The sequence below is a fragment of the Aureimonas endophytica genome (genome assembly GCF_014642635.1).
Classification (GTDB): Bacteria; Pseudomonadota; Alphaproteobacteria; order Rhizobiales; family Rhizobiaceae; genus Plantimonas; species Plantimonas endophytica.
On the sequence record NZ_BMIQ01000002.1, the window covers coordinates 449,183 to 505,327 of the forward strand.

Here is a 56,145-nt window from a genome sequence, read left to right on the forward strand (position 1 = left end):
TCGAACTTGGCGACGATCTCCTTCAGCGTCTCCGTGCGGGCCGGCGAGGTGATGACCTCGGTCAGCTTCAGGGTGGTGTCGGCGAGCGCCGTGCCCGACAGGAGCAGCGTGGCGAGGGATGCGGCGAGAAATGTCTTCGTCATGATCGTCAGTCCTCCGGTTGTCGGGATGGGGTTCAGGCGGCGAGCGCCGCGCCGATGGCGGTTTCGAGATCGGCGATGAGGGAGGCCGCGCCTTCGAGGCCGACATGCAGCCGCACCGAGCGCGGCGAGATGCCGAAGGCATGGCCGGAATTCGGCCCCTGGTTCTGCGACAGGACGACCTGGCCCGGCACGCAGAGGCTTTCATGCCCGCCCCAGGACACGCCGAGCTTGAAGAGCCGGAGGGCGTCGGCGAAGGCCGGCACCTTCACCCCGTCGCGGAAGGTGAAGGAGAACAGGCCGGACGTGCCGGTGAGGCCGGGCGGCAGGGCATTGGCGAGGCCGGGATGCTGCACCGATTCGACCTCGGGGCGATCCTTCAGCCAGCGGGCGACGGCGAGCGCGTCCGCCTCGTGCGCCTTCATGCGCAGCGGCAGGGTCCTGAGGCCCCGGACGAGCAGCCAGGCGTCGAAGGGCGACAGCTTGCCGCCGAGATAGGGATAGGTCTGCGCCCGGATCTCGCGGATCAGCGCCTTCGAGCCGGCGACGACGCCGGCGACGACATCCGAATGGCCGCCGAGATATTTCGACGCCGAATGGATGACGAGATCGACGCCGAGGGCGAGCGGGCGCTGGAAGACCGGCGTCGCCCAGGAATTGTCGATCATGGTCATGACGCCGTGGCGCTTCGCCAGGGCCGCCAGCGCGCCGACATCATGCGCCTCCATCACCCAGCTCGTCGGGCTTTCCATGTAGAAGAGCCTCGCGCCGGGCAGCGCCTTCGCCACCGCCTCCTCGTCGCGGCCGTCGACATAGGTCACCTCGATCCGCATGCGCTTCAGGAGGATCTCGAACAGGCGATAGGCATCCGGATAGACATGGCGGACGGCGACGATCCGGTCGCCGGGCGCGGCGAAGGCGAGAACGGCGGAGGAGATCGCCGCCATGCCGCTGGCGAAGCCCATCGCGTCCTCGGCGCCCTCCAGCGCGGCGAGCTTCTCCTCGAACAGCCGCACCGTCGGGTTGAGGCCGCGCGTATAGGTCGGCCGCACCTTCCGGCCAAGATAGGTCTCCTCCATCTCGGCGAAGGAGGAGAAGGTGAAGAGCGAGGTCTGGGCGATCGGCGGCACCACGGCGTCGAAGGCGTGGGGGCCGTCATGGGCGGCGATCAGCGAGAAGGCCTCGGCGCCGAGGGCGTCCGTCATTGCGACATGTCCTTGATATCCTCCTCGACGATCGCGAGGATGGCGAGGGTCTTGTCCCGCGCGAGGGCGCCGTCGCCGCGGGCGATGGCGTCGAAGAGCTCGCGGTGGAAGGGAAAGGACCGGCGGGCGAAGTCCGGCCGGTCGAAGGGCTTGGCGAAGAAGCGCTCGAAGGCCTCGCGCATCTGTTCGAGCAACTGCCCGAAGAGCGGGTTATGCGTCGCCTCGTAGATCGACAGGTGGAAGGCGAGGTCCTCGCGGCCGGCCGTGCCCTTGTCGAGATGGACGCGTTCCATCTCGGCGAGCGTCGCCGCCATCCGCGCCACGTCCTCGGGCGTCGCGCGCAGCGCCGCGAGCGCGCTCGCCTCCACTTCCAGCCCGCGCCGCACGTCGAGCGTCTGGAGCAGCGCGTCGCGCAGGTCGCTCGCGTCGATCGTCAGCGGCATGTGGACGCTGGAGGCCGAGACCGGCCGCTTCAGATAGGAGCCGCTGCCCTTCTTCGTCTCGACGAGGCCCAGCGCCTGCATCTGGCGGATCGCCTCGCGGATGGTGGAGCGCCCGACGCCGAGCGCCACCATCATCTCGCGCTCGGCCGGCAGGCGGTCGCCGACGGCCACATTCGCCTGCCGGATGAAATCCGACAGGGCGTCCAGAACCTCGCGATTGCGGTCGATGACCGGCAGTTTCGTCAGCAACGAACCCTCCGCCGACCGACTTCAATTGGTCTGACATCCTGCAAATTTGTGACGAGGATGCAAGTCGTCCCGCTGCCTGAAATTCGCGCATTGACGAGCGGAGACCGGCGAGCCGGCACTGGCGTCGTGGAAGGGAGTGGCGGGAGAGGAAGGAGCCCAGTTCGGCTCCTCCGGGCTACTGGAAGCGGCGCAGCGCCGGATAGAGCTCGCGCCAGAGGGCGTAGCGCTCGGCATAGGCGGCGGCCGTCATGGGGTCCGGCTCGTCCACGGCGGCGACCGGCGGGGCGTCCATGCAGCGCGCGGGCGCCTCGCCCGCCGCCATGGCGCCGAGCCGGGCCGCGCCGGAGGCGCCGGCGAAATCGGCGTCGGCGACGAGATGCAGGGGCTCGTCGAGGACGGTCGCGATCACCCTCCGCCAATAGGCGCTGCGGGCGCCGCCGCCGATCAGGCGGATCGCGCCCGTCGCGGTTCCCGCCGCGCGCATGAGATCGCGGCCCTGGCGGAGCGAGAAGGCGACGCCTTCGAGCACCGCGCGGGCGAGGTCCGGCGCTTCCGTTCCGGCCTCGAGATTGAGAAAGGCGCCGCGCGCCTCGACGTCGTTGTGCGGCGTGCGCTCGCCGCGCAGATAGGGCTGGAAGAGCACGCGGCCGGGGCCGGGCCCGAGCGCCTCGGCGCGGCCGAGCAGGCCCTCGACGCTCGGCTCGCCACAGAGCCGCGCCGCCCAGGCGAGGCAGCTCGCGCCGTTCAGCATCGCCGCCATCTGGTACCAGCGCCCCGGCACGCAATGGGCGAAGGTGTGGAGCAGCGAGGCCGGCTCGGGCCGGTAGCGCTCCTGCACCGAGACGAGGATCGTGCCCGTGCCGAGCGAGACGAAGCTATCGCCGGCCGAGACGCAGCCGAGGCCGAGCGCGCCGGTCGCCGCGTCGCCGCCGCCGGTCGCGACGGGAATGCCGGCCGGCAGGCCGAGTTCGGCCGCCAGCGCCCCCCGCAGCCGGCCGGCCGGCGCCGGTCCTTCGAGGAGGCGCGGCAGCACGGCCCGGTCGAGGCCGATCGCGCCGAGCACGGCGTCGCTCCAGTCGCGCGCCGCCTCGTCGAGAAGCTGGCCGCCGGCCGCGTCCGAGACATCCGTCGCCCATTCGCCGGTCAGCCAATGGCGCACATAGTCCTTGGCGAAGCCGACCCGCGCGAGGCGCCGCATGTCCTCCGGCGCGTGGCGCGCCAGCCAGAGCAGCTTGGCGGCGGAAAAGCTCGGCATCGGCAGGACGCCGGTTTCCGTGCCGATCGCGGGCAGTGCTTGCGCGAGATGGGCCGCCTCCTCGACGCCGCGCGCGTCATTCCAGAGGATCGCCGGCCGGAGAAGCCGGTCGCCCGCGTCGAGCGTGACGATGCTGTGCATCTGGCCGGACAGGCCGATGGCGCGCGTCGCGGCGAAGGCGGCGGGGGCGGCGGCGCGGATCGCCGCCAGCGTCTCGCGGCAGGCGGCGAGCCAGAGACCGGGATCGATCTCGCTGACGCCCGGCCGCGGCTGGTCGACCTCGTAGACGCTGGTCGCCGCCGCGACGCGGGCGAAGGAGGCGTCGAAGAGGGCGGCCTTCGTGGCGGTGGTGCCGATATCGATGCCGAGAAACATGGGAAACGGCCCTGCCGAAAGGGGGATCAGGCGCTCGCGAGAAGGGCGCGGGCCGCGCCCTCGTCGGTGACCAGCGTGTTGCAGCCGAGCCGGCGGATGGCGGCGCGGATCGGACCGGCGCGATGCGCCCCGCCGCAGGCGAGGACGAGATGCTCGGCCTGGGCGAGATGGGCGAGGTCGATCGACATCACCCGGTCGTTCACCGGATGGGGCACCGTCCGCCCTTCGGCGTCAAGGAAGTTGCACATCACGTCGCAGATCGCGCCGGCCGCGACCACGTCTTCGTAATCGGCCTTGGAGAGGAAGTTGCGCGAGAGCGACGTGCCTTCGAGGCCGATATCGCCGACGCTGACGACGGCGAGATCGAGCCGCTCCGCCAGGGTTTCCAGACGATCGAGACCGCAGCGCTCGCGCAGCGTCCGCTTGGTTTCGGCCGAATCGACGAAGAGCGGCGCGGGAAACAGGAAGCAATCCGCGCCGATCGGGCTCGCGAGGCGCCAGGCATAGTCGGCCGGGTTCTCGAGCCGCGTTTCCATGATGCCGCCGAGGAGCGAGACGACGGTGACGTTCTCGCGCCGGGGCGGGCGGAAGCTGGCGAGCGAGGCCGTCAGCGTGCGGCCCCAGCCGACGCCGATCCGCATGTCGTCGGCGATGGCCTCCGACAGGAAACGCCCGAGCGCCAGCCCGACCGAGCGGGCCGTGCGGTCGATATCCGGCGCCTCCGGCACGACGATCGCCTCGTCGAGGCCGAGCTTTTCTTCCAGGCGAAGGGCGAGCTCGGTGCAGTCGCGATCGCCGCCGCCGATCCAGATCTGCACCTCGCCGCGCTTCAGCCCCTCGTCGAGGAGGCGGATGACCGTGGTGCGGCTGAGACCGAGCTGCTCGGCGATCTCCTTCTGCGTCCGGTTGTGGTTGTAATAGAGCCAGGCCGCGCGCAGCCGCAGCGACGGATCGTCGGACAGGGTGTTCTGGGCGCGTCGAAGCTTGGCCATCGGATCCGCTGGGTTTCTGTCGGCAAGCCCTCAGCTTGCGCCGGGTGCGAGAAAGCTGGCAATCCACTCGTTGACGCGCGGCGCGCTTTCCACATGCGGCATATGCCCGGCCGCCGGCAGGATGTGCCGCGTGCCGCCGAAACGGACGAGCCGCGCCTCGTCGAGCGGATTGATGCGGTCTTCCGCGCCCCAGATCACGAGGCGCGGCAGGTCGGAGGCGGCCACCGTGGCGACGGCCTCGCCGAGGGCTGCGCCATCCTCCAGGAGGATGCGGGCGACGCCGGCCAGCGCCTCGCGCCGCTCGGGGTCGCCGAGCTGTTCGAGGACATGGCTCACCATGTGGCGGTTGATGAGGCGCGGGCGCGTCACGAGGCGCTGAAGCAGCGCTTCGGTCTCTTCCGCCTGCGTCAGCTTCGGAAAGCTCTCAAGGAAATCGGCGTCGACGCCCGCGCCGAGCCCGGCCGGCGCGATCAGCACCAGGGCGCCGACCTTGTCCGGATGGTTCGCGGCGAGGACGAGGGCGATCGCCGCGCCGAGCGAATGGCCGACCAGCGTCGCGCCCTCCAGCCCCGCCGCGTCGAGCCCCTCGGCCAGCGCGTCGGCCAGTTCGGCGAAGGAGCGCTCGACGAGCGGTTCGCGACCGTGGCCCGGCAGGTCGAGGGTGAAGACCTGGCCGCTGGCGGCAAGGGCTCCCTGATTGGCGAGCCAGCTCAGGCGGTCGGCGCCGAAGCCGTGGACGAGGACGATCGGCCGGCCCGTGCCGCCTTCCGGCTTCAGCGCGAGACGGCGGGCGAGGGCCTCGCTCATTCCTCGATCGTGCCCAGCACCTCGCCGACGATGGCGAGATTGTCGGCCTCGACGAAGATCTCCTTGAGGATGCCGGAGGCCGGCGCCTCGATCTCGATCGTGATCTTCGGCGTCGTCACGGCGACGAGCTGGTCGCCCTTCTCGACGCGGTCGCCGATCTTGACGAGCCATTCGTCGATCTGCGCCTCCTCGATCTCGTTGCCGAGCTGGGGCATCAGGATCTTGTGGTCCATGGAAGTCGTCCTGGGGTTCAGAGCGCGAGGCGCGCGAGTTCGAGGTCATCCCAGACGCGCACGCCGCGCCGGTTGCTCTTCTTTTCGGGATAGAATTCGCCGGTGACGATGTCGATGATGTCGCCGACCTGCGGGAAGTAGGTCGTCTCCATCTCGGCGCCCGGCACGATCCAGTTCGGCGAGCCGAGGACGCGCGGCGGCGCCTTCAGATGCTTGAAGCCGAAGCGGGTGAGATTGGCGGCGAGCGTCATCGGGAAGCTGCCGCGCTCGCTCGCCTCGGAAACGATGAGGAGATGGCCGGTCTTCTCCAGCGAGCGCAGCACCGGCTCGTAGTCGAAGGGCACGAGGGTGCGCGCGTCGATCACCTCGGCCGACAGGCCGTGCGTCTCGGCGAGCTGGTCGGCGGCGGCGATGCCGGCATAGAGCGAGGGGCCGATCGTCAGGATCGTCACGTCGCTGCCCTCGCGCTTCACGTCCGGCGCGCCGAACGGAATGCGATAATAATCCTCCGGCACGCCGCCTTCGCGGAAATGCTCGGTCACGTCGTAGAGCCGCTGGCTCTCGAAGAAGACCACCGGATCCTCGCTGGCAAGCGCCGAGGCCATCAGGCCCTTCGCGTCGTAGGGCGTGGCCGGATAGACGACCTTGAGACCCGGAATATGGGCGACGAGCGCCGACCAGTCCTGGCTGTGCTGGGCGCCGTATTTCGAGCCGACCGAGCAGCGCAGCACCACCGGCAGGCGGAGATGGCCGGCCGACATCGACTGCCACTTGGCCATCTGGTTGAAGATCTCGTCGCCGGCGCGGCCGATGAAGTCGCCATACATCAGTTCGACCAGCGCCCGGCCGCCCTCCATCGCGTAGCCGACGGCGGTGGCGACGATCGCGGCTTCCGAGATCGGCGAGTTGAACAGGCGCTGATAGGGCAGGAGGTCCGACAGGCCGCGATAGACGCCGAAGGCGCCGCCCCATTCGCGGCATTCCTCGCCATAGGCGATCAGCCGCTCGTCGTGCAGCATGTGGTGCAGCACCGCCTCGAACAGGCCGTCGCGCAGCGTGATGGCGCGCATCGCCGAGAGCTTCTCGCCCTCCGCCCCGAGGCCGAAGCGGCTCTTCTTGGCGTTCTGGCGCACGCGCGCCGTCGTCTCCGGCGCCTTCACGTCGGGCGCCAGCGTCTCCGGCAGGCTCGTCTCGGCATGGCTGAACATCAGCCGGCCGATCAGCGTCGGGTCGGCCTCGATGTCGACGATGGTCGCGGCTTTCGGATCGACGGCGGCGGCGGTGACGATGCGGATCTTCTCCGCCACTTCCGCCTTCATCGCCTCGACCGCATCGAGCGCCAGGACGCCGGCCTCCACGAGGCTGGTGGCGAAGGAGGAGATCGGATCATGCGCTTCCCAGGCGCTCATCTCCTCGCGCGAGCGATAGACATTGGCGTCGGTCGTGGAATGGCCGCTGAGGCGGTAGCATTCGACGTCGAGCAGCGCCGGCCCCTTGCCTTCGAGAAGCAGGGCGCGCTTGCGCGCCACCGCGTCGGCGACGGCGAGGGGATTGGTGCCGTCCACCGTCTCGGCATGCATGCCGTTCTTGTTCACCGCCGCGCCGATGCGCGACAGGCGGTCCCAGCCCATGGTCTCGCCGATCGTCTGGCCGCCCATGGCGTAGAAATTGTTGGTGAAGAAGAAGAGCACCGGCAGGCCGCCGCGCTTCGCGTCGGTCCAGAGCGTCTCGTATTGCGCCATGGAGGCGAAGTTCATCGCCTCCCAGACCGGGCCGCAGCCCGTCGAGCCGTCGCCGGCATTGGCCACCGTGATGCCCGGCTCGCCGGCGAGCTTGCGGCGCAGCGCCGCGCCCGTCGCGATGCCGGCCGAGGCGCCGACGATGGCATTGTTCGGATAGGCGCCGAAGGGCAGGAAGAAGGCGTGCATCGAGCCGCCCATACCGCCGTTGAAGCCGTTGCCGCGCATGAAGATCTCGGCGAGGAGGCCGAAGAGCAGGAAGTTCTCGCCGAGCGCCTTGCCCTCGCCGCCGATATGGGTCTCCACGGCCTTCAGCAGCGCACCCTTCTCGTGGCCCTCCATGATCGCCTGGAGCGCTGCGGGCTCCAGCGTCTCGATCGCCGCCAGGCCCTTGGCGATGAACTCGCCATGGCTGCGGTGGCTGCCGAAGATGTGGTCCTCGGGCTTGAGCGCCAGGGCCGCGCCGACCGCCGCGCCCTCCTGGCCGATGGAAAGATGGGCCGGGCCCTTGTAGTTGAAGGAAATGCCGGCATAGGCGCCCGTCGCCTTGAAGGAGCCGAGCATCGATTCGAACTCGCGCACGATCATCATGTGGCGCAGCACCTGCACCAGCCGCGTGTCGCCGCGCGCCGCGCGTTCCGCCGCGATCGTGCCCGAATAGGCATGGACCGGAATGCTCGGGAAGGCGAGGGTGCCTGCCTGCTTGAAGAGCGACGGATCGACTAGCAGTTCCTTGGGCAATTGATCCTCCCGAATTCCATCCCGCGACCTGCCGGTCCCCGACGAGGGGTGGCGGCATCTGAACGACATATGCGTTTCTTGGAGTGCAAATGTCAATCGAACATTTGCTGTTTGAGATAGGCAAAAGTCGTTGACAAGCTATCGAAGCTCGGTGCTAATCGCCGGCATCGGTCCTCGGGAGATGCCGGTCGCGCCATGCGCCGGGAGGAGGGCCGTCCAAACTCTGGGAGGTTTCGCATGCCGCAGGTCGTCACGAAGCGGATCGGATCCGCACGCGCATCGCTCGCCGCCGGGATCGCCGGCCTGTCGCTCCTCGCCGCCCTCGTGGCCGGTGCTCCGGCGCGCGCCGAGGAGCCGATGGTGGTCGGTCTCATCACCAAGACCGACACGATCCCCTTCTTCGTGAAGATGCGCGAGGCGGCGACCGAAGAGGCCAAGAAGCACGGCGTCAAGCTCGTCGCGAGCACCGGCAAGTTCGACGGCGACACCGAGTCGCAGGTCGCGGCGATCGAGAACCTCATCAGCGTCGGCGCGAAGGGCATCCTGATCACGCCGAGCAATTCCACCGCCATCCTCTCGGCCGTGAAGGAAGCGCGCGCCAAGGGCATCGTCGTCATCGCCCTCGACACCCCGACCGAGCCCGCCGACGCCGTCGACGCCACCTTCGCGACGGACAATTTCAAGGCCGGCGAATATCAGGGCGCCTATGCCAAGCAGGCGCTCGGCGGCAAGGCGCCGAAGATCGTGATGCTCGACGGCACCTCCGGCTCCAGCGTCTCGGAACTGCGCCATGACGGCTATCTGAAGGGTATGGGGCTCGCCAAGGGCGATCCGGCGATCCTCGGCGCGCAGTTCACCAATGGCGCGACGGACAAGGCCCAGGCCGCGATGGAGAATCTCCTCGCCGCCCATCCCGACATCAACGCCGTCTATTCGATCAACGAGACGGCGGCGGCCGGTGCCTATGCCGCGATCAAGGCGGCGGGGCTGGAGAAGGACATCGTGCTGACCGCGATCGACGGCGGCTGCGCCGGGGTGAAGAACGTCCATGACGGCAAGACCGCCGCCACGGTGATGCAGTTCCCGCGCAAGATGGCGGCGCTCGGCCTCGCGGCGATCGTCGAGGCGGCGAAGGGCGGCAAGAAGCCCGCCGGCTTCGTCGATACCGGCGCCGAGGTGATCACCGACAAGCCCGTCGAGGGCATTCCCTCGAAGGACACGAAATTCGGCGCCGAGGCCTGCTGGGGCTGATCCCTCCGAACGGAAGGTCCGCCGGTTCCGCCGGCGGACCGCAAGGCTCGTCAACGTTTCGGGGCGCCCGTCATGTCCACCATCGCCAAGTTCAAGCCAGGGGTGCAGACCCCGGTTCTGCCGTTCTGGAAGAGCGCGCTCCTGATGCCGAGCGTCGGCCCGCTGGTCGTGCTTCTGCTCTTCTGCCTGTTCTTCGCCTTCACCACCGAGCATTTCCTGACGCCGCGCAACCTGTCGCTCGTCATGCAGCAGAGCGTCATCCTCGGCGCGCTGGCCATCGGCCAGACGCTGGTGATCCTCACCGCCGGCATCGATCTCGCCGCCGGCGGCATCACCGTCCTCGCCATGGTGATCATCGGCCGCTTCGCGCTCGAAGGGCTCGATCCGGCGCTCTGCATCCTTCTCGCTCTCGCCGTGGCGATCGTCCTCGGCGCCGTGTCCGGCACGCTCGTCAGCCGGCTGCGCCTGCCGCCCTTCATCGTCACGCTCGGCCTGCTCGGCATCGTGACGGCGGCGACGCGGCTTCTCTCGATGGGCAATTCCTATCCGATCGAGAACGATCTCGCCGCCTTCTTCGGCAACGGCTTCACGCTGTCGGGCGCGCGCGTCACCTATGGCATGCTCGCCCTTCTCGGGCTCTATGCCGCCGTCGCCTTCGCGCTGCACGAGACCTGGTGGGGCCGGCATGTCTATGCGGTCGGCAACAGCCCGGCCGCCGCGCGCCTCGTCGGCATCAACGTGCCGCGCATCCTGCTCTCGGTCTATGTCGTCGCCGGCCTCATCTACGCCTTCGCGGCCTGGCTCGCCCTCGGCCGCATCCCGAGCGCCGATCCGAACGCGCTCCAGACCGCCAATCTCGATTCGATCACCGCGGCGGTGATCGGCGGCGCCAGCCTCTTCGGCGGCCGCGGCGGGGTGATCGGCACGCTCATCGGCACGCTGATCATCGCGGTCCTGCGCAACGGCCTGACCCTTCGGGGCATCGATCCGCTCTGGCAGGATCTCGTGACCGGCGTCCTCGTCATCCTGGCGGTCGCGGCCGACCAGCTCTATCGCCGGAGGTGGTGATGCGCATGTCCCAGCAAGGCTCCGATCCGCGCCTCGTCTTCGAGGGGCGTGGCCTCACCAAGCGCTACGGCCATGTGACGGCGCTCGACGGCACCGATTTCGAGCTGCGGGCCGGCGAGGTGATCGCGATCATCGGCGACAACGGCGCCGGCAAGTCGACGCTGATCAAGGTCCTGTCCGGCGCGATCCGCCCGGACGAGGGCGAGTTGCGGCTCGACGGCGCGCCGGTCCATTTCAAGGGGCCGCTCGACGCACGGGCCAAGGGCATCGAGACCGTCTATCAGGAACTCGCCGTCGCCCCGGCGCTCGACATCACGGCCAATCTCTTCCTCGGCCGCGAATTGCGGCGCAAGGGCGCCCTCGGCCGCGTCCTCGGCATGCTGGACAAGCGGGCGATGCGCGAGAAGGCGGTGGAGCACATGGAAACGCTGCGCTTCAACATTCCCGCCATCGGCAATCCGGTCGAGGTCCTGTCCGGCGGCCAGCGCCAGGGCGTCGCCGTGGCGCGCGCCGGCGCCTTCGCCAGCAAGCTGGTGATCATGGACGAGCCGACGGCGGCGCTCGGCGTGCGCGAGTCCGGCCAGGTGCTCGATCTCATCCGCACCATCCGCGATCGCGGCTTGCCCGTGATCCTGATCAGTCACAACATGCCGCATGTCTTCGAGATCGCCGACCGCATCCACATCCAGAGGCTCGGACGGCGCGTGGCCCTGACCTCGCCCAAGGAGCATACGATGCAGGAAGCCGTCGCGATCATGACCGGAGCCGTTCCCGCGCCGACACCGGCGGCCGCCGCGTGACGGCGCCCGCGATCCTCTGCTGCGGCGACGCCCATATCGACATGGTGCCGCTGCGGCTGCCCGACGGGATCGTGGCCTATCGGCCCTTTCCCGGCGGCTCCTGCTTCAACATCGCCGTGGCGCTCCGCCGGCTCGGCGTCCCCGCCGGCTTCGTCGGCGCCCTGTCCACCGATTTCCTCGGCGACCTCCTGCGCGAACGCTTCGCCGCCGAAGGCATCGACATCTCGCGGGTCACGACCGGCGAGGAGGAGACGACGCTGGCGCTGGTCTCGGCCGAGGTCGCCGCGCCCCGCTATGTCTTCTACGATCAGGCGAGCGCCAGCCGGCATTGGCGGCCCGCGCCGGGCCTCGCCGATCTCGCCGGCATCGAGGCCGTGCATTTCGGTTCGGTGACGCTGATCGGCGAGCCGGCCGCCGGCCGCTACGAGAGTTTCGCGCGGGAGGCGCGGCGGCACTGCCTCGTGACGCTCGATCCCAATTGCCGGCCGAGCCTCGTGCGCGACGCCGCCGCCTATCGCGCCCGCATCGACCGCATGGCGCGGGGAAGCGACATCGTGCGCATGTCGGACGAGGATGCCGACTATCTCTATCCCGGCCGCTCGGCCGCCGCGATCGCCGCCGATCTCCGGGCCAGCGGCGTCGCGCTCGTCGTCGTCACGGCGGCGGCGGCGGGCGCCACCGCCTTCGCCGCCTCCGGCGAGCGGCATGTGCCGGCGGCGCCCGTCGACGTCGCCGATACGATCGGGGCGGGAGACACGTTCTTCGCCGCCTTCCTCACGGCCCTGCGCCAGGCCGGCCGGCTGTCGCGCCCCGGCCTCGGCGCCCTGGCGGGCGAGGACCTTGCGGCGGCGCTCCGCTTCGCGGCGAAGGCCGCCGCCGTCACCTGTTCGCGCCCCGGCGCCGATCCGCCGCGCCTCGCCGAGCTCGAGGCCGTCCTGACCCCCGCCTGAGGACCGGACCGGATTGCCTGAGAACCCGGAGCGCCGCAGGGCGCCTCCGGGTCGTGGCGTTGGCGCGGTCCCGCCGGCCCACGCGCTGCCGGCGGTTTCCCGTCGATGCGGGATCGCTTCGACAGCAAAACTTGCCCGGCGAACAAAGTGCGGTCGCCGAAACCTCAGTCATCGTCCTCAATCTCCAAGCATATCCCGCGCGGCTAATCTTTAGCCGTCGACCGCGTTCGCCGAAGCAGGGCCGGAACTTGCCGATGTCCTTCAGCTTTCAGTCGGCATCCACGGTTTCACAGGGAATGCTCAGCTCATGGCCGCGAAGACGCTTGCCGATGCTTTTCATGAAACGTTGAAGGACGTCTATTACGCCGAGAAATCCTCCGTCCGTGCTCTGAAGAAATCGGCGCGCGCGGCCAGGGCGCCCGAGCTGAAGCAGGCCTTCGAGCGCCATGCCGAGGAGAGCGCCGAGCAGATCGAGCGCCTGACCCGCGTCTTCGAGATCATCGGCAAGTCGCCGCGCGGCAAGACCTGCGAGGCGATGCAGGGCCTGACCGCCGAGATGGAGGAGGACCTGGAGGATTTCGGCGATACCGAAGCCGGCGACGACGTCCTCATCGGCTGCGCCCAGGCGATCGAGCATTACGAGATCGCCCGCTACGGCCTCCTGAAGAGCTGGGCGACGAAGCTCGGCTACGCGGACGCGGTCGGCCTCATCGAGGAAACCCTCGCCGAGGAGAAGAGGACCGACGAGCTCCTGACCCGGATCGCCGAGGATATGCCGACCGCGAAGGCGGCGGCCGCCTGACCTTTCCATTTCCTGATTTCGCAGAGGAACGAGACCCATGTTCTATACGGACGGCAAGCTGCAATTCCCGGTGCGCGTCGAGAAGCCGAACCCGCTCTTCGCCAAGGCGCTGCAACAGGCGATCGGCGGCGTCGAGGGCGAGATCCGCGTCGCCATGCAATATATGTTCCAGGCCTTCGGGGCGCGGGGACCGGCCAAGTATCGCGACCTTCTTTTGAACACCGCGACGGAGGAGCTCGGCCATATCGAGATGCTGGCGACCGCCGTCGCCCTCAACCTCGAAAAGGCGCCGCTGTCGCTTCAGGAGGACGTCTCGGCCGACGCGGTCGGCGGCGCGGTGCTGAACGGCATGGACATGCGCCATATCCTGTCCACCGGCCTCGCCGCCCTGCCGGCCGACTCGAATGGCGTGCCCTTCGACATGTCGCATATCTATGCCTCGGGCAATCTCGCGGCGGACATGTATTCCAATGTCTGCGCCGAAAGCACGGGCCGCGCGCTCGCCGTCCGGCTCTACAACATGACGGACGATCCCGGCATGAAGGAGATGCTGGCCTTCATGATCGCCCGCGACACGATGCACCAGCAGCAATGGCTGGCGGCGCTGGAGGACATGGGCGGGGCGGAGGCCAATCTGCCGATCCCCAATTCCTTCCCGCAGTCGCAGGAGAACCAGAAATATTCCTATGCCTATTTCGGGCATATGGTCGACGGCTCGATCCCGCAAGGGCGCTGGACCTCCGGGCCTTCCATGGACGGCAAGGGCGAGTTCACGGCGGTGAAGTCGCAGCCGATGGGCGGCGAGCCGAGTCTCGCCCCCGCCCGGCCGGACGGCGGCGCGCAGCTGCCGCAGAGCTCCAAATCCGGGACGACCGGCATTCTCGGCAAGGTGGAAGGCGCGATCGAGCGCAATCTCTGAACTCCTCGCTTCGGAGCCGCCGCCCGGGCGGCTCCGGTCCTTGCGCTCGGGCGCTCCCGCCGGCCATGGTCGCCGTCTCCGGTTGAACGAGGGCGGCGGGCGGAATGGGGCAGTCGAGGCAGGATCGTGACCGGGGCGGGCTCGCGTCGCCCGTTCCCGCGCGGGCGACCGGGCGGCCATGAGCTTCACGCTCCGCCAGCTTCGCTATTTCATCGCGGTCGCCGAAGGCGGCACGGTGTCCGGCGCCGCGCAGATCCTCTCCGTGTCGCAGTCGGCGGTGACGGAGGCGCTGAAGGATCTCGAATTCGATCTCGGCGTCCAGCTCTTCGAGCGCCATCGGCGCGGCCTCACCCTCACCCACAAGGGGCAGCAATTCTATCGCCACGCGCTGCGCGTGCTCGATGCCGTGGCCGATGCGCGCCAGAGCTTCGCCGAGGAAAGCCGCTCGGAGCCCGGCAGCCTGAATTTCGGCGTCACCTCGCTCGTCGCCGGCTATGTCCTGTCCGACATTCTCGCCCGCTATCGCCGCGCCTTTCCGCTGGTCGAGACCCGGGCCATCGAGGACAATGGCGACTATCTCGAACATCTTCTCATCGGCGGCGAACTCGATGTCGCGGTGATGGTCATCTCGAATCTGAAGGACCGCGTCGCCCTCCAGTCGCAGGTCTTCGAGCGCTCGCGCTATCGCCTCTGGCTGCCGAGCGGCCACCCGCTGGCCGAGACCGAGGTCGTCGACGTCGCCGCCATCGGGCGCGAGCCGCTGATCATGCTGACGGTGGACGAGATCGAGGAGAATATCGGACGGCTCCTGGCGGCGCTGGGCGCCAAGCCGAACGTCGCCTTCCGCACCCGTTCGGTGGAAGCGGTGCGCAGCCTCGTCGCGACGGGCGCCGGCATCGCGCTCCTGCCCGATCTCGTCTATCGCCGCTGGTCGCTGGAAGGCGACCGCATCGAGAACCGGCCGATTTCCGGCGATCTGCCGATGGTCGAGGTCGGCATGGTCTGGCGGCGCGGTTCGGCCCTCGGCCGCGCGGCGCGCGACTTCGTCGCCATGGCCGGGGGCGAGCCGGGCCGGGGACGGTGATCACTCGCCGTCCGTGCTATCGGTTTTTCCGAAATCACCTATCGGACGAATGCGTTTGCGGGGATTTGAACGCCGTCTAAGCTGCCCTCCGACCCGCCGCCGCCGCGACGGGCCTCGTCACCGGAGAGGCAGGATGAAGCAGACGCTCAAGACTTGCACGGCGCTCGCCATGGCCGCCCTGTTCTGCGGGCAGGCGATCGCGGCGGAGGCGATCACCAAGGTCGGCGCGGGGGAGGGGCAGGTGAATATCGTCGCCTGGCCCGGCTATATCGAGCGCGGCGAGACCGACAAGGCCTATGACTGGGTATCGGGCTTCGAGACGGAGACCGGCTGCAAGGTCAACGTAAAGACCGCCGCCACCTCCGACGAGATGGTGACGCTGATGAATGGCGGCGGCTTCGACCTCGTCACCGCCTCCGGCGACGCCTCGCTCCGCCTCGTCGCCGGCAAGAAGGTGCAGCCGATCGACACCGGTCTGGTGCCGAGCTGGGACAAGGTCGATCCGCGTCTGAAGGACGGCGCCTGGTTCACCGTCGGCGGCAAGCATTACGGCACGCCCTATCAATGGGGGCCGAACGTGCTTCTCTATTCGACCGAGGTCTTCAAGGAGGCGCCGAAGAGCTGGTCGGTGATCTTCGAGCCGCAGAACCTGCCGGACGGCAAGCCGAACAAGGGCCGCGTCCAGGCCTATGACGGGCCGATCTATATCGCCGATGCCGCCAACTACCTGATGCACAAGCAGCCCGAGCTCGGCATCAAGGACCCCTACGAGCTGAACGAGGCGCAATATGCCGCCGTTCTCGACCTCCTGAAGGGCCAGCGCCAGCTCGTCGGCCGTTATTGGCACGATGCCGCCGTGCAGGTGGATGACTTCAAGACGGAGGGCGTCGTCGCCTCCTCCTCCTGGCCGTTCCAGGTCAACACGCTGACCGCCGACAAGCGGCCCGTCGCCTCCACCATCCCGGCGGAAGGCGCGACGGGCTGGGCCGACACGACCATGCTCGCCGCCGACGTCCAGCATCCAAACTGCGCCTATAAATGGCTGGAACATTCGCTGTCGCCCAAGGTGCAGGGCGACGTCGCGGCCTGGTTCGGCTCGGTGCCCGCCGTGCCGGATGCCTGCAAGGCGAGCGATCTTCTCGGTCCCGAAGGCTGCAAGACCAACGGCTTCGACAATTTCGACAAGATCCGCTTCTGGCGCACGCCGACCGCCAAATGTTCCGATGGCGGCACCTGCGTTCCCTATTCGCGCTGGGTCTCCGACTACATCGCCGTGATGGGCGGCTGATCGGGATCGCGAGGCCGCGAAGCGGGTCGCGGCGCCGGAGATTGGCATCTTCTCCCCGATGGGGAGAAGACAGCGGCGGCCCTGTCCCGTTCTAACCATCAAAGGATCGCCGTGACTGCCATCCCCGCCGTTTCCCTTGCCGAGGTCTCGCGTGTCTTCGGACCGGTCACGGCGCTGGCCGGCATCGATCTCGAGATCCGGCCGGGCGAGTTCTTCGCCATGCTGGGGCCGTCCGGCTCCGGCAAGACGACCTGCCTGCGCCTCGTCGCCGGCTTCGAGCAGCCCTCCACCGGCCGCATCGCGATCTTCGGCGAGGACGTCACCGGCCGGCCGCCGCATCGCCGCCCGGTGAACACGGTCTTCCAGGACTACGCGCTGTTTCCCCATCTCGATGTCCTCGACAACGTCGCCTATCCGCTGATGATCCGGAAGGTGCCGAAGGCGGCGCGCCATGCCGCCGCCGAGGCGGCGCTGGAGCGCGTGCGCCTTGCCGGCTACGGACGGCGCCGGCCCGGCCAATTGTCCGGCGGCCAGCGCCAGCGCGTCGCCCTGGCGCGCGCCATCGTGGCCGAGCCGAAGGTGCTTCTCCTCGACGAGCCGCTCGGCGCGCTCGACCTGAAGCTGCGTGAGGACATGCAGGAAGAGCTGAAGGGCTTGCAGCGCGCGCTCGGCATCACCTTCGTCTTCGTCACGCACGACCAGAGCGAGGCTTTGTCCATGGCCGACCGCATCGCCGTCTTCGGCGCCGGCCGCATCGAACAGGTCGGCACGCCCGAAGAGGTCTATCAGCGGCCGCGCAACCGCTTCGTCGCCGATTTCGTCGGCTCGTCCAACGTCCTGCCGCCGGATTTCGTGGAGAATCTCGTCGGCCGGCGGCGCTGGGCGAGCCTGCGGCCGGAGGCGGTGCGGCTCGCGCCGGAGGCGGCGGCGGATTTCCAGCTCGCCGGGCGGCTCGTGTCGAGAAGCTATCTCGGCGCGACGGTAAGGCTCGGCATCGAACTCGGCAACGGCCTCGCCCTCCATGCCCTGCGTCCGGCGGGCGAGGTTCCGCCGTCCGGCGAACGCCTGACGATCGCCTTCGCGCCGGACGCGCTCCATCTGATGGAGGAGGGGACGTGAGGGCCCGGCTTCCGTCGTATCTTCAAGGACGCGAGACCGCCGAGCTTCGATCTCCCTTGAGGAGGACATGGGCGGCAGCCCGGAGCGGGGTGGCGAGCGCCAGCGAGGCCCACCTCTTCCACCGCCGCGTCGTTCGAAGGCTATCGCCTTCGCACCCCCCGCTACCTGCTGGCATCTCCCTCTCAAGGGGGGAGAGCATGCCAATGGCGGAGGATGGTGTTCAGCGTCCCTGTGAAGCGGAGAGGAGAGAGTCCGTGATGCTGCGGTCCTTCCTGGACCCGGCATTCGAGCCCGACGCGGAAGGCGTCCGCCGATGAGCGCGCTCGCGGTCGCGGCGCCGCGTCGCGGTCTTGCCGGTTCGCTGGCCGATGGACTTTGGCGGCGGCCGGCGCTGTTGGCCGTCCTTCTGCTCGCCCTGCCGCTGCTCTGGCTGGTCGTCGTCTATCTCGGCTCGCTCGCGGCGCTTCTCGTCCAGAGCTTCTATTCGCTCGACGACTTCTCCGGTCTCGTGGTCGAGGACTTCACGCTCGCGACCTATGCGCAGCTCTTCACCGCCGCCAATCTCGCCATCATCCTGCGAACCGTGGCGATGGCGGCCTGCGTGACGCTCGCCAGCATCCTCGTCGCCTTGCCGATCGCCTATTACGCGGCCCGCTACGCCCGGGGCGCGGCCAAGGCCTTCTTCTACATCGCGGTGATGCTGCCGCTCTGGTCGAGCTATCTCGTCAAGATCTATGCCTGGAAGCTGATCCTTGCCAAGGAAGGCATCCTCACCTGGGCCTTCGCCAGGCTGGGTCTCGCGCCCGTGCTGGACGCGGTGCTGGCGCTGCCCGGCATCGGCGGCAACTCGCTGTCGGTCAGCTATATCGGCACCTTCCTCGTCTTCCTCTATGTCTGGCTGCCCTACATGATCCTGCCGATGCAGGCGGCGCTGGAGCGCGTGCCGGCGAGCTTTCTCGACGCTTCCGGCGATCTCGGCGCGACGCCCGCCGCCACCTTCCGGCATGTGACATGGCCGCTCGCGCTGCCGGGTGTCGTCGCCGGCTCGATCTTTACCTTCTCGCTGACGCTCGGCGACTACATCATCCCGCAGATCGTCGGCTCCTCGCGGCTCTTCATCGGCCAGGCCGTCTATACCCAGCAGGGCACGGCGGGAAACATTCCGCTGGCCGCCGCCTTCACCATGGTGCCGATCGTCATCATGGGCTTCTATCTCTGGGGCGCCAAACGCGCGGGAGCCTTCGATGCGCTCTGACGCCGCGCCGCTTTCGCTGAAGGTCGCCGCCGGCGCCGGCCTGCTCTTCCTGCTCGGGCCGCTTCTCCTGATCTTCGTCTACGCCTTCACGACGGAGGAGCGCAGCTTCGTCTGGCCGCCGCCGGACCTGACGCTGCGCTGGTTCGCCGTGACCTGGGACCGGCCGGACGTCTGGGCGGCGCTCGGCCTGTCGCTGAAGGTCGCGGCCGTCGCGACGCTCGCCGCCCTCGTTCTCGGCACGCTCGCCGCCGCCGCCGTCAGCCGCGCCCGCTTCTTCGGGCGCGAGGCGGTGTCGCTTCTCGTCATCCTGCCGATCGCCTTGCCCGGCATCGTCACCGGCATCGCGCTGCGCTCGGCCTTCGGAATGCTGGAGATCCCGTTCTCCTTCTGGACGATCGTCCTCGGCCACGCGACCTTCTGCATCGTCGTCGTCTACAACAATGCGGTGGCGCGCTTCCGCCGCCTCGCCGGCTCGCTGGTCGAAGCCTCGATGGATCTCGGCGCCGACGGCTTCCAGACCTTCCGCCACATCGTCCTGCCGAACATCGCCTCGGCGCTGCTCGCCGGCGGCATGCTGGCCTTCGCGCTGTCCTTCGACGAGGTGATCGTCACCACCTTCACCGCCGGGCAGCAGCAGACCCTGCCGCTCTGGATGCTGGAGGAGCTGATCCGGCCGCGCCAGCGGCCGGTCACCAATGTCGTGGCGATGGTGGTGGTGCTCGTCACCTTCCTGCCGATCCTCCTCGCCTTCTTCCTCACCCGCGACGGCGACCAGACCGCCGGCGCCGGCAAATGAACCCGCAACCCGGAGACATGCCCATGGACACCGCGATGCTGATCGGCTCGGCCTTCGAGGCGGGCACCGAGGCCGAGGAGACGATCCTCGATCCGAAGACCGGCGGCACGATCCTGACCCTGCCCGAGGCCTCGCTCGGCCAGATCGACCGCGCGGTGGCGGCCGCCGAACGGGCCTTTCGCGGCTGGTCGCGCACGACGCCGGCGCAGCGCTCCGCCTATCTCCTGAAGATCGCCGACGCGATCGAGCGCGAGGCGGCGGACTTCGCCCGGCTGGAGGCGCTGAACTGCGGCAAGCCGATCAATGCCGTGCTCAACGACGAGATCCCGGCGATCGTCGACTGCTACCGCTTCTTCGCCGGCGCGGTGCGCGTCCTGCCGGGCCAGGTGGCGGGCGAGTATCTGCCGGGCCACACCTCGATGATCCGGCGCGACCCGATCGGTATCGTCGGCTCGATCGCGCCCTGGAACTATCCGCTGATGATGATGGCCTGGAAGCTTGCCCCGGCGATCGCCGGCGGCAACACGGTCGTCTTCAAGCCGTCCGAGCAGACGCCGCTGACGGCGCTGAAGCTCGGCCGTCTCCTCGCCGACATCCTGCCCGAAGGCGTCGTCAACATCGTCCTCGGCCAGGGCGGCACGGTCGGCAACGCGCTGATCAACCATCCGAAGATCGACATGGTCTCGATCACCGGCGATATCGCCACCGGCAAGAAGGTGCTGCAGGCCGCCGCGAAATCGGTGAAGCGCACCCATCTGGAGCTCGGCGGCAAGGCGCCGGTGATCGTGTTCGACGATGCCGATCTGGAAGCCGTGGTGCAGGGCCTGCGCGCCTTCGGCTTCTACAATGCCGGCCAGGACTGCACCGCCGCCTGCCGCATCTATGCCGGTCCGAAGATCCACGACCGGCTGGTCGCCGATCTGTCCGCCGCCGCCTCCACCATCCGGTTCGGCGAGGCCGACGACACGGCGAACGAGATCGGCCCGCTGATCTCCCGGCGCCAGCGCGACCGCGTCTCGAGCTTCGTCGAGCGCGCCGCGAGCCAGTCGCATATCGAGGTGACGACGGGCGGCAAGACCGGCGGCGAGGCCGGCTTCTTCTTCCAGCCGACGGTGATCGCCGGCGCCCGGCAGGAGGACGAGATCGTGCGCCGCGAGGTCTTCGGCCCCGTCGTCTCGGTGACGCGCTTCACCGAGGTGGAGGATGCTGTCGCCTGGGCGAACGATTCCGACTACGGGCTCGCGTCCTCCGTCTGGACGAAGGACGTTTCGCGCGCCATGGCGACGGCGGCCGAGCTGCGCTACGGCTGCACCTGGATCAACACCCATTTCATGCTGGTCAACGAGATGCCGCATGGCGGGCTGAAGCAGTCCGGCTACGGCAAGGACCTCTCCACCTATGCTCTCGAAGACTACACCGCCGTGCGCCATGTGATGATCGCGCACGGCTGAGGGGAGGGGGTCAGGCTCGGCCGAGGAAGCGCTCGGCCGTGCGCAGCGACAGGGCCATGATCGTCAGGGCCGGATTGGCGACGAGCGCGCTCGGGAAGACCGAGTTGTCGCAGATCCAGAGATTATCGACCGTGAAGCTGCGGCCGTCGGGATCGACCACGGCGCGGTCCGGATCGGTCCCCATCCGGCAGGTGCCGATCGTATGGGCGCTGCGGGCGAGGACCTTGATGTCCTTGCCCCCGGCCGCCTCGACGATGGCGCGCATCACGCCGGTGGCATGGCGGTCGATGGCCTTCTCGTTCTCGCCGAAGCCGAAGCTCACCTTCGCCTTCGGCATGCCGAAGGCGTCAAGCTCGTCGGAAAGTTCGAGCCGGTTGCCCTCGTAGGGCAGGCATTCGGTATTGATGCCGACGCCCGCCATGAAGCGATAGTCGTCCATCGCCGCGACGAGGCGCTCGCCCCAGAGCCCGGCGCCGCGCGCCATGGTGGTCGCCAGCGTCAGCGGCATGACGCCGAGACTCTGGATCAGGTAGCCGCCGGCAAAGCCGGCATCCTTCGGGCCGCGCATGTCCTCGGTGATGAGCGAGGACGGATAGCCGCGATAGCCGCGCATCTCCGTCTCGAACCGTCCCCAGACCTGCGTCGCGCCATGCGCCATGAAGTTGCGCCCGACCTGCCCATTGGCATTGGCGAGGCCGCAATGCAGGAGGAGGCGCGGCGTCTCGACGCCGCCGGCGCTGAGGAAGAGATGGGCGCAGCGCTGCCGGCGGTCGATGCCGTGCCGCCGGTAGACGACGCCGGTGACGCGGCCCGTCCGATCGCGCTCGATGCCGTGCACCCGCGCGTCCGGCCGGATCTCCGCACCCCTGGCGACGGCGAGCGGCAGATAGGTCGTGTCCATGCTGGCCTTCGCCGTGTTGCGGCACCCCTGGTGGCAGGAGCCGCAATTGACGCAGGCCTGGCGCGCCGCGCCGCCCTCCTGCGCGAAGTCGCGCGAGACGAGCGCCGCCGGCGCGTCGGTGGCGCGCAGCCCGAGCGCCTCGCAGCCCCGCAGCATCATGTCGGCCGAGGCGTTGCGCTTCGGCGGCGGCAGGGCGTAGCGGCGGCCGGGATCCCAGGGATAGTCGGCGGGGCCGGACACGCCGATGAAGGCCTCGACCTTCTCGATATAGCGGACGAGTTCGGCATGGCCGATCGGCCAGTCCTCGCCCTCGCCGGTGGTGGTGCGGAGCGTCAGGTCGGCCGCGTCGGGGCGCGGGGCGAAGGCGCCCCAATGCAGGGTCGAGCCGCCGACGCCCTGGCCGCTATTGTTGGGGCCGAAGGCGGTCGGCGTCTCGCCGGCGCTCAGCCGCTCCTCCATCCAGTTGATGTCGCAGCCCTCGATCTCGTCCGGCACATGGTCGCCGGGCGCGAAATTGGCGCCGGCCTCCAGCGCCACGACCTTCAGGCCGCGCGCCGCCAGCATGGCGAGAAGCGGCGCGCCGCCGGCGCCCGTGCCGACGACGACGGCGTCGACCACCTCGTCCTCGCCGTAATGGCGCATGGCGTCGAGCCTCATCGCACGCCTTCCATGGCCGGCTCCCATCCCTCGCGCTCGCCCGCGGCGAGCCGTTCGAAGCCCTGCTTGCGCGGCCCGTCGCCGCCATTGGCGAAACCGTCGAAGCCGATGCGCGCCATGGTCGCCGGATGGGCGAGCCATTGCCGGACGAGATCGGTGCGGGCATCCGCGAACCAGCCCTGCATCTGCGCCGCCGAAAGCCCGCCGGCCGCCGGCTCGAAGGTGCCGGCGACGAGCGCGGCGAGACGGGCGTCCTGTTCCGCTTCGCCGAGCGCGCCGAAATCGGCGAGCCCGTCCAGCGCGGCGCGATAGGCCTCGACATCCGGCGGCAGCGCCGCGAGGCGCCAGCCGTCGCCCTTGCCGGAGGCGAGCCCGGCCTCGACGCGGGCGGCGAGGTCGATCGCGGCGCCGCCCATGTCCTGCGGCACGGTCCGGGCCGCGACGGCCCGCAGGGTGTCGAGCTGCGCGGTCGTCAGCGCCTTCGGCCGGTAATCGGGATCGTCGGCCAGAGCCCGCCGGGCGAGGATCGCACGGCTGCGCGCGCTCACGCGGTCGGAGGCGATCAGCCGGGCGAAATCGGTCGGAATGCGCGGTCCCGCGCCGGCCTCCCGGCGCCAGAAGCGCAGGATCGCCTCCGCCACCTCGGCGGGCCGCTCCAGCGGCAGGAGATGGCCGGCGCCCTCCAGAACCTCGAACCGGGCGCGCGGATAGACCGGCCCGTTGACGCGGCGCTGGCCGTCCGGCCCGAGATCGCCGTCTTCCCCGCCCGCGAGGACGAGCGCCGGCAGGTCGAGACGGCCTGCTTCCGCCGACCAGTCCTCGCGGCTGCCGCGCTCCAGCCAGGCGAGCCAGGCCTCGCGCGTCGTGCGCAGAAGATCGCGGGTCGCCAGCGCCTCGTGGCGCGGATCGAGCGCGGCGCCGACATTGCCGTCGATGAACTCGCGGGCGGCGGCGGGGTCGAGCGGGCCGGCGCTCGCCCAGCCGAGCATGCGCTCGCGCCGCGCCTCGTCCATCGGCTCGGGCGAAGGCGGCGAGCCGGCGAGAAGCACGATGCCGGCGAGCCCGAAAAGGCCCGCATCCCCGGCGAGCGCCCGTGCCGCGACGAGCGTCGCGACCTTGCCGCCCATGCTGTGGCCGGCGAGCAGCCAGCGCGTCGCGCCATGGGCGCGGATCGCGCCGGCGACATGGGCCACCATCTCGGCCACCGACAGGCCAAGGGCGGCGGGCGCGTCGCCGAAGCCGGGAAGATCGATGCCGACGACCTCGAATTCCGCCTCCAGCCGCGCGCCGACCGCCTCGATCGCCCGGCGGCTGGAGCCGAGCGCATGGAGATAGAAGAGGACCGGGCGAGGCGGATTGTCGAGACGCTGCAGCATTCGGACACGCGAGAGGGTGGATCGGCTGCCAGCTAAGGTTAGCGGGCGAACTTCGTTCCGCCACGACGTGGAACATTGTGCCGCAAGGGGACGGGACATGGCGCCGCGCGGGCCGGCATCGCGCCGGTGCTCCACGCTCGGACCAGCCTTACGGCATGCGGGGGGCGGGCCGGGCGAAGATCGGCCCGGCGGTGAGACCACCCGGCGACCGTGGGCAACGCTGCGCCGGCCTCCTTTGCCGGGTATCTAAGTGTCTGGATTCCAATTACGAATCCTTCAGGCTGGGCCGCTAGTCATTGGATGACAGCAAAGGCTCGCCGCCATGACTCCAGGTCCTACACGCCGATTCGTCCTTGCCGCCGGTCTCGGGCTCGGCGCCGCCGCCGTCCTGCCCCCGTCCCGCGCCTCGGCGCTGCCGCTTCCCGGCGCCAAGCCGATCCTGCGCATCGGCGGCCGCATCGCCACCCGCAATGAGGGCGAGGAGGCGGTCTTCGATCTGGCGATGCTGGAGGGCCTCGGCACCCGGCGCCTCGTCACCTCGACGCCCTGGACGCAAGGAGTGATGCAATGGGACGGCGTGCCGCTCGCCACCTTGATGGCGGCGGTCGGGGCGGAGGGAACCACCATCCGCGCGACGGCGCTGAACGACTATGTCGCGGACGTGCCGATGGCCGGCCTCGCCGAGGACGGCGTTATCCTGGCCAGCCGGCGGGAAGGCAAGCCGATGCCCGTCAGCGACAAGGGGCCGCTCTTCATCCTCTATCCCTTCGACGACGACCGGCGCCTCCAGCAGCAGAGCTACTACATGCGCTGCGCCTGGCAGATCGCCCGCCTCGACATTCTCTGACCGCGACGATGCCGCAGCGGGAGGATCGCTGGGAGATTCCGCTTCTCGTCCTGACGGCCGGGCTCGGCCTCGCGGCGATCTGGATGCTCTTCGCCAGCGTTCACTACATGCAGCGCATCTCGCGCTCGGCCGAGAACAACGTCGTCTACGAGGTGCTGACGACGGCGCCGGAACTCGCGCGGCTCCAGGCGGCGCTCGCCCAGCGCTTCCTGCCGGGCTCGCAGGTCGGCGACGACGATGTCGCGCTGCGCTTCCAGATCCTCCAGAACCGGACGGACCTTCTCGCCAATCGCGAATCCAGCCGCGTGCGCGGCGACACGCCTGAAGCGCTGCTCCTGATCGATCAGATCCGCCGGGTCGTCGCCGAGGTGACGCCGCGCATGGAGGCGCTCCGCTCGGCGGGAGACGCGACGGCGGTGCTGCATGCCTTCGAGCCGCTGAACGCCAAGGCGGCGCGGCTCGCGGCCCTCACCACCTCCGCCACCGCCGACCGCATCGCGACCAACGAGGGCAAGCTGCGGGACATCTTCTGGCTCCTGCTGCTGGAGATCGCCGGGCTTCTCGCCTGCGGGCTGACGCTCGTCACGCTGCTGCGCCGGGCGCGGCGGCGCTCGCGCGATCTCGCCGAGAAGGACACGCTGACCGGGCTCGCCAGCCGCCTGTCCTTCAACGCCGTCCTCGCCACCGAATTCGAGCGGCGGCGCGGGCCGGGCCGGCTCGCCGTGCTGATGTTCGATCTCGACCACTTCAAGCATGTGAACGACACGCTGGGCCATGCGGCGGGCGACCGGCTGCTCGTCGCCGTGGCCGAACGCCTGCGGCCGGCGCTCGCCGACGCGGCGCTCTTCGCCCGGCTGAGCGGCGACGAATTCGCCGCGATCTTCCTGAGCGACGGCGCCGAAGGAGAAGCGGAACGGGCGGCGATCCGTATCCTCGACGCCTTCGTCCCGCCCTTCGAGATCCTGGGCACGACGATCTCGGCCTCGGCCAGCATCGGCGTCGCCGCGCTGGAAGGCGGGGAAGGGCAGCCGGAAGAGCTTCTGAAGAATGCCGACCTCGCGCTCTACGACGTGAAGGCGAACGGCCGCTCCGGCCTGCGGCTCTGCCATGCCGAGCTGAAGCGCGGCTATCTGGCGCGCCAGACGCTGGCCGCCGATCTCGAACATGCCCTGCGGCGCGAGGAGCTCGGCCTCGCCTTCCAGCCGATCCTCGCCCTGGAAACTTTAGAGACCCGCGGCTTCGAGGCGCTCCTGCGCTGGCATCATCCCGAGCGCGGCGCCATCTCGCCGGCCGAGTTCATCCCGATCGCCGAGGAAACGCGGCTCATCCTTCCGATCGGCCGCTGGGTGATCGACGAGGCCTGCCGCGTCGCCGCCGAATGGCCGGAAGAGATCGGCATCGCGGTCAATCTCTCGGCCCGCCAGTTCGCCGATCCGCTGCTGCTGCCCGGCATCACGACGAGTCTTCGGCGCCACGGCGTCGCCGCCGGGCGGCTGACGCTGGAAATCACCGAATCCGCCTTAATCCGCGACGACGGCGCCGCGCGGGCCATGCTGGACGAGATGCGGGCGCTCGGCATGCGGACGGCGCTCGACGATTTCGGCACCGGCTATGCCTCGCTTAGCTATCTGACGCGCTTTCCCTTCGACGTCATCAAGATCGACCAGAGCTTCGTCCGGGGCTCGGGCCCGCGTTCGAACGACGCCACGATCATCGAGACGATCTGCGATCTGGCGCGGCGGCTCGATCTCGTCATCGTCGCCGAAGGCGTGGAAACGGAGGAGCAGCTGGCGATGCTTCGCGCCGCCGGCTGCGACAAGGGGCAGGGCTATCTCTTCGACCGGCCGCTCGGCGAAGCGGCCTCCGCCGCCCGGCTGGCGGCCGAGCGCCTGAAGGCGACGCGGACCGCGCTGCACGCGTCGGCCTCGGATCAACGGCAGGGCACGGCCGGCCGCTGACGGGCCGGCCGGCGCGCGGCCTCAGAGACGGGCGAGACGCTCCTGTTCCGTCTTGCGGGCGGCCAGCGCCGCCTCCATCGTCACGGCCTCGAAACGCACCGGCTGATGCGGCTGCAACTGGCCGATGAGGTCCATGTCGGCGGAGATCACCGTGCCGATCATGAAATAGCCGCCGCCCGACACCGCGTCGCGATGGAGCACGATCGGCTCCGTGCCGCCCGGCACCTGGATCGAGCCGTAGGGATAGCAGCTGTCGACGATGTTGGAGGGATCGGAGCCGGCGCCGAAGGGTTGCTCGCGCGGCACGAAGTCGAGCTTGCGCCCGCCCCGGAAACGGTAGCCGATGCGGTCGGCCTCGGGCGCCACCTTCCAGGTGTCCTCGAAGAAGCCGGCCTGGCTCTCCTCCGTGATGCGGTGCCAGTAGAGACCGGGCAGGGCGCGCAGCACCTGGCCGGTGCCGCCGACCGGGCGGCGAAGCTCGGAAGGCGTGCTGGCGCCCTCCCGGCCCGTTCCGGCCGCCGCGCCGAGCGGCAGGCGGTCGCCCGCCTTCAGGGCGCGGCCCTCGAAGCCGCCGAGCGCGCCGAGCGCGTAGGTGGAACGCGAGCCCAGCACGTCCGGCACGTCGATGCCGCCGGCGATCGCCAGATAGGCGCGGGCGCCCGCCTTCAGGAAGCCGAAGGACAGGACCTCGCCCGCCCGGACGCGGAAGGCCGTCCAGCCCGGCTGCTCGGTGCCGTCCAGCTTCGGCGGCATGTCCGCGCCGGTGACGGCGACGAGCGCGTCGGCCTCGAAGCGCAGTTCCGGGCCGAGAAAGACGATCTCCAGCCCCGCCGCGCCGTCCGGATTGCCGACGAGGCGGTTGGCGGCGATCAGCGCGAAGCGATCCATGGCGCCGGAAACCGGCAGGCCGAGATGGTAGTAGCCCGGCCGGCCGAGATCCTGCACCGTCGTGGCGAGGCCCGGCTTCAGGACCTCGAACATCTGCGCGCTCTCAGCCATGCAGCGCCTCCAGGAGCTTGGCATTGGTGCCTTGGGGATCGGCGAGGAAGGCGTCGAGCGAGAAGCTGACGGGACGGATCTTCGGCTCGTAGCGGCCGGCCTCGACCTCGGCCACCGCCGCGTCATAGGCGGCGCGGTCGATGACGCGGAATTTGATGATGTCGCCGGGGCGGAAGATCATCAGCTCCTTCAGATAGCCGATCTCGCCCTTCGGATCGTAGATCGGCATCGGCGTCACGCCGAACATCTGGTAGCCGCCGGCGCCGCGCACCGAATAGATGCAGCCGAAGCAGCCGCCATGGCCGACGGTGAGCTTCGGCGTGTCGGTGCGGGGCCGCAGATATTTCGGCACCTCGATCTGCTTCTCGCGCTCGACGAGCTGGTAGATGAAGGGCAGGCCGGCGACGAAGCCGACCATGGAGACGAACCAGGGCGTGCCGGAATGGGCGGCAATGAACTCGGCGACGCTGCCATAGCCGTTCACCCGCGCCGCATATTCGAGATCGGTCGAGCCCGGGTCCTGGTGGCGCTCGCGGAAGCGCATCAGCGTCTCGCGCGTCCAGGGATCGTCGTAGAGGACGGGAATCTCGATGATCCGCGTCTCGATCGTCTTGGCGGCGCCTTCCGCCGCCGCCTCGAACTCCTTCAGCGCCGCGAGCAGCGCGTCCGGCGCGATCACGTCGGGATCGAACTTGATCTGGAAGGAGGCGTTGGCCGGGCAGATCTCCGTGATGCCGGCAATGCCGCTGTCCCGGACGGCATTCGTCATGGACAGGCTCTTGAAGAAGGCCTCCAGCGACATTTCCTCGTCGACCTCGACGAAGATGTGCTCGTCGCCGCCGAATGAGTAGCGCGTCTTCATCGGTTCTCCCTCGTTCAGGCGGATGGGGCGGCGGGTGCCAGCGGATGGGCGGCCAGCCAATCCTCCAGCCAGCGGGTGTGGAAGGCGCCGGCGCGCACGGCCTCGTCGCCGGCGAGCGCCAGATGCAGGTCGCGCGTCGTCGGCAGGCCCTCGACGCGCAGTTCGCCGAGCGCGCGGGCGAGCCGCGCGATCGCCGCGCCCCGCGTCTCGTCATGGGCGACGAGCTTGCCGAGCAGGCTGTCGTAGAAGGGCGGTACGCCGTAGCCCGGATAGAGCATCGTGTCGAAGCGCACGCCCATGCCGCCCGGCAGTTCGAGGCCCGTCACGGTGCCGGGGCTCGGGCGGAAGTCGGCGACGGGGTCCTCGGCGCAGATGCGCGCCTCGACCGCATGGCCGGACAGGCGCACCTCGTCCTGCGCGAGCGTCAGTGCCTCGCCTCCGGCGATGCGGATCATCCAGCGCACGAGATCGACGCCCGTCACCATTTCCGTCACCGGATGCTCGACCTGGATGCGGGTGTTCATCTCGATGAAGAAGAACTCGCCCGTCGTCTCGTCGAAGAGATATTCGAGCGTGCCGGCGCCGCGATAGGCGACGCGTTCGGCGAGCCGCACCGCCGAGGCGCAGAGCGCCTGCCGCTGTTCCGGCGACAGGCAGGCGGCCGGCGCCTCCTCCCAGACCTTCTGGCGGCGGCGCTGGAGCGAGCATTCGCGCTCGAAGAGATGGATGGCGCGTTCCCCGTCGCCGAGGATCTGCACCTCGACATGGCGCGCCCGGCCGATGAAGCGTTCGAGATAGAGACCGCCGTCGCCGAAGGCGGCCTTCGCCTCGGCGCTGGCCTGCGGGATGAGCTGGAGCAGCTCGGCCTCGTCGCGGGCGACGCGGATGCCGCGTCCGCCGCCGCCGGCCGCCGCCTTGATCATCACCGGATAGCCGATCGCGGCCGCCGCCTCGCGCGCCGCCTCGACGCCCTCGACCGTGCCTTCGCTGCCCGGCACCGTCGGAACGCCCGCCGCCATCGCCTCCTGGCGCGCCCGCGCCTTATCGCCCATGGCGCGGATCGTCGCCGGCCGCGGGCCGATGAAGACGAGCCCGGCCGCCTCGACCTTCTCGGCGAATTCGGCGTTCTCCGACAGGAAGCCGTAGCCGGGATGCACCGCGTCGCAGCCGCTTTCCACGGCGGCGCGCACCATCGCCTCCTTGTTGAGATAGGATTTCGTCGCATGGGCCGGGCCGACGGCGACCGTCTCGTCGGCGAGCCGCGCCGCCAGCATCGCGCCGTCGGCGGCGCTCACCGCCTGCACCGTGCGGATGCCGAGTTCCCGCGCCGCCCGGATGATCCTGACGGCGATCTCGCCGCGATTGGCGACGAAGATCTTCGAGAGTCCCATGGCTCAGACGTCGAGATCGTAGAGCGGCTGGCCGGCCATCACGGCATCCTCGTTCTCCACATGGAAGGCGAGGATCGTGCCGGCCTCTTCGGCGAGGATCGGCGTGAAGGACTTCATGACTTCGATCAGGCCGATCGTGTCGCCGACCGCCACCTTGTCGCCTTCCGACTTGAAGACGGGCTCGCCCGGCGCGGAGGAGCGGTAGAAGGTGCCCGGCAGCGGCGCCTGGATCGTCTTCGCGGTCATGGGAAACTCGTCGCCCTTTTGGATTTCGGAACGGTCGGCGGAGAGTTGCAAAGGACGGCCCGCCCGTAAAATCGCAATTTGAAATCCGCCCCATCTGTTTTTCCGATAATGTTCGCGGCGAAGCTGCCGAATCGGAGGAACGGAATGTCGGTTTCGCTGAAGCAGATCCGCTATTTCGTCGCCGCCGCCGAGACGGGGCGCATCGGCCAGGCGGCGGTGGAGCTGAACGTCTCGCAATCGGCCGTGACGGCGGCGATCCAGCAGCTGGAGGCGGTGCTCGGCACCCGGCTGCTCGACCGCACGCCTTCGGGCGTCAACGTGACGCTCGAAGGCAGCCGCTTCCTGTCGCAGGGCCGGCAGATCCTCGCCGCCGTGGCCGAAGCCGTGCGCGGCCCGCGCGTTTCGGCGACCCGCATCGCCGGCACGGTGCGGGTCGGGCTGACCTATACGGTCGCCGGCTATTTCCTGCCGCGCCACCAGATCCGCTTCCAGGCGGGCTTTCCCGGCGTCAGGGTCGAACTCTTCGAGGCGCCGCGCGACGTGCTGGAGCAGGCCCTCATCGACGGCGCGCTCGACATCGCCGTCATCCTCGTCTCGAATCTGCGCAACGGCGAATCCCTTGCCAGCGAAGTGCTTGCCCGGTCGCAGCGCCGGCTCTGGCTGGCGCCCGACCATCCGCTGACGGGGCGTGAGCGGCTGCGCCTCGCCGACGTCGCCCGCCATCCCTATGTCATGCTGACGGTGGACGAGGCGAAGCACACCGCGCTTCGCTACTGGTCGGCGGCCGGGCTCGAGCCGCAGACCGTCTTCCGCACCTCGTCGGTCGAGGCGGTGCGCTCGATGGTGGCGGGCGGCATGGGGGTCACCATCCTCTCCGACATGGTCTATCGCCCCTGGTCGCTGGAAGGCCAGCGGATCGAGACGCGCATTCTCGACGACGACGTGCCGAGCATGGATGTCGGCCTTGCCTGGCGGCGCGAGGCCGCGCTACCGGCGCCGGCCGAGGCCTTTCGCGACTTCCTGCGCTTCGCCGTCGCCGGGGCGGGCCCCGGCAGGCCGGCGACGGCGGCGGCGGCCGGGGAAGGCGGCCCGGACCGGACATCGGTTTTTGCGATACCGGCTTCCGCTTAATACGATTTGACCCGGAGGGCGCCCCGCCGCCACGCTTGGCCCATCAGGGTTCGGCGAGGGGATGCGACATGGGCGTCGTGATCAATTGCGACATGGGCGAGGGCTTCGGCCTTTATCGCTGCGGCGACGACGAAGGCATCATGCCGCATATCCACATCGCCAATGTCGCCTGCGGCTTCCACGCCTCCGATCCGGTGGTGATGCGCCGCACGGTGCGGCTCGCCGCCGAGCACGGCGTCGCGGTCGGCGCGCATCCCTCCTTTCCCGATCTCCAGGGCTTCGGCCGGCGCGAGATGGTGATGGGCCGGGACGAGCTCTCCGCCTGCCTTCTCTACCAGATCGGCGCGTTGAAGGCCTTTCTCGACGTCGCCGGACTGCCGCTCAACCATATCAAGCCGCATGGCGCGCTCTACGGCGCGGCGACGCGGCACGAGCATGTCGCCCATGCGATCGCCGACGCGGCGGAAACCTATGGCGTGCCGGTGCTCGGCATGGCCGGCACGCTGCACGAGACGGTCTATCGCGAGCGCGGCCTGCCCTTCATGGCCGAATATTACGTCGATCTCGACTACGACGCCTCCGGCAAGCTGATCATCACGCGCGAGCACGACGCCAAGGACCCCGCCGAGGCGGCGCGCCGCGCGGTGCGCGTGATGACCGAGGGCAAGGCGACGGCGATCGACGGCTCGGATGTTCCGATGCGCTGCGACTGCGTCTGCGTCCATTCCGACACGCCCGGCGCCGTCGAGCTCGCTCGCGCCGTCAACGAGGCGCTGCGGCCCTATTTCGCCTGAGACGATGCGCCTTCTGACCGGACCGACGACGCCCTTCGGGCGCATGGTGGAAGTGGCGGCGCTGGAGGCCGGCATCGCGCTCGACATCGAGGTGATCGCCGTCACCGGCGCGGCCTTTCTCGACGCGCTGAACCCCTTGCGCCTCATTCCGACGCTCGTCGCGGCGGATGGGACGGCGGTCTATGACAGCCGGGTGATCTGCCGCGTCCTCGCGGAGGAGCGCCCGCAGGCGGGCCTCTTCCCCGCCGGCTTCGACCGCGCCTTCGAGACGCGGCTCGCCCTCGTCTGCGGCATCATGGATGCCGGCGTCGCCCGCCAGGGCGAGGTGACGCGGCTTGAGGCGGCGCGGAGCCCGGAGGTCATCGCCCGCCTGGAGGCGCGCCTCTGGCGCGGGTTCGCCCGGCTTGAAGCCGAGATCGACAGGTTCGACGGCGCCTTTCCGCGTCTCGACGCGCTCGGAGCGGCGGTGCTTCTCGACTATGTCGATTTCCGCGTCTGTCGCGACTGGCGCGCCGAGGCCCCGCGCCTCGCCGCCTTCCTCGCCCGCGAAGGCGAACGGCCCTCGATGGTCGCGACGCGCTTTCCGCGCGCCGCGTGACGCCTCACGCCACCAGTTCGCCCCAGCGGCGGACGAGGTAGTTGTGCTCGTCCATGGTCGTGTTCCACACGGCGATGTTCGAGGCGCGGTTCCAGTAGGAGCCGCCCGAGCGGCGGGCGCCCTGGCGGATCGAGACCTCGCCGTCGGGATCGGGCAGGTCTGCCGCCGCTGGCCGGCCCTCGTACCAATAGGCCCATTCGGCCGGCGAGAGATTGGGGCGCACCCGGTCGACCACCGACATGTAATAGCCCTGGCGCGCCACGACGGCGCCCGGCCAGCCGGACAGCCACCAGTTGAGATAGGCATAGGCGATGTCGAGCTGGCGCCCCGACAGGCGGCGCGACAGGCAGAGCCCGCCATGCCAGGCGCGATAGCCCTCCTTCGGCACCGCCTGGCGCACCCGGACGCCCATCCGCTTCAACGCGGCGATCGAGGGCGACCAGAGGCTGCCGATGGCGAAGCGGCCCTCGGCCATCTGGGCCGTCGCCTCGGCGGCGGTGCGCCAGCAGCCGGCGAAATGCCCGGCGCGCTTCCTTTCGGTGAGGAGATCCAGCAACCCGTCGATCTCCTCCGGCGCGAGATTGCCGATATCGCCGAAGCGCATCAGGCCGGCGGACTGCGCCGCCAGCGCCACGTCGAAGATGCCGATCGCCGGCTCGTCCACGAAGGCGACGCGGCCGTGCCATTCGGGATCGAGCAGGGCCGCCCAGGAGGTGACGCGCTCGTGGCTGAGGCCCTCGACGCCCTCGTCGAAGCCGAAGCTGTCGAAATTGTGCACCGTCGGCAGCATGGAGATGAAGCGCGAGGGCTGCGGCCCGAGCGACTGGTCCGGCTGGACATAGAGCTTGGTCACCGGCGCGTCGCCATGGCCGATCGGGGCGGAGGGACCGATCGTGCCGACGCGGCTGAGGCTCGACACCTCGTCCCAGAGCTCGATCCGCGCCGTGTCGATCGCCTGGACGGCGCGCCAGTACCAGACGATGTCGAGATTGTGGAAGCACTGGTCGTAGATGTCGAAAGCGTCCGGCTCGCGCGCCGCCTTGCGCTGGGCGTTCAGGAAGTCGTGGTTCTCGAAGACGATCCTGATGCCGAGATCGGTCTCCGCCGCGAGGCGCAGCTGTTCGAGAAGCGTGATCTCGGTGCCGAGAACGCGCAGCACCGCCTTGCCGGCCGTCTGCACGGCCGGGGCGGCGAGCTTGCGTCTGGTGCGGAATTCCCGGCCGGAAGCTTCGTTCACCGGGCCTCCACAAGGGCCGGCCGCGAGCCCTCGGCCATCGCCGGCTCGCCGAGCGCCATGAAGGCGGCGAGCGAGGCGCGGATGCGCGGCTCCGACAGGCCGTCGACGATGAAGACGAGGCGCGACGAGCGCTGCTCCGTCGGCCAGGCCGCCATATGGGTCGGCGGATGGACGAGATGCTGCACGCCATGGACGGCGACGGGCCGGGTCTCGCCGACGAGATCGAGAATGCCCTTCACGCGGAGAATGCGGTCGCCGTGGCGGTTGAGCAGCATCGACAGCCAGATGCCGAAGCCGGTCCAGTCGAGCGGGCGGTCGAGCGTGACGGCGAAGGCGCGGATCGTCTCGCCATGCCGGTTCGGATCGTGGCCGTGATGATGGTGGTGGCCACCGTGCCCATGCCCGTCCTCGTGGCCGTGCGCGTGGTGCCCGCCATGATGGTCGTGATGGGTTTCGTGATCCTCAGTCTCGGCGCTCTCGACCATCAGCCAGCCGGCGTCCCAGGCGGCGTCGTGGACATCGACCACGGCGGCAGCCGGGTTCAGGGCGGACAGGTGGCGGCCAAGCGCGGCCTGCGCCTCCGGCGCCACGAGATCGCCCTTGGTGACGACGATGCGGTCGGCCGCCGCCACCTGCTTCGCCATTTCCGGGCGGCGCTCGAACTGATCGGCGGCGTTCACCGCATCGACGGTGGCGACGACATTGCCGAGGGTGAAGTGATGCGACAGGACCGGGTCGGCCCGCACCGTCGACAAGATGGGGAAGGGATCGGCGAGGCCGGTCGATTCGATCACCAGCCGGTCGAAGGCGGGGACGAGGCCGCGTTCGCGCCTCGACAGGAGCTCGCGCATCGCGTCCGACAGCTCGCCCCGGATGGTGCAGCAGACGCAGCCGGACTGAAGGAGCACCGTCGTCTCGTCGATCCGCTCGATCAGGTGATGATCGAGCCCGACCTCGCCGAATTCGTTGATGAGGACGGCGGCGCCGGCGAGCGCCGGGTCCTGGAGGAGGCGGTGGAGAAGGGTCGTCTTGCCCGAGCCGAGAAAGCCGGTCAGGAGATTGACCGGAATGAAGGGCGCGGCGCTCATGCCTCCCGCTCCAGCCGGGCGAGAAGCCCGTCGTCCAGGGGATCGAAGGGGCGGCCGGCGAGCTTCTCGGCCGTCGGCCAGAGATGGGCCAGCGTCTCGATCACCTCGGTCTTGCCCGTGGCGGTGGCCAGGAGATAGGCGCGGCCCTGGAAATCCGACAGCGTCAGGCGATAGGCGCCGAGCACGCGGTTGGCGAGGCGGATGCGCCGGGCGCGCTCCAGCTTGCGCTCGCGGGCCGCCTCGTTGCGCGAGAAGACGCCGGGCCGGGCTACGGCATCCGTCCAATGGGTCTCGACGCCGAGCACGCCGCAGAGCGAGCACATGGCAGTTCCTCTCCCGATGCTGGCCGGGCGGCGCGCGCCGCCCGGCCGCTCTGTTATGCTATTACTTGGCGCGCGGGAAGCGCGCCGCGAAATCGTCGGCCATCTCGTTCATGGTGACGAAGCGCACGCCCTCGTGGCCCTTCATGTACTCGAAGAGCCGCTCCAGCATCAGGAGCACCTGCGGCCGGCCCGACACGTCGGGATGGATGGTGATCGGGAAGACGGCATAGTCCATCTCGCGATAGACCCAGTCGAACTGGTCGCGCCACATCTCTTCGATGTCGCGCGGATTGACGAAGCCGTGGCTGTTCGGCGCCTTCTTAATGAACATCATCGGCGGCAGGTCGTCGAGATACCAGTTGGCCGGGATCTCGATCAGGTCGGTCTCGTGGCCGCGCTCGAGAGGCACCATCCAGTCCTTGGGCCGGCCGGCATAGTCGATCTTCGTCCACTTGTCGCCGACGCGCACGTAATAGGGCGTGAAGTCGTCATGCATCAGCGAATGGTCGTACTTGATGCCGCGCTCCAGGAGCAGCTCGTTGGTGACGTTGGAGAATTCCCACCAGGGCGCGACATAGCCGGTCGGCCGCTTGCCGGACAGCTTCTCGACGAGGTCGATGCACTTGTCGAGGACCTCGGTCTCCTGCTCGCGCGTCATCGCGATCGGGTTCTCGTGGGTATAGCCGTGGATGCCGATCTCGTGGCCGGCATCGGCCACCGCCTTCATCTGGTTGGGGAAGGTCTCGATCGAATGGCCGGGAATGAACCAGGTCGTCCGGATGTCGAGGCGCTGGAACAGCTTCAGGAGGCGCGGCGAGCCGACTTCGCCGGCGAAGAGGCCGCGCGAGATGTCGTCCGGCGAGTCCTCGCCGCCATAGGAGCCGAGCCAGCCCGCGACGGCATCGACATCGATGCCGAAGCCGCAGAGGATTTCCTTTGCCATGGTCAAGTGTCTCCCTTGGTTCTTGGCGTGGAGAAGGGCCGCCCTCAGGCGGCGATGACGGAGGAGCGCTCGGGCGCCCAGGACAGGACGACCGCGTCGCCGGGACCGGCGGCCAGCGTCTCGAACTTGTCGACATGGGCTTCCACGGCGACGGGCCTGCGGCCGGGCAGGGCGATCTGGAGATGGCCGATATGGCCGACCACCTCGCGCGAGAGCACGGTGCCGGCGACATGGTTCAACGGGCCGGCGCCCTGCCAGCCGGCGGGATGGACGTCCAGCGCGTCGGCCGGCACGGCGATGATGGCGCCGCGCCCGGCGAGCCCTTCGCCGTCGCCGGTGCCTTCCATCGGGCCGAAGGCCGTGTCGAGCCGGCAGCGCCCGCCGGAGGCGCCGCTGGCGGCGACGCCCTCGAAAATGGCGTTCGCGCCGATGAAGCCCGCGACGAAGGGCGTCGCGGGACGCGTATAGAGCTCGCGCGGCGCCGAGATCTGCTCGACCTTGCCGTTGCTCATCACCACCACGCGGTCGGACAGGCCGAGCGCCTCCGATTGCGCATGGGTGACGAAGACGAAGGTGATGCCGAGTTCCTTCTGGAGAAGCTTCAGCTCGTTCTGAATGACGCGGCGCAGATTGGCGTCGAGCGCGCCGAGCGGCTCGTCGAGAAGCAGGATGTCGGGCTCGACGACGAGGCCGCGCGCGAGGGCGATGCGCTGGCGCTGGCCGCCGGACAGGCGATCGGCCCGCTTGTCGGCGAGGGCCGAGAGGCCGAGCTTCTCCAGGATGCGGCCGGCGCGCTGCCGGCGCTCCGCCTTGCCGATGCCGCGCACGGCAAGGCCGTATTCGACGTTCTGCCGCACGTTCATATGCGGAAACAGGGCGTAGTTCTGGAAGATCATCGAGGTCGGCCGCCGCTCGGGCGGCAGCTCGCTGACATTGCGGCCCTTGATCAGGATGTCGCCATGCGTGATCGTCTCGAAGCCGGCGATCATGCGCAGCGTCGTCGTCTTGCCGCAGCCGGAGGGGCCGAGAAAGGCGACGAACTCGCCCTTCTCCACCGAAAGGTCGAAATCGGCGACGGCGACCGTGCCGTCCTCGTAGGTCTTGCCGACCTGGATCAGTTCGAGATCGTGCAGCATGCGGTTCTCCGGGAACGGGCGAAAGGACTGCGGCGCAGAGGGCACCGCGGTCCGAAAAGCCGGATCAGGCGTTCAGGAACTCGTCCCACTTCTGGATGAGGTAGTCGTATTCCGCCGGCCACTGGTGCCAGTAGGCGACGTTGGCGGCGCGGGTGGCGAGCGAGCCGCCGTCGCGGAGGTCCCCCTCCTTGATGCCGCGCTCGGCGGCGCCTTCCCAGGGCTTGCCCTCGTACCAGAAGGCGTATTTCTTCGGGTCCATCACGTCCTTGATATTGGTCGAGGGCGAGTAGTAGCCCTGTTCCGAGACGGTGATGCCCGGCTGGCCGGAGAGCCAGTAATCGGCATAGGCGGCGACGGCGGCGGCGTTGGGCGTGCCCTTGATCATGGCGGGGCCGATGGCCCAGGCGCGGTAGCCTTCCTTCGGCACGGCGTAGCGGCAGGCCTTGCCCTGCGCCTTCACCGCCATCACGGCCGGCTGCCAGGCGTCGCAGACCACCATCTCGCCGGAGGCGAGGAGATTGACGAGCTCGCCGAAATCGCCCCAGAGCGCGCGGAACTGGCCGCCCTTCTTCTTGGAGACGAGGAACTTCGCCGCCTCGTCGATCTCGGCCTGCGTCGGATTGCCGGGATTGGCGACCTTGGACAGGCCGAGTGAGTTCATGGCGAGGATCGCCTGGCCGAAGGCGATCAGCGGATCGGTGTTGAGGCCGGACTTGCCCTTGTACTTGTCGTCGAAGATCGCCGTCCAGGTATTGGCTTCCTCCTCGGACAGGACGTCGGGATTGTAGCCGATGGAGTCGTAGTTGTAGACGGCCGGCACCATCCAGAGATTGGACTGGCTCTCGTCGGTCCAGATCTGGCCGACGATCTGGGCCGAGCGGTCCCATTTCGGATCGGCCTTGGTGAAGGTGTCGCGGATGTTCGACCAGTTCTTGAGCTTGGACGCCTCGATCGGCTCGGCATGGTCGGTCATGGTGATGGCCGGCAGGCGCTCGCCGATCACTTCCCAGCAGTCGTAGTCGGTGGCGCCGGACAGGATCTTGGTCTGGGCGTCGGGGAAGGTGGCGGCGGTGCCGGAGGTCGAGCCGACGCCGGACGCCTTCTTGAAGTCCTCCAGGATGCGCTCCTGCACCGTCACCGACAGGCCGGTGGTGCGCAGCGCCTCGGAGGCGAGGGCGCTGCCCTGGGCATGGGCCGCGCGCGAGGAGAGGAAGGGCGTGCCGCCGCCGAGCGCCAGCGCCATGGCGCCGGCCGTGCCCTTCAGCATCGTGCGTCGATCGAGGTCTTTGCGGATCATGCGTCTCGGCTCCATTCGAGGGACGGGCGGAAGACGAGCGCCGGCGCCCTCGGCCGGCGGCTCGGAAAGGGTCAGTAGCGGCCGACGAGCAGGCCGCCGTCGACGGCGATCACCTGGCCGGTGAGGTAGCGGGCGCCGTGCGAGGCGAGGAACAGGATGACGTCGGCGATGTCGGAAGCCTCGCCGAGCCGGCCCATCGGGATGAAGGCGGCCGCCTTCTCGGCGCCCTCGGGGCCGAGCGAGTTCTCGGCCGAGAGGAGCTGGGCCGTGCGGATATAGCCGGGCGCGACGCCGTTGACGCGCACGCCGTCCTTGGCGAGCTCGACCGCGAGGCCGCGCACGAAGCCGACGACTCCGGCCTTGGCCGCCGAGTAATGCACATGCTCGTCCCAGCCATAGGCGACGCCCATGATGGAGGAGAGGCAGACGATGGCGCCGCCCTTTGCCCGCATCTTCGGCAGCGCCGGGCGGATGACGCGCAGCATGCCCTTCAGATCGACGTCGAAGGTGTGGTCCCATTTCGCGTCGGTCATGGCGGCGATCGGCACGCGATGGGCGATGCCGGCATTGGCGACGATCACGTCGAGGCCGCCATGCCGCGCCTCGATCTCGGCGACGAGCGCGTCGGCGCCTTCGGTCGAGGTGACGTCGAGCCGGCGGAACTCGGCCGAGCCGCCATGGGCGCGGATGCCGGCGGCGACGGCCTCGCCTTCGGCCGCCAGGACATCGGTGACCACCACATGGTCGCCCGCCGCCGCGAAGGCTTCGGCCGTCGCCTTGCCGATGCCGATGCCGGCGCCGGTGACGAGGACGATGCGGGGGGAGGAGGCTTCGGTCATGGCAGGCAATCCTTCAGAGCATCACGTCGCCGGAATTCGGTCCGAGCGTCTGGCCGACGAAGATCGCGGCGTCGGTGGAGGCGAGAAAGGCGACGGTGCCGGCGACGTCCTCCGGCTCGCCGAAGCGGCCGAGCGGCAGTTCGCCCCGCTTCTTCGCCTGCCAGTCCTGCGACAGGGCGCGCACCAGCGGCGTGTTGATCGGCCCCGGCGCGACCGCGTTCACCCGGATTCCCCTGGCGGAGACCTCGCGCGACAGCGCCTTGGTGAGGCCGATGATGCCGGCCTTCGCCGCCGAATAGTGCACGAGCTCGATGCCGCCGATCTGGCCGAGCTGCGAGGCCATGTTGACGACGATGCCGGAGCCCGCCTCCAGCATGGCCGGCAGCGCGGCCCGCGTCATCAGGAAGGTGCCGCGCAGATGGACCGCGATCATCCGGTCGAAATCGGCGGCGGCGAGATCCTCGAACCGCGCCTGATGCACATGGCCGGCATTGTTGACGAGAAGCCCGACCGGCCCGAAGCGCTCCGCCGCGAAGGCGACCGCGGCCGCGGCCGAAGCCTCGTCGGCGACGTCGCAGCCGGTGGCGGCGGTGACATGGCCCGAGGCGTTGAGCCTCGCGCTCGCGGCCTCGGCCTTGGCGGCGTCGAGATCGGCCAGCACCACCCTCGCGCCGTCCGCCGCCAGCCGCTCGGCGACGGCGAGGCCGATGCCGGAGGCCGCGCCGGTGACGAGGGCGGTTCCCTGGAAGGCGGTCATCAGGCGGCCTCCGCCGGCACGCGCTTCGCCCGCCGCACCGACTGCGTCATCAGGACGGCGTAGACGGCGAGAAGCGCGAAGGAGAAGAGGGTGGTGAGGACACCGAAGGCGAAGACGTTCGGATGGATCTCCACGGCGAAGGTGCCGTAGATCGCCAGCGGCAGGGTGAGCTTCGGTCCCGAGGTGAAGAGGGTGCGCGAGAACTCGTCATAGGAGAGCGTGAAGGCGAAGAGCATCGCCGACAGGACGCCCGGGAAGATGACCGGGAAGGTGATCTTGCGGAAGGTCGTCGTCGGCGAGACGCCGAGCGACCAGGCGGCCTCCTCGATCGAGCGGTCGAAGCGGTTGAAGATCGCGAGCATCACCAGGAAGGCGAAGGGATAGGTATAGACGACGTGGAGGACGAAGGCCGTGCCCCACCAGGCGCGGTCGATGCCAAGGATGTTGGACAGAAGCGCCGTGCCGAGGCCGACGAGGACGCCCGGCACCATCATGCCGAGGACGATCAGATAGAAGACAGGGCCGGAGCCCTTGAAGCGCTGGCGGAAGCCCTGCGCCGAGGCGACGCCGAGCAGCGTCGAGACGACCATCGTCATGAAGGCGAGGGTGAGCGAGCGGATCAGGCTGTCGCCGATCGGCAGCGGCGCGATGCGCGACGGCGGCACGAGGCCGAAGAGGTGGCGATACCAGTAGGTCGACCATTCGACGATCGGGAATTGCGGGCCGCCTTCCGGCCCCTGCTGGAAGGACAGGATCGCCAGCACGACGAAGGGGCCGTAGAGGAAGGCGATGAACAGCGCGGTATAGAGCGCGAGGACGGGTTTCAGGACGCCGGTCTGCATGGGGCTCAGCTCCTCACAGCTCGTTGCGCAGGTTGACGACCTTCAGGAAGGCGGCGATGACGACGCCCATCAGGAGGGTCAGGATCACGCCGGCCACCGCCGCGAAGGCCCATTTCAGCGAGCCGACTTGGCTGACGATGATATTGCCGAGCATGTTGGTCTTGCGGCCCGAGAGGGCGGCGGCCGTCGCGAATTCGCCGAGCACCATGACGGAGACGAAGATCGCGCCGACGACGACGCCGGGCAGCGACAGGGGCAGGATGATGGTGCGCAGGATGCGCCAGAAGCCGGCGCCGAGATCGCGCGCCGCCTCGATGACGTTCGGATCGATGCGGCCCATCATGAAGGTGATCGGCCCAACCATGAAGACGCAGTAGATCTGCGTCATGCCGATCAGCACCGAGAGTTCGGAGAAGAGCAGCGCGTCGATCGGCTGCGAGATGAGGCCCGCCTTCATCAGGACGATGTTGATCGCCCCTTGCGTGCCGAGCATCGGCCGCCAGGCGAGGACGCGGATGAGGAAGGACGTCCAGAAGGGAATGACGCAGAGGACGAGCAGCACCGTCTGCAGCGTCTTGTTGCGGACCATCAGGCCGATGAACAGGGCCACCGGATAGCCGACGACGAGGGTGGAGGCGAGGACGAGCAGCCAGATGCGCACCGTCGTCCAGAGCGCGTCGAGATAGGTGGAATTGGTGAGGAAGCGCACCCAGCTCGCGAGCGTCAGCGTCGGCTCGACCTTGAAGGTCGTCTGCGTCCAGAAGGAGACATAGACGACCATCAGGAGCGGCAGGACGAGGAACAGCGTCATCCAGAGGATGCCGGGCGAGAGCAGGAGCCAGGACAGGCGGCGCGCCTTGGCCGCCTGGCGCTCGGCCGCCGAGGCCTCGCGTCCCGCAGGACTCATCGCCGTGCCCGGCGCTTCGATCGTTCGCGACATGGGGCGGGTTCCGTTCAGGCGTAGACGAGGGCGCTGGCGCGCTTCCAGGCGAGGCCGTAAGGCCGGTCGGCCTCCAGCCGCCGGGGCTCGCCGAGGCTCAGATGCTCCTCGACCTCGACGATCTGGCCGTTGTCGAGGGCGAAGAAGGAGAGGACCGAGGCGCCGCCATATTCGCTGGCGATGAACTTCGCCGGCACCTGCACCTCGTCGGGGCCGGGCGCGGCGCCCGCCTCGCGCACGCTGATGCGGTCGTGGCGAATGGCATAGACGCCCTCGCCATGGCGCAGCGCCGGCGCGTCGAAGGCGAGGGGACCGATCTCACTGACGAAGAGCTCGTCCGAGCGCGCGCCCTTCAGGAGATTGTAGGCGTTGAGATAGCGCGCGACGCCGGGCGAGGCCGGGGCGGCATAGAGATGCTTCGGCTCGTCGAACTGGCCGATGCGGCCCTCGTCGAGGACGATCAGCCGGTCCCCCATCGCGAGCGCCTCGGTTTCCGAGCCGGTGACATGGAGGAAGGTGACGCCGAGGCTGCGGCGGATCTCGCGCAGTTCCAGCCGCATCCGGGCCCGCAAATGCGCGTCGAGCGCGCCGAGCGGCTCGTCGAGCAGCACGAGCTTCGGCCGCGTGACGAGCGTGCGGGCGAGGGCGACGCGCTGGCGCTGGCCGCCGGAGATCTGCGTGACCGAGCGGCGGTCGAGACCCTTCAGGCCGACGAGCTCGATCGCCTCGTCGACGCGCCGGTCGATCTCCGCCGGGTCGGTCAGCGGCGCCTCCGCCCGGTTGGCGAGGCCGAAGGCGACGTTCTGCCGGACGTTCAGATGCGGAAAGAGCGCGAAGTTCTGGAAGACGAAGCCGATGCCGCGCCGATGGGCGGGCGTGCCGTCGATGCGGTGGCCGTCGAAGGTGATCGAGCCGGTCTCCGGCTCCTCGAAGCCGGCGATGAGGCGAAGCAGCGTCGTCTTGCCGGAGCCGCTGGCGCCGAGCACGGAGATATAGGAATCGGCCGGCACGGCGAGGTCGACATGCGCCACCGCCGGCTTGCCGCCATAGGATTTCGACACGTCGGACAGAATGAGGACTGACGACATCCGGTGCTCGCGGAAAGGCCTCGGGACAGGGCCGTCATGTCGCCGAGGCCCCGCTTCCGCCTTTCGGCTCAAGGGCTTCCGACGGCCGTGCCGGCCCGATGACTTGGACGCTAACAGCCGCGTTTTCTGTATGCAATGATCTTTTCATCGCCCTCAAGTTGCGGATTCATGGCCGCGCAGTGAGCTTTGGCCGTCATGGCTTAGATGTTGTGCAGTGCAGCCGATTTTGCGTGCAAATGCGAAGTCTTGAACGCCCGGATGCACGGGATGTTACAGATCAATGGTTTGAGCGTGCATTCCATATGATCGACCAAGTGGCACTCCGCGAAGGACCCCTCGCATCTGGCGCAAAACGCGGCGGCATACCGCGCGCAAACTGTGCAATTGCAAAAGCGTACACAAAAAACATTTTGTAGCCGACCTGCGAAAGCATGGGCTTCGTGCTATGCGGGACGACCTGGACCCGTTCGGCACGCCGAGTCGCCTTCGCCTGGAGCCGCCATGGGATCGTCCGCTCCCCCGTCCTCCACCCTGCCGCGCCGCTACGAGGTCGTGGCCGAGACTTTGCGCCGCAATCTCGCGGAGGGCCGCATTCCCGGCGGCACCGTCCTGCTCGAAGGCCCGGTGGCCGATCTCTTCCGCCTGTCGCGCGCGCCGGTGCAGCGCGCCTTGGCGCAGCTGGAGGAAGAGGGGCTGATCCACCGCTTCGAGGGGCGGGGCTATCTCGCGGGCGATGCCAACCATCCGGCGCCGCGCCGGCGCGTCGATCTCGCCAGCCTCGATCTCGTCCTCCCGAGCGAGGCGGACGAAGGCTTCGGCGAGCGCCAGGCGTGGCGGCGCATCTATGCCAGCATCGAGTCGGAGATCACCCGCTGCCTCGTCTTCGGCCGCTACCGTGTGGTGGAGACCGAGCTCGCCGAGCATTTCGACGTCAGCCGCACCATCATCCGCGACGTGCTCGGCCGGTTGCAGGAGCGCCGGCTGATCGGCAAGAACGAAAGCTCGCACTGGATCGCCGGCCCGCTGACCGCCCGCTCGATCAAGGACCAGTTCGAGCTGCGCAAGATCCTGGAGCCGCCGGCGCTGCTCTCGGCCGCCGGCGTGACGGAGCGCGAGCGGCTGGAGGGGCTCAGCCGCCGGCTCGGCGCGGCGGAGGCCGGCGCCGGCCGCGAGGACGAGGGTGAGGTGGACGAATTGTCCGGTCTCTTCGTCGAGACCGTGGTGCTTTCGACGCCCAATCTCAGCCTGCGCGATCTCGTGCGGCGCAATCTCCACACCGTTCTCACCTCGCAAGGGGTGCTGCGCCAGCTCGGCCTGCCGCAGGACCGCGCGACGCTCGCCGAACAGCGCATGATCGTCGATCTCCTGCTGCACGGCGCGACCAGCGCCGCCGCCGCCATGCTGACCACCCATATCGAGGCCGAGCTGCGGCGCACCGTCGCCCAGATGAAGATCGTCGCCGTCATCCCGCAGCCGATCTCGCTCGCCCCCTATCTGCGGCCGGCCGACCAGCCGGCCGACTGACCGTCCCGAAGGAGCATCAATGCCCAGGATTCAACTCGTCACCACCGGCGGCACCATCGCCTCCAAGGCCGGCGCGGCGCGGCCGGGCGGGGCGGATGTCGTCGCCTCCGTTTCCGGCGCGGATCTGCGCGCCACGCTGCACGATCCGCTGGAGGGCATCGAGCTGAGCATCGACGATTTCTGCCGGGTCGGCAGCTTCGCGATCGACCTGCCGCTCGCCTTCGCGCTGGCGGCGCGCATCGGCGAGCATCTCGCCGATCCCGCCTGCGACGGCGTGGTGGTGACCCATGGCACGGACACGATGGAGGAAAGCGCCTTTCTCGCCGATCTCCTCGTCGCCTCCGACAAGCCGGTGGTCTTCACCGGCGCGCAGCGCAGCGCCGACGCGCCGGACACCGACGGGCCGCGCAACATCGCCGAGGCCGTGCGGCTGGCCGCCGCGCCGGCGGCGCGCGGGCTCGGCGCCATGATCTGTTTCGAAGGCGACTTCCACGCCGCGCGCGACGTGACGAAGACCCATACGTCGCGCACCGACACGTTCCGCTCGGGCGAGCACGGCAAGCTCGGCGAGGTCGACGGCGCCGTGGTCACGGTCCAGCGCCTGCCCCTCCTGCGCCGGCACTTCGCGGCGCGGCGCATCGAGCCCGAGGTCGAGCTCCTGCGCCTCGCGATGGGCGCTTCGGACCGGCTGATCCGCTATTGCGCCGCGAGCGGCGCGAAGGCGATCGTGCTCGAAGGTTTCGGCCGGGGCAACGCCCCGCCGGCGGTGACGGCGGCCGTCGCCGAGATCGTCGCCGGCGGGGTGCCGGTGATCGTCGCCTCGCGCTGCCCGGAAGGCCGGGTGAAGCCGGTCTACGGCAATGGCGGCGGCAAGGATCTGGAACGGGCGGGCGTGATCTTCGCCGGCGACCTCACCGGCCAGAAGGCGCGCATTCTCGCCGCCGTCGTGCTCGGCACCGAGGGCGCGGACCTGCGCGAGGCCTTCGCCGCGCTCGGCGGCTGAAAAACGAAGCGCGGCGGGATCGCTCCCGCCGCGCGCCTGTCGGAGTTTCGATCTCAGAAGTCGAAATTGTTGATGTCGGTCTTGGTGAAGACCTTCGGCGCGCCGAGCAGGATCTGGCTCTGGTTGACGATCTGGAGATCGCCGAGGCGGCCGGCCTTGAACGTCGTGTCGCCCGGCTTCAGCGTGCCGTCGGCGACGGCGCGCATGGCGAGGCCCGCCGCGTAGCCGAGATCCACCGTCGACCAGAGCACGGTCGACTTGATGCAGTCGTTGTTGATGTAGGGCTTCATCGCGTTGGGCAGCGCGAGGCCGACGACCGAGACCTTGCCGCAGAGCTTGTTCTGCTGCACCGCCTCGGAGGCGGCCGGCGTCGCGACCGAGGTCATGCCGACGATGCCCTTCAGCTCGTCGCCATATTTGTTGATCAGCGTCTGCGCCTGGTTGAAGGAGAGGATGTTGTCCTCCTGCGCCTCGACCGTCTCCAGGAACTTCAGCTTCGGATGGCACTTCGCCGAATAGGCGGTCATCTCGGCGATCCAGCGCGCCTGGTTCGGCGTGGTGAAGGTCGAGGTGACGATGGCGAAGGAGCCTTCCTCGCCGATCTCGGAGGCGAGCTGGTCCATCAGCGCCTTGGCGACGCCGTTCGGCTGGGCCTGGTTGACGAACCACTGGCGCGCATCCGCCTCGGCATCGGCATCGTAGCCGACGACGTTGATGCCGGCTTCCAGCGCCCGCTTCAGCACCGGGGCGATCGCCACCGGGTCGTTGGCGGCGAAAAGGATGCCGTCGACGCCGGAGGTGATGTAATTGTCGATGAAGGTGATCTGCTCGTCGATATTGGCCTTGGTCGGACCGTCGGTGGTGACGGTCATGTTGCCCGTCTCCTTGGCCGCCGACTGGACGCCCTGGGCCGTCGAGTTGAAGTAACCGACGCCGACGAGCTTCGGAATGTCGACCACCTTCAGCGCCTTGCCCTTGCGGTCGGGCGCGCCGGTCGGCGTGCCGCCATTGTAGTCGCCGGGCGGCACGGGCGTGACGCTGGCATCGCAGGCGAGCGGGCTCGTCGCCTGGTCGTCGCCGCCGGTCCAGGTCGTCTGGGCGAAGGCGGCCGGGCTGGCGAGCAGGCTGCCCGACAGAAGCAGGGCGGAAAGGATACGCATGGGTGGAACTCCTCCGTGGATGGTGTTGGATTGCCGCCGTCCGGCCTCCCGCCGGACCGGGGTCTCGCTCAGTCGTCGGTGAAGCGGCTGAGGAAGTTGGAGACGAGGACGGCCGCGATCAGCACGACCCCGATGATGACGATGGTGCCGTCGCCCTTGACGCCGGAGAGAGCGAGGCCGTTCTTCAGCACCTGGACGAGGCAGAGGCCGATCAGCGTGCCGATGACGAGGCCGCGCCCGCCGAAGATCGAGGTGCCGCCCAGCACCACGGCGGTGATCACGTCGAGCTCGATGCCGGAGCCCATGTCGGAGCGCGTCGTCGAGACGCGGCTGACGAAGACGATGGCCGCGAGCGCCGAGACAAAGCCCGAGGCGGCATAGATCATCAGCTTGGTGCGCGTCACGTCGAGGCCGGAAAAGGCGGCGCCCGCCTCATTGTTGCCGATGGCGTAGGTCGCCCGGCCGAAGGCCGTGTAGCGCAGGATGAAGAAGCCGACGAGCGCGACGAGGGCGAGGAGCCAGAGCTGGGTCGGGATGCCGAGAAGATTGCCCTGGCCGAGCACGAAGAACCAGGACGGATAGCCCCGGATCGACTGCGCCTGGCTGATGCCCTCGGCAAGGCCCCGGTAAAGGGCGAGCGTCGCCAGCGTCGCGATGAGCGGCGGCACGCGGAAGCGCGTGATGATGAGCCCGTTGACGAGGCCGGCCAGCGTGCCGACGACGAGGACGAGCACCATGGCCAGCGGCAGCGGCAGGCCGAGCGTCTTCCAGAACACGCCGACGAGGATGGCGCAGAGGCCGAGGATCGAGCCGACCGAGAGGTCGATGCCGCCGGTGATGATGACGAAGGTCATCACCACCGCGATCAGTCCGACCTCGGTCATCAGCCGCCCCTGGTTGAGGAGATTGGCGGCGGTGAAGAAGCGGTCGTTGTCGACGGCCAGCAGCGCGAGGGCGAGGACGAGGATCAGGCCGAGGATCGTCTCGTGCCGGAGGAGAAGCGAGCGGAGGGACATGGGAAAACGCTCCTTCAGCCGGACCGGCCGCGCCGCGCCATGTCGGCGAGGACCGTGACGAGGATCAGGATGCCCTGCACCGCGCGCAGCCAATAGGCGGAGACGTTGAGGAAGATCAGCGAGGAGCCGATGGCGGCGAAGAGGATGGCGGCGAGCGTCGAGCCGACGACCGTGCCGATGCCACCGAGGATCGAGACGCCGCCGACGACGGAGGCGGTGATGATGATGAGCTCCAGCCCGTTCGGCACGGTCGACTGGATGACCTGGAGCTGCGTCGCGAAGAGGATCGCGGCGATGCCGGCAATGAGGCCGTGGATGGCGAAAACCTTCACGATCGTCCGGCGATAGGGAATGCCGGCGGCTTCGGCCGCTTCCGGATTGCCCCCGACCGCGTAGATCGACCGGCCGAAGGCGGTCGTCCGCATCAGGAAGGCGGCGGCGATCGTCATCACCACCATGAACCAGACGGGGGCGGGGATGTCGAGGAGACGGAACTGCGCCAGCTGGTAGCCGGCCGGAAGCCCCGAGATCCAGGCGCCGCCGGTCAGCGTGATGAGGCCGCCGCGCAGGATCGAGAGCATCGCCAGCGTCGCGATGATCGAGGGCACCTTCAGATAGGCGATGAGGGCGCCGAGCGCCCCATTCACCAGGCCGCCGACCAGGACGGGCAGGAGCCAGGCCACCCAGATAGGATAGCCGTTCGTGACGAGAAGGCCCGAGACGGTGGCGAGCACGCCGATCAGCGCGCCGACCGAGACGTCGATATGGCCGGAGATGATCACCATCGACATGCCGATGGCGGCGACCGCGATATAGGCGTTGCCGACGAAGATCGAGGTGAGGTTGTTGGCCGCGAGGAAGCGCGGATTGAACCAGCCGACGGCCAGGAACAGGACGGTGATCGCCACGACGAGCAGGATCTCCTGCCCGGAATTCGACAGGCGGCGGGACAGAGCCGGCGCCTTCATGCCGCGTGCCCGCTCATCATGGCCGCGCCGATCCGGTCGGGCGTCGCCTCCGCGCGGGACAGGATGGCGGAGGGCCGTCCGCCGTTCATCACCAGCACCCGGTCGCTCATGCCGAGCACCTCGGGCAGCTCGGACGAGATCATCACGATCGCGATGCCGGTCCGTGCCAATTCGTTCATCAGCTTGTGGATCTCCGTCTTGGCGCCGACATCGACGCCGCGCGTCGGCTCGTCGAGAATGAGGATGCGCGGCTCGGTCGCCAGCCATTTGGCGATCACCACCTTCTGCTGGTTGCCGCCGGACAGCTGGGCGACGACCTGTCCCGGTCCCCGCGCGCGGATGGCGAAGCGCCGGATCGCCTCGGCCGCCAGCACCTTCTCGCGGCCGGTATCGACCACCGAGCGGCGGGTCAGCCGGTCGAGGATCGCCATGGAGACGTTCTCGCGGATGGTCTGCGGCCGCACCAGGCCGTGCTGGGCGCGGTCCTCCGGCACATAGGCGATGCGATGGGCGATCGCCTCGCGCACGCTGCCGACCTTCACCGGCTTGCCGTCGATGCGGATCTCGCCCTCGGTCGCGGGGGTGATGCCGAAGATGGTCTGGGCGAGTTCGGTGCGGCCGGAGCCGACGAGGCCGGCGATGCCGAGGATCTCGCCGGCCCGCACCGCGAAGGAGACGTTCCGCACCTTAGTGCCGTGAGACAGGTTCTCGACCTCCAGTACCGTCTCGCCGATCGGGATCTCCTCCTTCGGGAAGAGCTGGTCGATCTCGCGCCCGACCATCATGGAGATCAGCGAACCTTCGGTGACCTCGCCCGTCGGCTTCGTCGCGATGGTCTTGCCGTCGCGCAGCACCGTGACGCGGTCGGAGATCTCGAAGATCTCGTTCATGCGATGGCTGACATAGACGATGCCGACGCCGTCGGCCCGGAGCGAGCGCGTGACGTCGAGGAGGCGGCGGACATCGGCTTCCGCCAACGCCGCCGTCGGCTCGTCCATGATGATGACGCGCGCCTCGCGCGACAGGGCGCGGGCGATCTCGACGCGCTGGCGATTGGCGACGGAGAGGCGCCCGACCGATTCGTCGACATCGAGCTCGGGGCAGTCGAGCCGGTCGAGAATGGCGCGGGCGCGCTCGCGCATCGCCCCCCAGTCGATGAGGCCGCGGGCGTTCTTCGGCGCATGGCCGAGAAAGATGTTCTCGGCGACCGTCATCGCCGGAAAGAGCAGCAGTTCCTGATGCACCACGGCGATGCCGAGATCCTGCGCCTCGCGCGGGCCGGCGAGGCGCAGCGCCCGGCCGTCCACCTCCACCGTGCCGGCATTCGGCTGATGCGCGCCGGACATGAGGCGGATCATGGTCGACTTGCCGGCGCCGTTCTCGCCCATCAGGGCATGGACCTCGCCGGCGCGCAGATCGAAATCGACGCCGCGCAGCACCTGGACGGGGCCGAAGGCCTTCGAGACGTCCTTCAGCGCGAGAATGGGCGAGGAAGCGTCAGCGGCCAAGGAAGCCTCCGAAGGTTCGGATGGTCGCGCGCGTGCCGCGCGTTGCGGTTGCGCATTTCCTGCTGCCGCCGCGATGCCGGAGGCCGCTATCCGCGACGGGGCCGCTTCCCCGCTTCGCGCGGACGGCCGTGGCTTCGACGTCGCGCGCGCCGTTCGACGCGGTTGCCGGTGCCGGGCGCGATCGCTCGCCGGCGCTCCGGGCGAGCGCCGTCCCTTCGTGAAAACTCATCGTACCCTTCTCCCGAGGTGACGATCGAACCTGTCCGATTCGGGCAGAGCGCCGGAATCATCCCCCAATCCCGTCGCCACCATAGCCGGCGGCACTCCCGCCGCCAGCGCTAAGTTCCGGCCGCCTCTGTAAAATTCACAGCAGGGCAGCGTGAACGACCGCGATCACTCGGCCGCGTGCAACTGGAGGATGGGCAGGCTTCCGGCCGGCTTCCGGCGGCGCGCCTCGGCGAGCGCGCTGGCGGTCCAGATCGCGTCGGCGACCTTCTGCGCGGTCAGTTCGACCGGCACGGCATAGATGACGCTCGCGGGCGCCATCGCCGCCTCGCCGACCTTGGCCATGTCCTCGGCCGAGACCTCGCCGAGGCCGAGATCGCCGAGCGTCGTCGGCAGGCCGAGATCCTCGCAGAAGTCGAGCGCCTCGAAGAAATCGCTCGGCGGCCGGTTCTCGAGAACGAGGAGGCAGAGCACGCCGAAGGCGACCTTCTCGCCGTGGAAGAAGTGATGCGTCGGCTCCAGCACCGTCAGCGCGTCGTGGATGCCGTGGGCGCCGGACACGCCGCAATTCTCGAAGCCGAGGCCGGACAGGAGCGTGTTGGCCTCGATGATGTTCTCGACCGCTGGGATGAGCCGGCCGCCCTTGGCCGCCGCATGCGCGGCGCGCCCGTCCCGCATCAGGATCTCGTGACAGGCCTTGGCGATCTGGTAGCCGGCGACCGTCGCGCCATAGCCGTCGCCGATATAGTTGCGCGAGCGCGATTCGATGTTGGAGCGCGCCTCGTAGAAGGTGGAGAGCGCGTCGCCCATGCCGGCGACGAGGAAGCGCGCCGGAGCGCGGACGATGAGCGCGCTGTCGACCAGCACCACGTCCGGGTTGCGGCCGCAGCGCACGACGCGCTCGTAGACGCCCTCCGCCGAATAGATGACGCCGAGCGAGCTCGTCGGCGAATCGGTGGAGGCGATGGTCGGCACGGTGACGATGCGCGCGCCGATGGTGAAGGCGGTGATCTTCGCCGTGTCGAGCGCCTTGCCGCCGCCGATGCCGATGACGCTCGCGGCGCCGACCGCGCGGCCCTCCGCCACGCATCTTTCGACCTCGGCATCGGTCGATTCGCCGCCGAAGCGCAGGAAATGCGCCTTGACGCCGGCGGCGGAAAGGCTCGCCTCGATCTCCGGCCGCAGCGAAGTCCAGAAGAAGCCGTCGATGACGACGAGGGCCGTCGCGCCGAGCGGGGCGGCATAGCGGCCGAGATCGGCGACGACGCCGGGTCCCTGCACGTAGCGGAGCGGTCCGCCATAGGCTCGCTGGGTCATGTCCTTATCTCCTCCCTGCCTCGGTCAGCGCAGCGTCAGGCCGCCGTCGACCGTATGGATCTCGCCCGTGGTGAAGGAGGCCGCGTCGCTCGCCAGATAGACGACCGAGCCGGCCAGCTCGTCCACCGAGCCGATCCGGTTCATCACCGCGCCCTTCGCCCAATGGTTCTCGACGACGTCGGGATGCTCGCGCAGCACCTCCTCCGTCAGCTCGGTCATGATGTAGCCGGGGGCGAGCGCGTTGACGCGGATGCCGTGCTCGGCCCACTCGGTCGCGAGGCACTTGGTCAGCATGTGCAGCCCGGCCTTCGAGACATTGTAGGCGGCATGGCGGAAGGGCCAGTTGACGATCCGGCCGGACATCGAGCCGATATTGATGATCGAGCCCTTCTTCTGGCGAATCATCAGGCGGCCGAGCGCCTGGCTGACGAGAAAGACGCCGTCGAGATTGACGCTCATCGTCTGGCGCCAGGCGTCCAGCGGAAAGTCCTCGGCGGGACCCGGCAGCACGATGCCGGCATTGTTGACGAGGATGTCGCAGCGCCCCCAGCGGCTCTCGACCTCCGCCGCGAGGCGAGCCACGTCGGCCGGGTCGGACACGTCCGCCTGGATGGCGAAGCTGTCGCCGCCGCCGGCATTGAAGCCGGCGACGAGCTCCTCGGCGAGGCCGAGCGTCGAGCGCACGACGATCGCGACATCGGCCCCTTGCGCGGCGAGCGCCTCGGCCAGCGCCTTGCCGATGCCGCGCGATCCTCCGGTGACGACGGCCTTGCGGCCCGTCAGATCGAATAGGCGTGCGTAGTCGCGCTGCGGTGCAGCCATGGTCTGTCCTCCCCCTGGAATGCTTGCGATCTTCTTCGGCGTCAGGCGGCGTCAGGCGGCGTCAGGCGGCGACCGGCTGGCGCTCCGGCTGGACGGGCGGCGCGGCGGTGACGGTCTCGCCCAGTTCCTTCAGGATGTGCTCGCTCGTGCGCAGCGCCTGCGCCACGATGGTCAGCGACGGGTTGAAGCCGGTGGACGAGGGCAGGAAGGAGGCATCGACGACATAGAGATTGTCGACGTCCCAGACCTTGCAGTTCGGGTCGAGCACCGAGGTCTTCGGGTCCTTGCCGAAGCGCGCCGTGCCGCATTGATGCATCGAGACCTTGATGTCCATCTTCTGCGTGATGACGATCGGATAGCCGAGCGCCCGCATCTGCCGCGTCCAGACCGCGACGAGCTCCTGATGCGCCTTCAGATTGTTGGCGGTATAGGCGAGGCGGATCGTGCCGTCGCTGTCGACGGAGACGCGGTTGTTCGGGTCGGGCAGGTCTTCCGACATCAGCCACCAGTCGACCGAGCGCTCGGCGAAGAGCGCCATCAGCCGCTCCGGCGCCCATTTCAGATTGGCGGTCAGCATGCCGGACTGAAGCTTGCCGAGGCCTTGAATATTGCCGAGCGGGTAGGGGCGCTCGGCATTGGCGAGATAGTAGTCGTTGATCGCCATCGTCTTCTGGAAGACGACGCGGTTCTTGCGGAAGGGCGAGACCGCCATCATCGCCGTGTTGTTGTGCGCCATGTAGTTGCGGCCGAGCTGGTCGGACGTGTTGTTGCCGAGCCCGTTCGGATGCTTGTCGTTCTTGGAGCGCAGGAGCAGCGCCGAGGAATTGATGGCGCCGGCCGAGGAGACGAAGATCCGCGCCGAGACGGTGCGCACCTCGCCGCCATGCTCCAGCTCCACCGCGACGACGCGGCGGCCGGTCGGATCGGTGACGAGACGGCGCACGAAGCTCTCGGTGATCAGCGTCACGCCGCCCTTGGCGAGGGCCGGATTGACGAGGCGCACTTCCGCGTCGCCCTTCGCGCCGATCTTGCAGGCGAAGCCGTCGCAGGTGGCGCAGCGGGCGCAGGCGCCGCCGTCGTGATAGTCGATGGCGATCGGCAGCGGGAAGGGATGGAGGCCGCGCGCCCGGAGCTTCTTCTCGAAGGCGGCGATCTCCGGCTCGTGGCCGATGGCGGGATAGGGCATCGGGCCGGAGCGCGGCGGCTCGATCGGATCGAGGCCGGCCTCGCCATGCGTGCCCATCAGCCGTTCGGCGCGGGCGTAATAGGGCTCGAACTCGGCATAGGCGACGGGCCAGGCCGGGGCGACGCCGCCCTCGTGCCGCAGATCCTCGAAATCCTCCTTGCGGAAGCGCACGGTCGCCGCGCCGAAGAACTTCGAATTGCCGCCGACATAGTAGTAGGTGCTGGGGCTGAAGAGCTGGCCGTCGCGGTCGCGCCACTGTTCCTTGGTGGCGTATTTGCGCTTGTGGAAGACGGCGTCGACGCTCCAGTTGTCGGGCTCGCGCGGCAGGCGCGGGCCGCGCTCGATCATCAGGATCTCGCGGCCGGGCGCGGCGAGGCTGTTGGCGAGCGCGCCGCCGCCGACGCCGGCACCGATGATGACGATGTCGTAGCTGTCTTTGAGTTCAGTCATGTCATGTCCTCCCGCGAAGGTCCCGGCGCTCCTCGGCACCGGGCCTTCCGCTTTTCGTCACATCACGGCGCCGACCTGCCAGGGCACGAATTCGTTGTCGCCGTAGTCGAAGAGTTCGCTCGCCGTGCGCTGGCCGGAGGCCGTCGCCAGGATCGCCGCGAAGATGCGCTGCCCGACCTCCTCGATCGTCTCCTCGCCGGTGACGATCGTGCCGCAATTGACGTCCATGTCCTCGCGCATGCGCTCGTACATGGTCGTGTTGGTGGCGAGCTTCAGCGAGGGCGCGGGCTTGAAGCCCGAGACCGAGCCGCGCCCGGTGGTGAAGCAGATGAGGTTGCAGCCGCCCGCCACCTGGCCGGTCACCGCCACGGGGTCGTAGCCGGGCGTGTCCATGAAGACGAAGCCCTTGGCCTCGATCGGCTCGGCATATTCGTAGACGGCGTTGAGCCGCGACGCGCCGCCCTTGGCCACCGCGCCCAGCGACTTCTCCAGGATGGTGGTGAGGCCGCCCTGCTTGTTGCCGTGCGAGGGATTGTTGTTGAGCTCGGCCTCGCCGCGCGTCGCATAGTCGCGCCACCAGTCGATGCGCTGGAGGAGCTTTTCGGCGACCGCCGGCGTCGCCGCGCGGCGGGTGAGGAGATGCTCGGCGCCGTAGATCTCCGGCGTTTCGGCGAGGCAGGCCGTGCCGCCGTGCCGCACCAGGAGATCGGCGGCATAGCCGAGCGCCGGATTGGCGGAGATGCCGCTATAGCCGTCCGAGCCGCCGCATTCGAGCGCGAGCGTCAGGTGCTCGGCCGATTCGGAGGTGCGCTCCAGCCCGTTCAGCGCCGGCAGCATCTCGTCGATCGCCGCGATCGCCGCCGCGATGGTGGCGCGCGTGCCGCCCGTCGCCTGGATCGTCATGGTGCGGAACAGAGGCCCCTCGGACAGGCCCTGCCGCTTCAGCAGAAGCGGAATCTGGTTCGTCTCGCAGCCGAGCCCGATCATCAGCACCCCGCCGACATTGGGATGGGTGGCATAGCCGGCGAGCGTGCGCGCCAGATAGCGATAGCCCTCGCCCTCCGTGTTCATCGCGCAGCCGCCGCCATGGGTGACGGCGATGACCCCGTCGACATTCGGGAAGGCCTCGAGCCGGCCGGTGGCGGCGGCGTAATGGGCGGCGACGGCGCGCGAGACGGTCGCCGAGCAGTTCACCGAGGAGACGATGGCGAGGAAGTTGCGCGTGCCGACGCGCCCGCCCGGCCGGCGATAGCCCATGAACCGGGCGCGCTCGGCCTCCGGCACGTAGTCCGGCTCCTCCGCTCCGGCGCAGAACTCGTGCTTGAGGTCGAGCTCGGCCATGGCGAGATTGTGCGTATGGACATGCTCGCCCGGCTGGATGTCGCGGCTGGCGAAGCCGATCGTCTGGCCGTATTTCGTCACCGCCGTGCCCGCGGCGATCGGGACGAGCGCGACCTTATGGCCCTGGCCGATGCGGTCGCGCACCGCCAGGCCGTCGACGAGCGGCGTCGCCGCGGGGTCCACCGTGCGACGGGCGATCGCCACGTTGTCGGCCGGGTGGAGCCGGATCAGGGGCGAGATGTCCCGAGGAATATCCAGCATCGATCAGTCGTTCCTCCTGAAGAATTGCCCGTCCTCGTGCATCGCGCTCATCACCGCGAACGAAGCGTCGAGGTGGATCTTCATCGCGAGTTCGGCCTGGTCGGCATTCCTCCGCTCCAGCGCGCGGACGATGGCGGCGTGCTGCTCGGTGA

The 56,145-nt window shown here is 69.2% G+C and carries 54 protein-coding genes (2 of these 54 only partly in view); 19 read left to right on the top strand and 35 right to left on the bottom strand.

All coding sequences use genetic code 11. The features are described from left to right. The 8 genes from IEY14_RS08380 to IEY14_RS08415 all read right to left on the bottom strand — a co-directional run. Positions 1-143: the beginning of an ABC transporter substrate-binding protein gene (locus IEY14_RS08380; protein WP_188907756.1), read on the bottom strand. It extends 1,126 nt beyond the left edge of the window; the window shows 143 of its 1,269 coding nt (coding positions 1-143); the start codon lies at positions 141-143; its stop codon lies beyond the left edge, outside the window. Between the two features lie 32 nt (positions 144-175). Next, positions 176-1,345: a PLP-dependent transferase gene (locus IEY14_RS08385; protein ID WP_188907757.1), complete on the bottom strand. Its 1,170-nt coding sequence runs from the start codon at positions 1,343-1,345 to the stop codon at positions 176-178. After that, positions 1,342-2,037 (bottom strand): FadR/GntR family transcriptional regulator, encoded by a 696-nt coding sequence (locus IEY14_RS08390; RefSeq protein ID WP_373288938.1) that lies wholly within the window; start codon positions 2,035-2,037, stop codon positions 1,342-1,344. The genes IEY14_RS08385 and IEY14_RS08390 overlap by 4 nt, the downstream gene beginning before the upstream one ends. Positions 2,038-2,212: 175 nt before the next feature. Then, positions 2,213-3,667 carry a xylulokinase gene (gene xylB / locus IEY14_RS08395; RefSeq protein ID WP_188907758.1) on the bottom strand — a complete coding sequence of 485 codons (1,455 nt, stop codon included), beginning with the start codon at positions 3,665-3,667 and terminating at the stop codon, positions 2,213-2,215. 26 nt (positions 3,668-3,693) lie between these two features. Continuing rightward, complete coding sequence (locus IEY14_RS08400) at positions 3,694-4,659, bottom strand: sugar-binding transcriptional regulator (protein ID WP_188907759.1); 966 nt, start codon at positions 4,657-4,659, stop codon at positions 3,694-3,696. Positions 4,660-4,689: 30 nt separating this feature from the next. After that, complete coding sequence (locus IEY14_RS08405) at positions 4,690-5,466, bottom strand: alpha/beta fold hydrolase (protein ID WP_188907760.1); 777 nt, start codon at positions 5,464-5,466, stop codon at positions 4,690-4,692. Then, positions 5,463-5,699: a biotin/lipoyl-containing protein gene (locus IEY14_RS08410; RefSeq protein WP_188907761.1), complete on the bottom strand. Its 237-nt coding sequence runs from the start codon at positions 5,697-5,699 to the stop codon at positions 5,463-5,465. Before IEY14_RS08410 ends, IEY14_RS08405 begins: the two co-directional genes overlap by 4 nt. 17 nt (positions 5,700-5,716) lie before the next feature. After that, positions 5,717-8,179 carry an alpha-ketoacid dehydrogenase subunit alpha/beta gene (locus IEY14_RS08415; protein WP_188907762.1) on the bottom strand — a complete coding sequence of 821 codons (2,463 nt, stop codon included), beginning with the start codon at positions 8,177-8,179 and terminating at the stop codon, positions 5,717-5,719. A 237-nt stretch (positions 8,180-8,416) separates the two neighbouring features. Here IEY14_RS08415 and IEY14_RS08420 point away from each other — a divergent pair, with 237 nt between their 5' ends. The 12 genes from IEY14_RS08420 (at position 8,417) to IEY14_RS08475 (ending at position 20,962) form a co-directional block, all read left to right on the top strand. Beyond that, entirely contained in the window at positions 8,417-9,430 is a 1,014-nt protein-coding gene (locus IEY14_RS08420) for a substrate-binding domain-containing protein (protein WP_188907763.1), read from the top strand. Between the two features lie 72 nt (positions 9,431-9,502). Beyond that, positions 9,503-10,498, top strand: coding sequence for an ABC transporter permease (locus tag IEY14_RS08425; protein WP_188907764.1), 996 nt, complete (start codon positions 9,503-9,505; stop codon positions 10,496-10,498). Between the two features lie 5 nt (positions 10,499-10,503). After that, positions 10,504-11,298, top strand: a complete 795-nt coding sequence (locus IEY14_RS08430; RefSeq protein ID WP_210318314.1) for an ATP-binding cassette domain-containing protein — start codon at positions 10,504-10,506, stop codon at positions 11,296-11,298. Next, positions 11,295-12,248 carry a PfkB family carbohydrate kinase gene (locus IEY14_RS08435; protein WP_188907766.1) on the top strand — a complete coding sequence of 318 codons (954 nt, stop codon included), beginning with the start codon at positions 11,295-11,297 and terminating at the stop codon, positions 12,246-12,248. The genes IEY14_RS08430 and IEY14_RS08435 overlap by 4 nt, the downstream gene beginning before the upstream one ends. A 307-nt stretch (positions 12,249-12,555) precedes the next feature. After that, on the top strand, positions 12,556-13,050 hold the full coding sequence (locus IEY14_RS08440; RefSeq protein ID WP_188907767.1) for a YciE/YciF ferroxidase family protein: 495 nt from the start codon (positions 12,556-12,558) through the stop codon (positions 13,048-13,050). Positions 13,051-13,087: 37 nt separating this feature from the next. Continuing rightward, positions 13,088-13,969, top strand: coding sequence for a manganese catalase family protein (locus tag IEY14_RS08445; RefSeq protein ID WP_188907768.1), 882 nt, complete (start codon positions 13,088-13,090; stop codon positions 13,967-13,969). 178 nt (positions 13,970-14,147) lie between these two features. Next, positions 14,148-15,053, top strand: a complete 906-nt coding sequence (locus IEY14_RS08450) for a LysR substrate-binding domain-containing protein (RefSeq protein ID WP_188907769.1) — start codon at positions 14,148-14,150, stop codon at positions 15,051-15,053. A 133-nt stretch (positions 15,054-15,186) separates the two neighbouring features. Further along, positions 15,187-16,341 (top strand): ABC transporter substrate-binding protein, encoded by a 1,155-nt coding sequence (locus IEY14_RS08455; protein ID WP_188907770.1) that lies wholly within the window; start codon positions 15,187-15,189, stop codon positions 16,339-16,341. Between the two features lie 120 nt (positions 16,342-16,461). Continuing rightward, positions 16,462-17,460: an ABC transporter ATP-binding protein gene (locus IEY14_RS08460; RefSeq protein ID WP_188908118.1), complete on the top strand. Its 999-nt coding sequence runs from the start codon at positions 16,462-16,464 to the stop codon at positions 17,458-17,460. Between the two features lie 313 nt (positions 17,461-17,773). Next, entirely contained in the window at positions 17,774-18,715 is a 942-nt protein-coding gene (locus tag IEY14_RS08465; protein WP_188907771.1) for an ABC transporter permease, read from the top strand. Next, complete coding sequence (locus IEY14_RS08470) at positions 18,705-19,511, top strand: ABC transporter permease (protein ID WP_188907772.1); 807 nt, start codon at positions 18,705-18,707, stop codon at positions 19,509-19,511. Before IEY14_RS08465 ends, IEY14_RS08470 begins: the two co-directional genes overlap by 11 nt. 23 nt (positions 19,512-19,534) lie before the next feature. Then, positions 19,535-20,962 carry a gamma-aminobutyraldehyde dehydrogenase gene (locus IEY14_RS08475; protein ID WP_188907773.1) on the top strand — a complete coding sequence of 476 codons (1,428 nt, stop codon included), beginning with the start codon at positions 19,535-19,537 and terminating at the stop codon, positions 20,960-20,962. A 10-nt stretch (positions 20,963-20,972) separates the two neighbouring features. On the opposite strand, the gene IEY14_RS08480 is transcribed toward IEY14_RS08475, so the two are convergent. Together IEY14_RS08480 and IEY14_RS08485 are read right to left on the bottom strand one after the other, a co-directional pair. Continuing rightward, on the bottom strand, positions 20,973-22,520 hold the full coding sequence (locus tag IEY14_RS08480) for a GMC family oxidoreductase (protein ID WP_210318316.1): 1,548 nt from the start codon (positions 22,518-22,520) through the stop codon (positions 20,973-20,975). Beyond that, positions 22,517-23,896, bottom strand: a complete 1,380-nt coding sequence (locus IEY14_RS08485) for an alpha/beta hydrolase (protein WP_188907774.1) — start codon at positions 23,894-23,896, stop codon at positions 22,517-22,519. Before IEY14_RS08485 ends, IEY14_RS08480 begins: the two co-directional genes overlap by 4 nt. Positions 23,897-24,218: 322 nt before the next feature. On the opposite strand from IEY14_RS08485, the gene IEY14_RS08490 reads away from it, so the two are divergent. Both IEY14_RS08490 and IEY14_RS08495 read left to right on the top strand, forming a co-directional pair. Then, complete coding sequence (locus tag IEY14_RS08490) at positions 24,219-24,743, top strand: putative pterin-binding protein (protein ID WP_188907775.1); 525 nt, start codon at positions 24,219-24,221, stop codon at positions 24,741-24,743. Between the two features lie 8 nt (positions 24,744-24,751). Then, a complete protein-coding gene (locus IEY14_RS08495) occupies positions 24,752-26,701 on the top strand; it encodes a putative bifunctional diguanylate cyclase/phosphodiesterase (protein WP_188907776.1) in 1,950 nt (649 codons plus the stop codon). 21 nt (positions 26,702-26,722) lie between these two features. Here IEY14_RS08495 and IEY14_RS08500 read toward each other — a convergent pair whose 3' ends face one another. Genes IEY14_RS08500 through IEY14_RS08515 form a run of 4 tightly spaced genes read right to left on the bottom strand, consistent with a single transcriptional unit; the run spans position 26,723 to position 30,199 of the window. Next, complete coding sequence (locus tag IEY14_RS08500; protein ID WP_188907777.1) at positions 26,723-27,700, bottom strand: 5-oxoprolinase subunit C family protein; 978 nt, start codon at positions 27,698-27,700, stop codon at positions 26,723-26,725. Then, the gene (locus IEY14_RS08505; RefSeq protein WP_188907778.1) at positions 27,693-28,562 is read right to left on the bottom strand and encodes a 5-oxoprolinase subunit B family protein; all 870 of its coding nucleotides are present in this window, start codon (positions 28,560-28,562) and stop codon (positions 27,693-27,695) included. Before IEY14_RS08505 ends, IEY14_RS08500 begins: the two co-directional genes overlap by 8 nt. A gap of 14 nt (positions 28,563-28,576) precedes the next feature. After that, on the bottom strand, positions 28,577-29,953 hold the full coding sequence (locus IEY14_RS08510) for an acetyl-CoA carboxylase biotin carboxylase subunit (protein ID WP_188907779.1): 1,377 nt from the start codon (positions 29,951-29,953) through the stop codon (positions 28,577-28,579). A gap of 3 nt (positions 29,954-29,956) precedes the next feature. Then, positions 29,957-30,199: an acetyl-CoA carboxylase gene (locus IEY14_RS08515; protein WP_188907780.1), complete on the bottom strand. Its 243-nt coding sequence runs from the start codon at positions 30,197-30,199 to the stop codon at positions 29,957-29,959. A 144-nt stretch (positions 30,200-30,343) separates the two neighbouring features. On the opposite strand from IEY14_RS08515, the gene IEY14_RS08520 reads away from it, so the two are divergent. From IEY14_RS08520 to IEY14_RS08530, 3 genes are all read left to right on the top strand, one after another. Then, complete coding sequence (locus tag IEY14_RS08520) at positions 30,344-31,330, top strand: LysR family transcriptional regulator (RefSeq protein ID WP_188907781.1); 987 nt, start codon at positions 30,344-30,346, stop codon at positions 31,328-31,330. Positions 31,331-31,398: 68 nt separating this feature from the next. Next, positions 31,399-32,124 carry a LamB/YcsF family protein gene (locus tag IEY14_RS08525; RefSeq protein ID WP_188907782.1) on the top strand — a complete coding sequence of 242 codons (726 nt, stop codon included), beginning with the start codon at positions 31,399-31,401 and terminating at the stop codon, positions 32,122-32,124. Positions 32,125-32,128: 4 nt separating this feature from the next. After that, the gene (locus IEY14_RS08530) at positions 32,129-32,722 is read left to right on the top strand and encodes a glutathione S-transferase family protein (RefSeq protein WP_188907783.1); all 594 of its coding nucleotides are present in this window, start codon (positions 32,129-32,131) and stop codon (positions 32,720-32,722) included. 4 nt (positions 32,723-32,726) lie between these two features. Here the strand turns inward: IEY14_RS08530 and IEY14_RS08535 are convergent, their stop codons facing one another. From IEY14_RS08535 to IEY14_RS08585, 11 genes are all read right to left on the bottom strand, one after another. Then, a complete protein-coding gene (locus IEY14_RS08535) occupies positions 32,727-33,959 on the bottom strand; it encodes an ABC transporter substrate-binding protein (protein WP_188907784.1) in 1,233 nt (410 codons plus the stop codon). After that, entirely contained in the window at positions 33,956-35,047 is a 1,092-nt protein-coding gene (locus IEY14_RS08540) for a CobW family GTP-binding protein (protein ID WP_188907785.1), read from the bottom strand. Before IEY14_RS08540 ends, IEY14_RS08535 begins: the two co-directional genes overlap by 4 nt. Next, a complete protein-coding gene (locus IEY14_RS08545) occupies positions 35,044-35,370 on the bottom strand; it encodes a hypothetical protein (RefSeq protein ID WP_188907786.1) in 327 nt (108 codons plus the stop codon). Before IEY14_RS08545 ends, IEY14_RS08540 begins: the two co-directional genes overlap by 4 nt. 61 nt (positions 35,371-35,431) lie before the next feature. Beyond that, the gene (locus IEY14_RS08550) at positions 35,432-36,313 is read right to left on the bottom strand and encodes a polysaccharide deacetylase family protein (RefSeq protein ID WP_188907787.1); all 882 of its coding nucleotides are present in this window, start codon (positions 36,311-36,313) and stop codon (positions 35,432-35,434) included. A gap of 44 nt (positions 36,314-36,357) precedes the next feature. Then, positions 36,358-37,449, bottom strand: a complete 1,092-nt coding sequence (locus IEY14_RS08555; RefSeq protein WP_188907788.1) for an ABC transporter ATP-binding protein — start codon at positions 37,447-37,449, stop codon at positions 36,358-36,360. A gap of 64 nt (positions 37,450-37,513) precedes the next feature. Further along, a complete protein-coding gene (locus IEY14_RS08560; RefSeq protein WP_188907789.1) occupies positions 37,514-38,746 on the bottom strand; it encodes an ABC transporter substrate-binding protein in 1,233 nt (410 codons plus the stop codon). A gap of 71 nt (positions 38,747-38,817) precedes the next feature. Continuing rightward, complete coding sequence (locus IEY14_RS08565) at positions 38,818-39,585, bottom strand: SDR family NAD(P)-dependent oxidoreductase (RefSeq protein ID WP_188907790.1); 768 nt, start codon at positions 39,583-39,585, stop codon at positions 38,818-38,820. A gap of 13 nt (positions 39,586-39,598) precedes the next feature. Further along, positions 39,599-40,342: an SDR family NAD(P)-dependent oxidoreductase gene (locus IEY14_RS08570; RefSeq protein ID WP_188907791.1), complete on the bottom strand. Its 744-nt coding sequence runs from the start codon at positions 40,340-40,342 to the stop codon at positions 39,599-39,601. After that, positions 40,342-41,184, bottom strand: coding sequence for an ABC transporter permease (locus IEY14_RS08575; RefSeq protein ID WP_188907792.1), 843 nt, complete (start codon positions 41,182-41,184; stop codon positions 40,342-40,344). The genes IEY14_RS08570 and IEY14_RS08575 overlap by 1 nt, the downstream gene beginning before the upstream one ends. 13 nt (positions 41,185-41,197) lie before the next feature. After that, positions 41,198-42,091 (bottom strand): ABC transporter permease, encoded by an 894-nt coding sequence (locus tag IEY14_RS08580; protein ID WP_188908120.1) that lies wholly within the window; start codon positions 42,089-42,091, stop codon positions 41,198-41,200. A gap of 47 nt (positions 42,092-42,138) precedes the next feature. Next, positions 42,139-43,212: an ABC transporter ATP-binding protein gene (locus IEY14_RS08585; protein WP_188907793.1), complete on the bottom strand. Its 1,074-nt coding sequence runs from the start codon at positions 43,210-43,212 to the stop codon at positions 42,139-42,141. Between the two features lie 501 nt (positions 43,213-43,713). Between IEY14_RS08585 and IEY14_RS08590 the strand changes: the two genes are divergently transcribed. Both IEY14_RS08590 and IEY14_RS08595 read left to right on the top strand, forming a co-directional pair. After that, positions 43,714-44,736, top strand: a complete 1,023-nt coding sequence (locus IEY14_RS08590; protein WP_188907794.1) for a GntR family transcriptional regulator — start codon at positions 43,714-43,716, stop codon at positions 44,734-44,736. Positions 44,737-44,755: 19 nt separating this feature from the next. Further along, entirely contained in the window at positions 44,756-45,739 is a 984-nt protein-coding gene (locus IEY14_RS08595; protein ID WP_188907795.1) for an asparaginase, read from the top strand. Positions 45,740-45,792: 53 nt separating this feature from the next. On the opposite strand, the gene IEY14_RS08600 is transcribed toward IEY14_RS08595, so the two are convergent. The 10 genes from IEY14_RS08600 to IEY14_RS08640 form a co-directional block, all read right to left on the bottom strand. Then, the gene (locus IEY14_RS08600; protein WP_188907796.1) at positions 45,793-46,899 is read right to left on the bottom strand and encodes an autoinducer 2 ABC transporter substrate-binding protein; all 1,107 of its coding nucleotides are present in this window, start codon (positions 46,897-46,899) and stop codon (positions 45,793-45,795) included. A gap of 68 nt (positions 46,900-46,967) precedes the next feature. Beyond that, complete coding sequence (locus IEY14_RS08605) at positions 46,968-47,915, bottom strand: ABC transporter permease (protein ID WP_188907797.1); 948 nt, start codon at positions 47,913-47,915, stop codon at positions 46,968-46,970. A gap of 14 nt (positions 47,916-47,929) precedes the next feature. Beyond that, positions 47,930-48,883, bottom strand: coding sequence for an ABC transporter permease (locus IEY14_RS08610; protein WP_188907798.1), 954 nt, complete (start codon positions 48,881-48,883; stop codon positions 47,930-47,932). Then, positions 48,880-50,391 carry a sugar ABC transporter ATP-binding protein gene (locus tag IEY14_RS08615; protein ID WP_188907799.1) on the bottom strand — a complete coding sequence of 504 codons (1,512 nt, stop codon included), beginning with the start codon at positions 50,389-50,391 and terminating at the stop codon, positions 48,880-48,882. Before IEY14_RS08615 ends, IEY14_RS08610 begins: the two co-directional genes overlap by 4 nt. Then, on the bottom strand, positions 50,381-50,620 hold the full coding sequence (locus tag IEY14_RS25750) for a hypothetical protein (RefSeq protein WP_210318318.1): 240 nt from the start codon (positions 50,618-50,620) through the stop codon (positions 50,381-50,383). The genes IEY14_RS08615 and IEY14_RS25750 overlap by 11 nt, the downstream gene beginning before the upstream one ends. Positions 50,621-50,784: 164 nt before the next feature. Beyond that, complete coding sequence (locus IEY14_RS08620; protein WP_188907800.1) at positions 50,785-51,933, bottom strand: glycerol dehydrogenase; 1,149 nt, start codon at positions 51,931-51,933, stop codon at positions 50,785-50,787. Between the two features lie 24 nt (positions 51,934-51,957). Continuing rightward, a complete protein-coding gene (locus tag IEY14_RS08625; RefSeq protein WP_188907801.1) occupies positions 51,958-52,755 on the bottom strand; it encodes an SDR family NAD(P)-dependent oxidoreductase in 798 nt (265 codons plus the stop codon). A 61-nt stretch (positions 52,756-52,816) separates the two neighbouring features. After that, positions 52,817-54,391, bottom strand: coding sequence for a GMC family oxidoreductase (locus IEY14_RS08630; RefSeq protein WP_188907802.1), 1,575 nt, complete (start codon positions 54,389-54,391; stop codon positions 52,817-52,819). Positions 54,392-54,448: 57 nt separating this feature from the next. Then, positions 54,449-55,993 (bottom strand): UxaA family hydrolase, encoded by a 1,545-nt coding sequence (locus tag IEY14_RS08635; protein WP_188907803.1) that lies wholly within the window; start codon positions 55,991-55,993, stop codon positions 54,449-54,451. Between the two features lie 3 nt (positions 55,994-55,996). Continuing rightward, positions 55,997-56,145, bottom strand: the 3' portion of a protein-coding gene (locus IEY14_RS08640; protein WP_308422008.1) for a GntR family transcriptional regulator. 562 nt of this gene lie beyond the right edge of the window; 149 of the gene's 711 nt are visible here — the last part of the coding sequence; its start codon lies beyond the right edge, outside the window — the gene reads right to left on this strand; its stop codon occupies positions 55,997-55,999.

Bases quoted from the DNA above. Each gene is read 5' to 3' on its own strand.
- IEY14_RS08565 (WP_188907790.1), bottom strand. From the start codon at position 39,585: ATGACCGAAGCCTCCTCCCCCCGCATCGTCCTCGTCACCGGCGCCGGC.
- IEY14_RS08560 (WP_188907789.1), bottom strand. From the start codon at position 38,746: ATGATCCGCAAAGACCTCGATCGACGCACGATGCTGAAGGGCACGGCC.
- IEY14_RS08425 (WP_188907764.1), top strand. From the start codon at position 9,503: ATGTCCACCATCGCCAAGTTCAAGCCAGGGGTGCAGACCCCGGTTCTG.
- IEY14_RS08490 (WP_188907775.1), top strand. From the start codon at position 24,219: ATGACTCCAGGTCCTACACGCCGATTCGTCCTTGCCGCCGGTCTCGGG.
- IEY14_RS08410 (WP_188907761.1), bottom strand. From the start codon at position 5,699: ATGGACCACAAGATCCTGATGCCCCAGCTCGGCAACGAGATCGAGGAG.
- IEY14_RS08630 (WP_188907802.1), bottom strand. From the start codon at position 54,391: ATGACTGAACTCAAAGACAGCTACGACATCGTCATCATCGGTGCCGGC.
- IEY14_RS08605 (WP_188907797.1), bottom strand. From the start codon at position 47,915: ATGTCCCTCCGCTCGCTTCTCCTCCGGCACGAGACGATCCTCGGCCTG.
- IEY14_RS08540 (WP_188907785.1), bottom strand. From the start codon at position 35,047: ATGAGCGCCGCGCCCTTCATTCCGGTCAATCTCCTGACCGGCTTTCTC.
- IEY14_RS08480 (WP_210318316.1), bottom strand. From the start codon at position 22,520: ATGAGGCTCGACGCCATGCGCCATTACGGCGAGGACGAGGTGGTCGAC.
- IEY14_RS08570 (WP_188907791.1), bottom strand. From the start codon at position 40,342: ATGACCGCCTTCCAGGGAACCGCCCTCGTCACCGGCGCGGCCTCCGGC.
- IEY14_RS08595 (WP_188907795.1), top strand. From the start codon at position 44,756: ATGCCCAGGATTCAACTCGTCACCACCGGCGGCACCATCGCCTCCAAG.
- xylB (WP_188907758.1), bottom strand. From the start codon at position 3,667: ATGTTTCTCGGCATCGATATCGGCACCACCGCCACGAAGGCCGCCCTC.
- IEY14_RS08635 (WP_188907803.1), bottom strand. From the start codon at position 55,993: ATGCTGGATATTCCTCGGGACATCTCGCCCCTGATCCGGCTCCACCCG.
- IEY14_RS08550 (WP_188907787.1), bottom strand. From the start codon at position 36,313: ATGGCAAAGGAAATCCTCTGCGGCTTCGGCATCGATGTCGATGCCGTC.
- IEY14_RS08625 (WP_188907801.1), bottom strand. From the start codon at position 52,755: ATGGCTGCACCGCAGCGCGACTACGCACGCCTATTCGATCTGACGGGC.
- IEY14_RS08580 (WP_188908120.1), bottom strand. From the start codon at position 42,091: ATGAGTCCTGCGGGACGCGAGGCCTCGGCGGCCGAGCGCCAGGCGGCC.
- IEY14_RS08455 (WP_188907770.1), top strand. From the start codon at position 15,187: ATGAAGCAGACGCTCAAGACTTGCACGGCGCTCGCCATGGCCGCCCTG.
- IEY14_RS08400 (WP_188907759.1), bottom strand. From the start codon at position 4,659: ATGGCCAAGCTTCGACGCGCCCAGAACACCCTGTCCGACGATCCGTCG.
- IEY14_RS08590 (WP_188907794.1), top strand. From the start codon at position 43,714: ATGGGATCGTCCGCTCCCCCGTCCTCCACCCTGCCGCGCCGCTACGAG.
- IEY14_RS08555 (WP_188907788.1), bottom strand. From the start codon at position 37,449: ATGCTGCACGATCTCGAACTGATCCAGGTCGGCAAGACCTACGAGGAC.
- IEY14_RS08620 (WP_188907800.1), bottom strand. From the start codon at position 51,933: ATGACCCAGCGAGCCTATGGCGGACCGCTCCGCTACGTGCAGGGACCC.
- IEY14_RS08545 (WP_188907786.1), bottom strand. From the start codon at position 35,370: ATGTGCTCGCTCTGCGGCGTGCTCGGCGTCGAGACCCATTGGACGGAT.
- IEY14_RS08440 (WP_188907767.1), top strand. From the start codon at position 12,556: ATGGCCGCGAAGACGCTTGCCGATGCTTTTCATGAAACGTTGAAGGAC.
- IEY14_RS08465 (WP_188907771.1), top strand. From the start codon at position 17,774: ATGAGCGCGCTCGCGGTCGCGGCGCCGCGTCGCGGTCTTGCCGGTTCG.
- IEY14_RS08610 (WP_188907798.1), bottom strand. From the start codon at position 48,883: ATGAAGGCGCCGGCTCTGTCCCGCCGCCTGTCGAATTCCGGGCAGGAG.
- IEY14_RS08430 (WP_210318314.1), top strand. From the start codon at position 10,504: ATGTCCCAGCAAGGCTCCGATCCGCGCCTCGTCTTCGAGGGGCGTGGC.
- IEY14_RS08530 (WP_188907783.1), top strand. From the start codon at position 32,129: ATGCGCCTTCTGACCGGACCGACGACGCCCTTCGGGCGCATGGTGGAA.
- IEY14_RS08525 (WP_188907782.1), top strand. From the start codon at position 31,399: ATGGGCGTCGTGATCAATTGCGACATGGGCGAGGGCTTCGGCCTTTAT.
- IEY14_RS08575 (WP_188907792.1), bottom strand. From the start codon at position 41,184: ATGCAGACCGGCGTCCTGAAACCCGTCCTCGCGCTCTATACCGCGCTG.
- IEY14_RS08445 (WP_188907768.1), top strand. From the start codon at position 13,088: ATGTTCTATACGGACGGCAAGCTGCAATTCCCGGTGCGCGTCGAGAAG.
- IEY14_RS08600 (WP_188907796.1), bottom strand. From the start codon at position 46,899: ATGCGTATCCTTTCCGCCCTGCTTCTGTCGGGCAGCCTGCTCGCCAGC.
- IEY14_RS08500 (WP_188907777.1), bottom strand. From the start codon at position 27,700: ATGGCTGAGAGCGCGCAGATGTTCGAGGTCCTGAAGCCGGGCCTCGCC.
- IEY14_RS08585 (WP_188907793.1), bottom strand. From the start codon at position 43,212: ATGTCGTCAGTCCTCATTCTGTCCGACGTGTCGAAATCCTATGGCGGC.
- IEY14_RS08470 (WP_188907772.1), top strand. From the start codon at position 18,705: ATGCGCTCTGACGCCGCGCCGCTTTCGCTGAAGGTCGCCGCCGGCGCC.
- IEY14_RS08485 (WP_188907774.1), bottom strand. From the start codon at position 23,896: ATGCTGCAGCGTCTCGACAATCCGCCTCGCCCGGTCCTCTTCTATCTC.
- IEY14_RS08475 (WP_188907773.1), top strand. From the start codon at position 19,535: ATGGACACCGCGATGCTGATCGGCTCGGCCTTCGAGGCGGGCACCGAG.
- IEY14_RS08385 (WP_188907757.1), bottom strand. From the start codon at position 1,345: ATGACGGACGCCCTCGGCGCCGAGGCCTTCTCGCTGATCGCCGCCCAT.
- IEY14_RS08510 (WP_188907779.1), bottom strand. From the start codon at position 29,953: ATGGGACTCTCGAAGATCTTCGTCGCCAATCGCGGCGAGATCGCCGTC.
- IEY14_RS08520 (WP_188907781.1), top strand. From the start codon at position 30,344: ATGTCGGTTTCGCTGAAGCAGATCCGCTATTTCGTCGCCGCCGCCGAG.
- IEY14_RS25750 (WP_210318318.1), bottom strand. From the start codon at position 50,620: ATGAGTTTTCACGAAGGGACGGCGCTCGCCCGGAGCGCCGGCGAGCGA.
- IEY14_RS08405 (WP_188907760.1), bottom strand. From the start codon at position 5,466: ATGAGCGAGGCCCTCGCCCGCCGTCTCGCGCTGAAGCCGGAAGGCGGC.
- IEY14_RS08450 (WP_188907769.1), top strand. From the start codon at position 14,148: ATGAGCTTCACGCTCCGCCAGCTTCGCTATTTCATCGCGGTCGCCGAA.
- IEY14_RS08505 (WP_188907778.1), bottom strand. From the start codon at position 28,562: ATGAAGACGCGCTACTCATTCGGCGGCGACGAGCACATCTTCGTCGAG.
- IEY14_RS08420 (WP_188907763.1), top strand. From the start codon at position 8,417: ATGCCGCAGGTCGTCACGAAGCGGATCGGATCCGCACGCGCATCGCTC.
- IEY14_RS08515 (WP_188907780.1), bottom strand. From the start codon at position 30,199: ATGACCGCGAAGACGATCCAGGCGCCGCTGCCGGGCACCTTCTACCGC.
- IEY14_RS08495 (WP_188907776.1), top strand. From the start codon at position 24,752: ATGCCGCAGCGGGAGGATCGCTGGGAGATTCCGCTTCTCGTCCTGACG.